Raw genomic sequence first — 56,541 nt, 5'->3', positions numbered from 1 at the left:
GAGTCGATTCCCGCCGGCGACTTCAACTACTTCGATCCGGGTGCCCTGGACCGGGGCCAGCCGGGGATGTTCGCGCCGGGTTGGTCCTCGTGGAGCACCACGTTCCCCGCGGTGGCCGACAACGCTGCGCATGAGATGGCGTGGGTCCTCACCGGGGACGCAGACATCCTGGACACGCGCGCCAGCGTCCAGCCCTTCGCCCGCCCCTGCGCCGACCACGGTCCCGCGATCACCTCGGTGTCGCCGACCGGCCTGGTCCTCGGCGGCGGGGCGCAGGCCCTGACGATCTGGGGCCGCGGGATGGCCGGCGCGACGGTGCTGATCAGCGGCGCCGGCGTCCACGTCGCGACGCCGACCGCCGCGGTCGATCAGCGGATCGACGTCCCGGTGACCGTGGACGCTGACGCGCCGAAGACGCCGCGCGACCTCCTGGTCAAGACGCCGGACGACCTCGAGGTCGGCTGCCGCGCGTGCCTGCAGATCACCGACGCGCCGGGCGTGGCGGCGACGGGCGCCCAGGGTCCCAAGGGCGACAACGGCGACAAGGGCGACGCCGGCGCGCAGGGCCCCAGGGGCGAGGCGGGGCCACAAGGACCCGCAGGGACGCCCGGCGTGAGCGGCGCGACGCCGTCGGTCATCCGCGTCAAGAGCGGGTCGACCGCGTTCGGCCGCGACCGGTCCGCCACGGCGACGGCGCGGTGCCCAGCCGGCACGAGCGTCATCTCGGGCGGACACGACGTCGATCCCTCCTCGAGCGGAGAGGCCCTGTCGGTGGTGACCGACGAGGCGAGCGGGGACCGGTCATGGACCGTGACCGTCCGCGCCGTCCCCGCGCGGAGCACGCGGCGCCTGACCGTCTCGGCCACCTGCCTGGGCACGAGACCGTAGGCGACCGAGAGCGTCCCGGCTTCAGCTCGCCCGCAACGCCTCGGTCGGTGCGAGCCGGGCGGCGCGGATGGCCGGGTAGACGCCGGCGATCGCTCCGACGGCCAGCGCGACGCCGACCCCGCCCGCGAGCGCGGTGAGCGGGACGACCAGCGGGTGGCCGCTGGTGACCGCGTACACGGCCGTCGCCAGCGCCCCGAGGGCGATCCCGCCGACGCCGCCGAGGCCGCACAGCACCAGCGACTCGACGACGAACTGCGTGGCGACCTGGTGGCGGCGGGCGCCCAGCGCGCGGCGCAGGCCGATCTCGGTCCGCCGCTCGAGCACGGAGATCACCATGATGTTGGCGACGCCCATCGCGCCGACGATGACGGCGACCGCGCCGAGGGCGAGGAACAGACCGGTGAGCGCCGTGCGTGCGGTGGCGCGCGCGGCGAGCAGCGCCGATGGCCGGCTGACCTGGACGGCCTCGGGCTGTGACGGGTTGGCGGTGAACGGCAGCACGGTGGTGACGGCGCGGACCTGGTCGGGCAGCGCCCGCACGTAGATCGAGGTCGGGTGGCCGCCGAGGCCGAGCATGCGGCCGGCGACCGGGAAGCCGACGATCGCCGCCTGGTCGATCTCCGGCGTGAGCGGGACCGGCCGCAGGATCCCGACGACCGTGAAGTACGTCCCGCCGAGGAAGACCTGCGTGACCGGCGTGACGCGGTCGATCCCGAGCGTCGCCGCCGCCGCCGCGCCCAGGACGGTCGCCGGGTAGCGGGCCGTCGCAGCGTTCAGGAACGCTCCGTGGGCGACGCGCGCGCCGAGCGTGCGCGGGAGGTCGAGCTGCGCGGCGAGGACCGAGACGCCGCCGGTGTCGACCGCCGGGATCGCCGCCGTGCGCCGCACCGTCGCGCCCGCGACGTAGCCGACGGCGGTGAAGCCCTGGACCGGCGGGATCCTCGCGATCATGCCGGGCGCCGTGGTCGGCAGGGCCGCCGGAGTGCCCGACAGGCCCTGGCCCGCGCCGACCGTGATCAGGTTGCCCTGGGCCCCGAGCTGGGCCAGCAGCGCCGCGCGCGAGGAGGCCGAGACGCCGAGGACGGCCACCGCCGCGCCGATCCCGACGGCGATCCCGAGCGCCGACAGGGCCGTCCGCCACGGCCGCGCGAGCAGCGCCGCGCCACCGGTGCGCAGGACGTCGCCGGGGCGCATCCGCACCCGCGACGCGCTCACGACCGTCCACCCGCGTCGGCGATCACGCGACCGTCGCGCATCTCGACCCGCCGGTCCAGCGCCCGCGCCACGGCGGCGTCGTGCGTGACGACGACGACCGTCGTCCCGTCGCCGGCGAGCTCCCCGAGCAGCGCGAGGATCTCCGCGCCGGTGCGCGAGTCGAGGTTCCCCGTCGGCTCGTCGGCGAGGACGACGGCGGGCCGCCCGACGACGGCGCGCGCGATCGCCACGCGCTGGCACTCGCCGCCCGACAGCTGCGCCGGCCGGTGGCGGAGGCGATGCCCGAGTCCGACGCGCTCCAGCGCGCCGACGGCCGCCGTGCGCCGCTCGGCGGGCGCGACCGCGCGATAGAGCAGTGCCTGCGCGACGTTCCCGACGGCGTCGAGATGGTCGAGCAGGAAGAACCGCTGGAAGACGAAGCCCAGCCGCCGCGCCCGCAGCGTCGACAGCGCGGCGTCGGAGAGGCCCGAGACGTCGTCGCCGCCCACCCGCAGCGTCCCGCCGGACGGGCGCTCGAGCGTGCCGAGCAGGTGCAGGAGCGTGGTCTTGCCCGAGCCCGACGGGCCGAGCACCGCGACGCGCTCGCCGGCGTCGACGTGGAGGTCGACCGGGTGCAGCGCACAGACCGCCGGCGTGCCCGGATAGGTCTTGTGGACGCCGGCGAGATCCAGGAGCGGGCCGCTCACGACGCCGGGACCTCGACGCGCGTCCCGGGCGCCAGGCCCGCACCGTCGACCTGCACGCGCGTGTCGGCGAAGAGCCCGGTGCGGACTGGCACGAGCCGGCGGCCGCGCGCGTCGACGACCTCGACGGCGTACCCGCCGCCCGCGAGCGCGACCAGTGCGCTGACGGGCACGGCGAGGACGTGGCGCGCGCGTGCGCTGGTGATGTCGATGGTCACGGGCGCGGCGTCGACGCTGCGCCCTGCGCGGGCGTCGCGCAGCCGCACGAGCAGGGTCACCGTGGCCGGGGTCGCGCCGGGCGCACCTTGCCCGCCGCCGCCCCCTCCGGCGTCGCCGCTCTGGCCTGGCGTCGCCACGCGCCCCACCGACGTGATCACGCCGCGCGCGGTGGTCGTGCCGTCGGGCAGCGTGACGGTCACCGGGTCGCCGCGGTGCACGAGGTACCCGAGGGTGACGGGAAGCGGCGCGCGCACCTGGCGCACCGTGGTCGTGGCGGTGAGGATCGGTTGCCCGGGCTGGGGCGCGGTGCCGAGGCGGGCGGCGACGTGCCCGACGCGCACCGGTCCTGGGGCGTAGGCGATGTCGCCGGGTGCGACCGCGCCGGTCGCGGTCACGCCGGCCGCGGTCTGCCAGCGCCGGACTGCGGCGGCCGTCTGCCACGTGAAGTGCCGGTCGATCGTCACGACCGACCGGTCCGCGTAGCCGAGCCGGACGAGGTTGGCCTCCAGCTGCGCGATGTCGCGCCCCGGCACCACCCCGAGCGCGAGCGTGCGCCAGGCCGGGCGGCGGCCGAAGAAGAGCGGGACGGCGCGGCCATCGACCTCGTAGAGCCGCCGCCCGCGCCGGATCACCGTATGCGGCGACGGCAGCCAGGTGAACGCCGATCCGGTCCCGGCGCCGACGACCGTCACCGCGCCGGCGAAGCCGAGCGCGCCGGTCACCTGCGTCGTGGTCGCGAGGTCGGTCCGCACGACGGCGGCCGTGACGACGTGCGCGGTCGAGGCCGGCGGCGTCCCGTCGCGCGTGGCACGGGCGACCGCCACGATCCCGGCCGCCACGAGCGCGGCGGCGGCCGCCACGCCGAGGCCGATCGTCAGGACGCGTCGCCGCGTGCGCGCGGCAGGCGCCACCTTTGCCTCCTCCAGCTGCCCGCTCATTCGTGGCCGCCGAGGCTGGCCAGCGACGAGGCCTTCATCTCGGCGTCGATCGCCTGGAGGCAGGCCTGCCGGAACTCCTGGAAGCCCGGTGAGGACTTCCCATCCGGGAGCTCGTCGGGAGAGTTGCCGAAGCCGTGTCCCGGCGTATAGGGCGATCGCGCGGTGGGGTCCTTCTTCCTCGGGAGGCCGTGGGCGCGCGCGCACTGCGCCGTCTTGACGCCGGCCCGGACGAGCTCCGGCGGTGCGGGCGGCTGGCGCTGGGGGTCGAGCCGCGCGGCGGTCAGCGCGCGCTTGCAGGCACGTTGGACGGCCTGGCGCACCGGGTCGGGCGCGTCCTGGAAGGACCGCTCGTCGGTGAACACGTCGCCGGCGGGCGTGATGACGGGGTCCTGATAGGCCGGGATGCCGTGGCTGCGGATGCACTTCACGGCGGCCTGCACCGCCGCGCGCGACCCTCCGTGGTTCGAGCGGGACGCGGCCGCCGCGGACCCGCCGGGCACCGTCGGGACCGACGGGGAGGACGGCGACGAGCCGCAGCCGGCGGCGCCGAAGGCGGCCGCGGCCGCAGAGACGAGGAGCGTGGCGGTCACGGCGCGGCGGCCGGCGACCCGGAGCGAGCTGATCATTGTGCCGTTCTATGGCGCGGGCCATGACGGGAGCCCAACAGGCATGGCACATCGGAGGGCCGTCGAACGGCGCTGCGCCAGGGTCCACACCGCGCCCGGCGGCCCCCGCACCGGTCGCCACCACGCAGCGTGTTATCCCGCTGTCACCTGCGACCCGGGAACATGGCGCGATGCGCGTTCTCGTCGTCGAAGACCAGCGGGCGCTCGCCGACCGCATCGGTGAAGGGCTGCGCGACCAGGGCATGGCGGTCGACGTCGCCTACGACGGCGCCGACGCGCTGCGGGCCACGGCGCTCACGCGCTACGACGTCGTCGTCCTCGACCGCGATCTCCCCCGCGTGCACGGCGACGCGGTCTGCGCGAGCATCGTCGGCGGCCCTACCACCGCGCGCATCCTGATGCTGACCGCGGCCAACACGGTCGACGCCCGCGTCGACGGCCTCGAGCTCGGGGCCGACGACTACCTCGGCAAGCCGTTCGCGTTCGACGAGCTCGTCGCCCGCGTCCGCGCGCTCGCCCGGCGGACGCCCTCGACGCCGCCGATCGTCACCCACGGCGATCTCGTCGTCGATCGCGCACGCAGGCGGGTCGGGCGCGCCGGGCGCCCGATCACGCTGACCCGCAAGGAGTTCGGTGTCCTGGAGGCGCTGCTCGACACCGACGGCGCCGTGGTCAGCGCCGAGGAGCTGCTCGAGCGCGTCTGGGACGCGAACGCCGACCCGTTCAGCAACACGGTGTCGGTGACGATCGGCCGGCTGCGACGCAAGCTCGGCGAGCCGCAACTGATCGAGACCGTCGTCGGCAGCGGGTACCGGCTGTGAGCCTCGCGCGCCTGCTCGCGGCCACGCGGGCGATGCTCGGCCGGCGAACCGTCCGGCTGCGGCTCACCCTGCTCTACACGGTGCTGTTCGTCTCGGCGGGCGCGGCGCTGCTCGGCGTGACGTACGTGCTGGTGGCGCAGTCGCTGCCCAGCGACGGGAAGGTCGCCGTGGGCGTCGACCCGAAGCTGACCGACATCTGCCGGGTCTCCGACGCCCCGGCGTTCGACCCCAACCTGCAGGCCAAGTGCAAGGCCCTGGTCGCCGCGGGCATCCAGGCGGGCGCGGCCACGCAACGCGACGACACGCTGCGCAACCTGTTGATCTACTCGCTGCTGGCGCTTGCGGCGATGACGTTCGTCGCCGCCGGGCTTGGTTGGGTGGTCGCCGGCCGCGTGTTACGCCCGCTCCACGCGATCACCGCCGCGGCACAGCGGGCGTCACAGGACACCCTCGGCGAGCGCATCGCGCTCACGGGTCCCGACGACGAGCTCAAGCAGCTGGCCGACACGTTCGACGCGATGCTCGCGCGCCTGGACGGCGCGTTCGATGCGCAGCGGCGCTTCGTGGCCAACGCGTCGCACGAGCTGCGCACGCCGCTCACGCTCATGCGCGCGGCGATCGACGTCACGCTGGCCAAGCCCGACCGCATGCCCGAGCAGCTCGAAGCGATGGCCGTCGAGGTCCGCGGCGCGGTGGACCGATCTGAGGCGCTGATCGACGGTCTGCTGACGTTGGCCCGCAGCGACCGCGGCGCGGCCGCGCGCGAGCCGCTCGACCTCGCGGCGATCGTCGAGGACGCGCTCGATGTGGCGGCCGCTCACCGGGACGAGGACGTGCACGTCACCGTCGACGCGGCGCTGGCCGACGCGCCCACGGTCGGCGACCGCGTCCTGCTCGAGCGCCTGGCCGCCAACCTCATCGACAACGCAATCGCCTACAACATTCCAGGCGGCTGGGTTCGCGTCGCCACGGGAACCACCGAGTCCACGACCTTCCTGGAGGTCAGCAACAGCGGAGCGCCGATCGCCCCGGAGGACCTCCCGGCGCTGTTCGAGCCGTTCCGGCGCCATGACGGACGCGCCGGCGCGCCGGCGGGCGTCGGGCTCGGGCTGTCGATCGTCCACGCGGTCGCGACGGCTCACGGCGCCCGCCTCGACGCCCGGGCGCGGCCGGAGGGCGGGCTTGAGATGGCGCTCGTGCTGGCGCGCAGCGTAGGAGCGCCGTCGCCCGCCGACCATCAGCTGACGACCTCGATCGGCACCGCGTCGTAGTTGACGTAGGGCTGGGACTTGTTGAGGTGGTCGCGCATTGCGCGCGTCACGACGTCGACGTCGCCGGACTCGATGAGCTTGGCGATGCGACGGTGCGCGCGGACGACCTGCCGCTGGCTGGCCGCGTCGGGATAGTCGCCGTCATCGACCGCCTTCTCGGCCCACAGGCGCTCCTGTGACGCCCACACGCTCTCGAGGGCGCCGGCCAGCAGCGTGATCGTGGTGTTGCCGCACAGCTCGACGATCGCGGCGTGGAACGCGAGTGCGCCGCTCGTGAAGTCGGTCGCTGCGCCGAGCTGCGCCTCGTTCTCGTCGATGAGCTCGGTCAGGCGCGCGACGACCTTCTTGCGCGCCCGGTCCGGCAGCGCCGCCGCCAGGGCCGCGCAGGCCGGCTCGAGGACGGAGCGCGCGGCGGCAAGGTCGTCCAGCGTCGTGGCGTGCGACTGGAGCGTGAGGCCAAGGTGATACGCGGCGCTGTGCGCGGTGGGGCGCATCACGACCGCACCGCCGACCTTGCCGCGGCGGATCCGGATCAGGCCCTCGGTCTCGAGGATGCGGATCGCCTCGCGCAGGCTCGGCCGGCTGACGCCGAACTCCGAGATCATCTGCGCTTCGCGGGGAAGCGAAGCGCCGTCGTCGAGCTCGCCCGTGATGATGCGGCGGCGCAGGCGGTCGGCCACCAGCTCGGCCATCCGTGGCACATGGGGAGGGGGAGTCTTGACATTCGAATCATTGGTATCCATGGGCCAATACAAAGTATCGAACCCCCAGGACCGCGCCGGCCCTTCGGTCCGTGCGCTCCGCGACGATCGGCGTGGCTCAGGCGAGCACGTCGCGCAGGCGCCCCTGGACGGTGGCGGCCGCCTCGCCGACGATGCGCTGCACGAGCTCGGCCACCGTCGGCACGTCGTGGATCAGCCCTTGCGACGCGCCCGCCCACCAGATCCCGCGGTCGGTGTCGCCCGTCGCGTAGACCTCGCGGCCACGGGCGCCGGACACCAGATGGCGCACGTCGTCGAACGTCCCGCCCGTGCGCTCGATCTCGAGGACCCGTTGGCTGATCGCGTTGCGAGCGACGCGCGCCGTGTTGCGAAACGGACGGAAGATCACGTCGGAGTCGCGCTCGTCGTGGGCGACCATCCGCTGCTTGACGTCGTGATGGATCGGCGACTCGGCGGTGCACATGAAGCGGGTCCCCATGTTGACCCCGTCGGCGCCGAGGGCGAGGGCGGCGACCAGCCCGCGGCCGTCGGCGATCCCGCCCGACGCGATCATCGGGATGGTGATCCGGTCCGCTGCGGCGGGGATCAGGACGAGGCCCGGAACGTCGTCCTCGCCGGGGTGGCCGGCGCACTCGAAGCCGTCGATGGAGATCGCGTCCACGCCGATCCGCTGGCCCTTGACCGCGTGGCGCACCGATGTGCACTTGTGCACCACCTTGACGCCGTGCTCGCGGAAGTGGACGAGGTGCTCCTGCGGGTTGAAGCCGGCGGTCTCGACGACGGTGATCCCTTCGTCGACGATCGCCTGGCGGTAGCGCTCGTACGGAGGCGGGTCGATCGACGGCAGGATCGTGAGGTTCACGCCGAAGGGCCGGTCGGTCAGCGTGCGCGTGCGCTCGATCTCGCGGCGCAGGTCGTCGGGCGTCGGCTGGGTGAGCGCCGAGAGGAACGCCAGGCAGCCGGCGTTGGCGGCCGCGGCGACGAGCTCGGCCCGCCCGACCGCCTGCATCCCGCCGAGGACGATCGGGTGCTCCACGCCGAAGGCACGGGTGAACGGAGTGTCGAACATCAGCTGCCGGCCAGGTGCCGGGCGATCACCCATCTCGGCACGTCACCAGAGCCCGGGATCGTCCCGCCGCCGGAGGCCGCCATCCGAAGCCGTCGATCCGGCCCAGCACGACGTAGCCGCGCCCGTCGAGGCGCAGCAGCGACGAGTAGTCGGGAACCTCGCTGTGGTCGAGCAGACGCGCGGCGACGACCCCGAGCGCGAGCACCGGGCGCACCGCGTCTACCTCGGCCTAGGTCCCCAGCACTTCGATCGGTACCCCGTCGTAGTTGACGTACGGCTGGGACTTGGCGAGATGCGCGCGCATCGTCCTGGTGGCGCCATCGACGTCGCCGGCCTCGACGAGCTTGGTGACGCGGCGGTGCGCGCGGATGACCTCGCGCTGCTGCGCGGCGTCGGGGTAGGCGCCGTCGCCGGCGGCCTTCGCGGCCCAGAGACGCTCCTGGGAGCTCCAGACGCTCTCGAGCGTACCGACGAGCAGCGTGATCGTCTTGTTGCCGCAGTGCTCGATGATCCCCGCGTGGAACGCGAGCGCGCCCGTGGTGAACTCGTAGTCGGAGCCCAGTTGCTTCTCGTTCGCGTCGATCAGCTCGTTCAGGCGGGCGACGACCTTCTTGCGCAGGCGGTCGGGGAGCCCGGCGGCCAGCCCGGCGCAGGCCGGCTCGAGGACTGCCCGCCCGACCGCCACGTCGTCCAGGGTGGTCGCACGCGACTGGAGCGTGAGGCCGAAGTGGTAGGCGGCGCTGTGGGCCGTCGGGCGCATCACCACCGCTCCGCCGATCTTGCCGCGGCGGATGCGGATCAGGCCCTCGGTCTCCAGGATCCGGATGGCCTCGCGCAGGCTCGGCCGGCTGACCCCGAACTCCGCGATCAGCTGCGCCTCGCGGGGCAGCTCGTCGCCGTCGTCCAGATCCCCGCTGATGATGCGGCGCCGCAGCCGGTCGGCCACCAGCTCGGCCATTCGCGGTACTCGCGGCGGCGCCGCCTTGGCATGGGAGGTATTCGGAGCCATGGAAAGACCGAACGTACCGCACTCCCTATGTGAGTGCGCAACCGTTGTTCGAGCTTGACACCAGAGGTGGCAATTCTATAAAACCTATACATCTATAGAACGACAACGAGGGGCGCCGTCTGCGGCCCCGGCCGTACGACGCAGGAGTGCCCATGTCTTATGAGTTGAACCGCCGGCTCGCGGAGCGGCGTGATCCGCTGCCCACGACCCAGACCGAGGTCGATCCCGTGACGGCAGGCATCATCCGTGGAGCGCTGGAGACGACGTGCTTCGAGGTCTGCACGCACGTCTCGCGCACGGCCACGTCGTCGATGATCAACCAGTCCAACGAGCGCAACGCGGCGATCATCGACGCACACGGGCGGATCGCGGGCCTGTCGATCGGGATCCCGCAGCTCATGGTCGTCTCGGCGCTGCCCGTGCGCTACGTCCTCGACCTCCAGGAGCGCGACGACTGGGGCCCCGGGGACGTGTTCATCGCCAACGACCCGTACCACGGCGGCGGCCACCTGCCCGACTACGACGCGCTCGCACCGGTCTTCGACGAGAACGGCCAGCTCGTGTTCGTCCAGGCCATCCAGGTGCACCATGGGGACACGGGCGGCAAGGATCCCGGGGGCTTCTCGCCCGACGCCATCGACGTCAACGCCGAGGGCCTGATCATCCCGGTCGTCAAGCTCGTCGAGCGCGGCAAGCCCCGTGAGGACGTGCTGGAGCTGCTGTTCGCCAACAACCGGCTGCCGTCGTTCTCCGGCGACATCTGGGCGCAGATCGGGGCGGCGCAGCTCGGGGTCCGCCGGCTCGAGGAGCTGCTCGCCCGATACGGGGCCGACACGGTCCGGGCCGCGGTCAACTGGAACATCGACCACACGGAGAAGCGCGTGCGCGAGGTCGTCGCCGGGTGGCCCGACGGCGAGTACACCGGTGAGGTCTACATCGACCACGATCCTGCAGGCAACCAGGACCTGGTCGTGCGCTGCACGGCCACGGTCGCCGGGGACTCGCTCAAGCTCGACTACACCGGAAGCGACTCCCGGCCCGAGCTGACGCTGTGGAACACGTTCTCCAACTCGCGCGGCTACGGCCTGGCGCAGCTCGCGGCGATGATCGATCCGACGATCCCGAAGAACGAGGGTCTCTTCAACGCGGTCGACGAGATGATCATCCCGGAGGGCTCGATCCTCAACCCGCCCGAGGGCAAGCCGGTGGTGCTCGGCGCGTTCCACCCCGCGGTCGAGATCGGCGAGGCGCTCTGCGTGGCGCTGGCGGGCGTCGTGCCCGAGCGCGCCGGGCCGCAGGTCTACAAGATCGGGATGCCCAACGTCCTCTACGGCTTCGACGCGGCCGGGCAGATGTGGCTCGACCACGGCGTCGACACGCGCTCCTCGGACTGCAACGGCGTGCAGGGCCTCGACGGCTGGGGCGCCAACTCGGCGTCGCTGGGCAACCTGATCCTGCAGACCGCCGAGGAGCTCGAGACGCGGTTCCCGGTGCGGATGGTCAGCCGGGAGCTGACGATCGACTCCGCCGGCGCCGGCAAGTGGCGCGGGAACCCCGGCAGCCTGAACGTCAAGCAGTCGCTCGCCGACGCGTTCGGCAGCGCGTTCATGGTGGCCAAGCGCCATCCGCTGCGCGGCATGGCCGGCGGCGCCGACGCGTCGCCCTACGGCAACCGCTTCCTGGTCGGTACGCCCGACGAGTTCGAGGTCGATCTGGCGGTGTCCAACATGCCGCTGCCCGACGGCGCGATCACCGCCTACCAGTTCGGCGGCGGCGGGGGGTTCGGCGACCCGTTCACGCGCGACGCGCAAGCGGTCCTCGAGGACGCGCTCGACGAGATCGTGAGCATCGAGGGCGCCGCGCGGGACTACGGCGTCGTGCTGACCGGCAGCGTCGAGGACCTCAGCCTCGCCATCGACGAGCAGGCGACCGCCGAGCTGCGGCGGCGCGCCGACGCACACCCGGACGCCGAGACCCGGCCCGCCGCCGGCGCGCGGGCCTGAACGGAGATCGACATGACGTACTCCATCGGCATCGACATCGGCGGCACCTTCACCGACTTCGTGATCCTCGACGACCACGGGATCGGGCTCGACAAGGTCCTCAGCACGCCGGCCGATCCATCGCAGGCGGTGATGGCCGGCCTGGGGCAGCTGGCCGAGGCCCGGGGGCTGGAGCTGCACGAGCTGCTCCCCCAGGTCGACCGCGTCGTGCACGGCACGACGATCGCCGACAACGCCCTGATCCAGACCAAGGGCGTCAAGACCGGGCTGCTGACCACCGACGGGTTCCGCGACGAGTTGGTCCTGCGCCGTGGCTTCAAGGAGGACATCTGGGACCCGCAGTACCCGCCGCCGCCGGACATCGTCCCGCGTCGCCGGCGCCTGGGCGTGATCGAGCGCCTGGCCGCAGACGGCGAGGTGGTCACGCCGCTCGACGAGGACTCTGCGCGCGCGGCCATCCGGCGCCTGAGGCTGCAGGAGGTCGAGTCGGTGGCCATCGTCACCCTGTTCTCCTACGTCAACGCGGCGCACGAGCAGCGGCTGGCCGAGCTGGTCGCCGAGGAGATGCCGGGCGTCGACGTCTCCCTGTCGCACGAGATCATGCCCAAGGCGCCGGAGTTCGAGCGCGTGAGCACTACGGTCGTCAACGCCTACGTCGGGCCACTGGTCACGCGCTACCTCGACCGCATCGTCGAGCAGCTCGGTGACCGGGTCGCCCTGCTGGTGATGCAGTCGACCGGCGGCGTGATGACCCGTCCCTACATACGTCGCCGTCCGATCCAGGTGCTCGCCTCCGGGCCCGCGGGCGGCGTCATCGGCTGCGCCGCGGTGGGTCGTGCGAAGCAGCAGGAGGACCTGCTCTGCGTCGACATGGGCGGCACGAGCTACGACGTGAGCCTCGTGAAGGGCGGCGAGGCTCCGGGCGAGCCGGGCTGGAACTGGCACCACCGGTTCCTCTGCGGCCTGCCGATGATCAGCGTCACGACGCTCGGAGCAGGCGGAGGCTCGATCGCGCACGTCGAGTCGGGGGCGCTCGAGGTCGGACCGCAGAGCGCGGGCGCCGAGCCCGGCCCCATCTGCTACGGCAACGGCGGCACGCAGCCCACGGTGACCGACGCCAACCTCGTGCTCGGCCTGCTGTCGGCCGACGCCGCGTTCGCGGGCGGGAGCATGTCCCTGTCGATGGCCGGGGTCCGCGAGGCGTTCGCCGAGCAGGTCGCCGCGCCGATGGGCCACGACTCGGTCGAGCGCGCGGCCTCCGACGTCCGCCGGGTCGTCAACGCCAACATGTCGCAGGCCATCCGCCGCCTGACGGCCGAGCGCGGGGTGGACCCGACGACGCTGACCATGGTCGCCTACGGCGGCAACGGGCCCGTCCACGCATGCGTGCAGGCCGAGGACCTCGGCATCCGCCGCGTCATCGTCTCGCGCCACTCGGCGGCGTTCTCCGCGCTGGGCCTGCTGACGGCGGACCCGACGATCGACGAGGAGCGCTCCTACCTCACGCCCTCGCCGGACGTCGCCCGGGTCCGCGACCTGTGGAGCGGGCTCATCGATGGGGCACGCGCCTACTTCGTCGAGGGCGGTTTCGGCGATGGAAGGCTCCGCTACGACTTCCAGCTCAACTTCCGCTACCCGGGGCAGAACTGGAGCCTGGCCGTCCCGGTCGCCCAGCGCGAAGGCAGCGCAGACGTGAGCTGGTTCGACGAGGCCGCCCTCGCCGAGGCCGTCGCCGGGTTCCATCGCATCCACGAGGAGGAGCACACGTATGCGCGGCACGGCGAGACGCCGGAGCTGACCAGCGTGCGGGCGATCGTCTCGACCCCCGTCCGGCACCCCGATCTGGGCGGCGCCGGCACGCCGGGCACCGACACCACCATGTCGGGCCGGACGCGCCGCGCCGACCTCGGCGCCGGCTTCTGCGAGGTGGCCGTGCACGACGGCAGCACGCTGACCCCCGGCGCAAGCGTCGCCGGCCCGGCCATCGTCGAGGAGCAGTTCACGACGATCGTCGTCAACGACGGCTGGACCGCCACCGTCGATGCGGTCGGCGACTACGTGCTCGCGCGCTGAATCAGATCATCGAGGAGAGCCCATGCCCAACGTCATCCATCACACCGCCGTCTGCGTCACCGACATGGACACCAGCCTGACCTTCTACCGCGACGGGCTCGGGATGGAGGTCACCGTCCAAGGCGCCTTCGACGGGCCCTGGAGGGAGTTGTTCGCAGGCCCCGAGGACCGGCTCAGCATGGTCATGCTCGGCGACCCGGGCAACCCGGCCGCAGGCACGATCGAGCTCGTCTCGTTCGAGGGCGACATCGAGCCGGCGACGGCGCCGGTCGTGCGCGAAGGGTTCTTCCTCGTGTCGCTGTACTGCGACGTCGACCAGACGCTCGAGCGCCTCGCCGCGCTCGGCCACTCCGACCACGAGCGCATCGAGCTCGAGACCCCGCACGGCACGCTGGTCATGGGGTCCGTCCGCGATCCGGACGGCATCCTCATCGAGCTCATCGACGCGAGCGTCGGCGCTCAGGTCACCGGCTGATGCGCGCCCTGGTCACCGGCGGGTCGTCGGGCATCGGCGCGTCGATCTGCGCCCGCATCGTCGCCGACGGCGGCACCGCCATCAGCCTCGACGTCAACCCGCCGGCGGCCGGTGCCGGCGCCGGGTTCGTCGCCTGTGACGTGACCCAGGAAGCGATGGTCGTCGCCGCCGTCGCCGAGGCCACCGAGCGGCTCGGGGGCCTGGACCGGGCGTTCCTCAACGCCGGCATCGGCGGCGTCGGGGCGATCATGGACCTGACCGCGGAGGCGTGGGACACCATGCACGCCGTCGACCTGCGCGGAGTCTTCCTCAGCCTGCGGGAGTCGGCCCGGGCCATGCTCGCCGGCGACGGCGGCTCGATCGTCGTGACCAGCTCCATCTCGGGCAGCCTCGCCGACCGCCGGATGAGCCACTACAACAGCGCGAAGGCCGGGGCCAACCACTTCGCGCGGATCGCGGCGGCCGAGCTCGGCCCGCGGGGCATCCGCGTCAACGTCATCGCGCCCGGGACGACGCAGACGCCGATGGCGGCCACCACCGACGAGACGCTGCCCGGCTACCGCGCGGCCGTGACCGCGCGGACCCCGCTCGGCGGGTTCGGCGATCCCGATCTCGTGGCGGAGGCGGCCGTCGGGCTGTCCAACATGCGCTGGGTGACCGGCCAGATCCTGGCGGCCGACGGTGGCGTCTCGCTCTCCAGCCCGATCGACGTCGAGGACTTCCTGCCGGCCGAGGCCAAGCCCTGGATGGCGGTAGCCGGCGACGTCGAGCGGTGACGGACCGATCCGGAACGCTCAGTTGAGGTAGGCCGCGTGGACGATCGCGGCCAGCCCCGGATCGTCGCCCGTCGTCGTGTGGACGATGCGGCCGTGCTGGAGGACATGCAGCTCGTCGGCCGCCGCCTGGGCGACCTCCAGCCGCTGCTCGACGAGCAGCACGCCGATGCCCTGCGCGCACACCTCGCGGACGATGTGGATCACGCGGTCGACGAGGATCGGGGCCAGGCCGTTGGTCGGCTCGTCGAGCATCAGGACCTCCGGGTCGCCCGCGAGCGCACGGCCGATCGCCACCATCTGCTGCTGGCCACCGCTCAGCGTCCCGGCGGGGCGCTTGAGGACGTCGTGCAGCTCGGGCAGGACCTCCAGCGCCTTGGCGACCGCCGCGGCGCGGCGCGGGCGGGCGGCCGCCAGCGCGCCGACGTGGAGGTTCTGGGCCACCGAGAGGTCCGAGAAGACGTGGCGGCCTTCGAGCACGTGGCCGAGACGCAGCCGGGCCCGCTGCGGCGCGGTGACGCGCTGCAGCGAGCGGTCGCCGAGGGCGATGACCGAGCCTCGCCCGCAGGGGATGAGGCCGCCGATGGCGTGCAGCGTCGAGCTCTTGCCCGCGCCGTTGGCGCCGACCAGGCCGACGCAGCGCCCGGGCTCGACCGAGAGCGAGACGCCCGCCACGGCGTGCACCGCGCCGTAGTTGACGTGCAGATCCCGGACCCGGAGCCCGGACGTGGTGGTGGCCGGCATGGTCACTGTTGGATCCCCAGGTAGGCGACGCGGACCGCTTCGGCCTGGTCGAGGTCTTCGGGCGGTCCCTCCCAGAGGAGGGTCCCGAGGTGCAGGACGACGACGCGGTCCACGAGCCGTCGAATGAGATCGAGGTGGTGCTCGACGATCACGACGGCGGTGCCCTGCTGCGCCAGCGCCTTGGCGGCGCGCTCCAGGGCCTCCATCTCGCCCGCCGAGAGCCCGGCGGCCGGCTCGTCGAGGAGCAGCACCCGTGGCACGTGCAGGACCGACATGGCGACCTCCAGGAAGCGGAGCTGCCCCTGGGCCAGCGTGCCGACCGGGCGCTCGAGCGTCGCGGGCTGGTCGATGTCCAGGCCGCCCATGCGCAGCAGCGCGGCGGCCGTGTCGACCGCCTCCTGCCGTCGCTCGTCGCTGCTCTGTGCCACCTCGCTGCTGGCGATCGCCAGGTGCTCGCCGATGCTGAGCGTCGGGAAGGTCTTCGGCGTCTGGAACGTGCGGGCCAGCCCCTGGCCGGCGATCCGGTGCGGCGCCGTGCGCGTGATGTCGTGGCCGCCCAGGCGCACGCTGCCCCCGCTTGCGGGGTACATGCCCGAGGCCACGTTGAGCAGCGTCGTCTTCCCCGAGCCGTTGGGGCCCACGAGCCCGACGACCTCGCCGGGGCGGATCTGGAAGTCCACGCCTTCCAGCGCCTTGACCTCGCCGAAGCTGCGGCTGACGCCCTTCAGCACGAGCACCGGGTCGGCGCCCGCCGTCGGCCCCCCGCCGGCATCCAGGTCGGGCAGCGCGCTGTTGGGCCGGGGCGTCCCGAGCTCGCCGAAGGGGCGCGGGCGCGACGGGCGGCCGCCGCCCATGATGCCGCGCGGCAGCACGAGCATCATCAGCACGAGCAGTCCGCCGTAGACGAACGTGTTGACGTGGGGCAGCGACGCCAGCCAGCTGGGCACCAGCGTCAGGACGAGCGCGCCGACCACGGGCCCCAGCCGGGAGCCGGCCCCGCCGAAGACGACCATCACGAGAAACAGGATCGACAGCGCGGGGGAGACCGACGCGGGCGTGATGACGAAGGACAGGTAGCCGAACAGCGCGCCGGCCAGCGCGCCGATCGCCGAGCCGATCGCGAAGGTCTCCATGCGCACGCGGTAGGTCGAGATGCCCGAGGCCGCGGCGCCGATGGTCTCGTCGCGGGAGGCGATGGCCGCCAGGCCGCGCGCGGACGACCGGTACCACCAGTGCAGGAGGTAGGTGGCCCAGCCGACGGCGAAGATGACGATGGCCAGCGCGCTCGCCGAAGCGACGCCGTCGCCCCACGAGAAGCGCATGACGATGTTGACGATCCCGCTGGTGCCGCCGGTCAGCTTGTCGAACTGCAGGATCATGTCGCCGACCACGAGGACGGCGCCGAGGGACACCATCGCCAGCGCGATGGCGCCGAGCCGGCCGGCCGGCGCCCCCATGAGCAGGCCGGCGGCGAAGCCCACGGCGAGGGCGACCGGCAGCGTGGCCCAGACCGGCCATCCGTGGTGGGAGGCCAGGATGGCGGTCGAGTAGACACCGAGCGCGTAGGACGCGCCGTGACCGAGCGAGAGCGCGCCGCCCAGCCCGCCCGGGATGTTGAGGCCGAGCGCGGCGATCGCGTAGATGCAGGCGAGCTGGGCCAGATACAGGTTGTAGGAGTTCGACGACGCGGTGAGCGTCCACAGGACGAGCACGACCAGCACGAGGCTCGCGTGGATCAGGGGGTTGCCGGCGGCCCGGGTCAGCCAGTCCGGGAGGCGGTCCACCTGCGCACGGCCCGCGGCCCGTGCCTGCCCGAGCCGGTGGCCGATCTCCCGAGCGGCAGCGGCTCCCGGGAGCCGGTGGTCGTGACCGTCGAGGGCGATCGGGCCGCGGGCGACGTCCACGAGCTCGGGTCCGTCCTGGGGCCTGGTGGGGTCACTGCTCGTGGGCACGTCAGACCGCCCGCAGGGCCGGACGGCCGAGCAGTCCGTGTGGCCGGAGCAGGTACAGGACGAGCAGGCCCCCGAACAGCGTCATGTTCACGAACAGCGAGCCGATGTAGACCCCGGCGGCCTGGCTGCCGATCCCGATGACCATGCCGCCCAGCAGCGCCCCCGGGACGCTGCCCAGGCCCCCGAGACTCGCCGCGACGAAGCCGTAGAAGAGGTAGCTGAGTCCGAGGTCGGAGGACACGAGCTGGCTCGGAGCCACGAGCAGGCCGGTGATCATCGCCACCACGGCGGCCGCGCCGGCGGCGATCTGGGACATGCGGTCGCTGCGGATCCCGATCGCCGTGGCGCCTAGGAGGTCCTGGGAGACGGCGGCGAGCCGGAGGCCGAGGTCCGTGCGCGATTGCAGGAGGCCGAGGAGGGCGGCCACGACCAGCGCCGCGGAGATGAGCGCGACGTCGGCCGGCGTGGTCGTCAGGCCGAGGACGTGGATCGGGCGCGCGCTGAGGCCGTAGGCGAAGGAGCGGCTCTCGCCGTGGAACGGGATCGCGAGCAGCTCGGCGAGGATGACCGAGCACCCGAGCGTCGAGACGATCCACGGCAGCGCGGAGCCGGCCTTCAGGAACGGGCGGATGGCGATGCGCTCCTGCACCAGGGCGAGCGTCAGGGTGGCCACGACCGCCAGCACGTAGGCCAGGACGACGGGCAGCCCCCACTTCTCGTGGAACACCAGGACCCCGATGGGGGCCACCATGACGAGGTTGCCGTGCGCGAAGTTCAGCACGCCGGTGACCCGGAACAGCAGGGCGAAGCCGATGGCGATGAGCGCGTAGAGCGCTCCGCTGGACAGCCCGGGAACGATGACGTCTTCCAGGAACCGATGCACTGCGTTCTCCTCGTCTGCCGCCGACCCGGGTCCAACGATCTATAACTTCTAAAGGATTGGGAACGCCCGGTCAAGTCCGGGTGAATGTGCGGCGCGTCGCCGACATTCGCGACGAAGGTTGCATTTCAATGCTCTGAAGGATTAGCATCATATGCATACCGGACCGGTGACCGGTCTGCCCGTTTCGACGCGTTCCCAGGAGGCGCACCATGACCCGCATCGCCCCGGTCCCTGAGGCGGAGCTCAGCGACTACTTCCGCGACCTCGTCGCCAGGGACGAGGCCGAGGGCCGCGACTCGGCGCTCAACGGCGTGATGGCGCATCACGCCGCGTTCTTCGAGCAGTACTTCTCCTTCTTCTACCCCGCACACGAGCAGGGCGTCCTCGACACGCGGATCAAGGAGATCGCGCGCCTGGAGGTCGCCCGGCTCAACAACTGCACCACCTGCCTCATGGCGCGCTACGCGTCGGCGACCCGTGACGGGCTCGACGAGGACCGCATCGCGCAGTTGGATCTGCCGGAGGCCGAGCGCGACCTCGACGACCGTGAGCGGCTCGCCGTCGAGTTCGCCGACCGGATGGCCTATGACCATCAGCGCATCGACCAGGGGTTCATCGATCAGCTCGCGGAGGTCTTCAGCCCTGCGGAGATCCTCGAGCTGGGGATGATGATCGGCCAGTACCTCGGGTTCGGGCGGCTCCTGGTGGCGCTCGACATCCACGAGTACTCGCCCGTGACCTTCGTTCCCGGCCTCGGCTGATCGCGCGCGCCATAATATTTACATGATTTAGCGGATGACGTTAGTGTGTCGCGATCGGGCGCATCGGGTGCCCGTGAATGGAGGAGAGGGTCGTATGGGAGTCAGAGGAGCATGGTTTGCCGGCTGTGCCGCGCCGCTCGCGGTCGGGCTGGCGTTCACGCTTGCGGCCTGCGGCGGGAGCGATTCGTCGAGCGCGGACGCGGGCAGCGCGACGTCGAGCGGCTCGAGCAAGCAGGTCGTGAAGATCGCCGGCATCGTGCCGCTCAGCGGTCCGTACGCCGCGGCGGGCACCGGTGCGATCAACGGCATGAAGGCGGCCGTGGAGTACCTCAACGCCGGTGGCACCACCAGCGGCTCCAGCTACAAGCTGGACACGCTGGACGACCAGAGCGACCCGACCAAGGCGGCGCTCGCGACCCGCAAGCTCCTCGGCAGCGGAACGGTGATGGCCATCCCCGTGGGCACGCCCGGATCCGGAGCCGCGACCCAGCCCATCCTCAACCAGGCCAAGATCCTCTTCGGCGGCCCGAACTCGATCGAGCTCAACCCGGCCGACATGAAGCCCGGCGGCGCCGACCCCCTGTCCTTCCAAAGCGGTCCGAGCCTCGGGCAGTTCGCCGAGGCGCAGATCCGCTACGCGGCGGAGACGCTCAAGCTCAAGAAGGTCGGTCAGCTGTATGAGGCCGACGCCGTCGGCAAGGTGTTCGTGGCCAGCGCCCAGGCGGCCGCCAAGAAGTACGGCGTCCAGCTCGTGACCAAGTCGTTCCAGCCCACGCAGACCGACGTGACCGCGCAGCTGCGCTCGCTGCAGGGATCAGGAGTCCAGGCGCTCGCGCTGTGGGCCTATGGCACGCCACAGGTCTCCGCCGTGCAGAGCCTCGGCAAGATGACCTGGCGGCCGGACGTCCTCTCGACGCTCGGCGGCGCGTCGCCGTCGGTGGTCGCGCTCGTCCGTCGCCAGGCGCCGGACCTCCTGGGCAAGATCGTGCTTGGCCCCATCGCCACGACCTACGTGGCTCCCAAGGGCCAGGCGCCGGAGAACACATTGGCCAAGGCCTACGGGACGGCGCTGCAGAAGGTGACCGGCAAGGCGATGACCGGCGACGACCTGGTGGGCATCTACACGTTCGACGCCATCGTGTCGCTCGATCGCGCCATCGAGCGGGCCAAGACGCTCGACACCGCGAAGCTGGCGACCGCGATGTCGGCCGCGCCGCCGATCGACAGCTCCTCGGGCCCGGTCGCCTGGGGCCAGGACCGCTCGGCGGGCACGCCCGATGCCGGCATCGGCATCTTCCGCATGGACTCCGACCTGAGCCACGGCTCGGTGCAGGCGCCCTAGTCATGGATCTCGGCCTGTTCATGATGCCGGCGCACCCGCCTGAGCGTTCGCTCGGAGAGGCGCACGCCGTCGACCTGCAGACGCTGGCCCACGCCGACCGGATGGGCATCCGGGAGGCGTGGATCGGCGAGCACTTCACCCAGCCGTGGGAGCCGATCTGCGCCCCGGACCTCATGATCGCCCAGGCGCTCATGCAGACCGAGCAGATCGTCCTCGCGCCGGGGGCGCACATCCTCCCGTACCACCACCCGGCCGAGCTGGCCCATCGCGTCGCCTATCTGGATCACATCGCCGGTGGCCGTCTCATGCTCGGCGTCGGCAGCGGCGGGACGCCCACCGACTGGACGCTGTTCGGCATCGACGGCCCCGGCGGTCAGGGCCGGCGCATGATGTGGGAGTCGCTGGAGATCATGGAGCGGCTGTGGACGGAGTCCGAGCCCTTCACGATCGAGGGCGAGTTCTGGACGGTCAACCAGCCCGAGGCGATCCTCGACGGCGGCATGCGGCCACACATCCGCTGCTTCCAGGATCCGTATCCGCAGATCGGCATCGCCGGCCTGAGCCCGGCCTCGCCGACGCTGCACCAGGCCGGGCGCCGGGGGCTCATCCCGCTCAGCCTCGGCCTGAGCTCCCGCTACCTCGCGGGGCACTGGGCCACGATCCAGGAGGGAGCCGAGGCCGTCGGCCGCCACGCCGACCCGGCACGCTGGCGGGTCGGTCGCGAGGTCCTGGTCGCCGAGACCGACGCCGAGGCCCGGCGGCTGGCGCTGGACGGCATGATGGGCCGCATGGCGCGGGAGTTCCTGATCCCGTCCTACCAGGCCTTCGGCTTCCTCGAGTTCGCCAAGGCCGACCCCGAGCACGCCGACGCCGACGTCACGCCCGAGTACCTGCTCGACCACGGCTGGCTCGTCGGGTCGCCCGACACCGTGGCCGCCAAGATCACGGAGCTCGTCGAGCAGATCGGGCCGTTCGGGGTCCTGCTCGCCAACAGCTATGACTACGGTGACGACCAGGACGCATGGGACCGGTCGCTGACGCTGCTGGCCGAAGAGGTCCTCCCGCAGGTGAGCGGCCTGTCGCCGTCCCCCGACCGGGGGCTCAGCGCAAGGGCCGCATGATCCGCGGGCTGATCGCCACCGGGGCGACGGACGGCGGACCGCTCGTCGCCGTCGCCGAGCTCCCCGAGCCCACCGCGGCCGCCGACGAGGCCGTCGTCGCCGTCGAGGCGAGCTCCGTCAACCACGGCGAGGTCGAGTGGCTGACGCAGGCCGCGCCCGGCTGGCGGCCCGGCTGGGACGTCGCCGGGCGCGTCCTGCGCGCGGCGCAGGACGGGTCGGGCCCGCCGGCCGGGACACGCGTCGCCGGCTTCCTGCCGCAAGCCGCATGGGCCGAGCGGACGCTCGTGCCGGGGCTGCGCCTGGGGGCGCTCCCCGAGGAGCTGCCGGCGGCCACCGCGGCCGCGATCCCGGTCGCCGGGCTCACCGCGCTGCGTGCGCTGCGGGAGGCCGGCGCGCTACGCGCCGGCTCCCGCGTCCTGGTCACCGGCGCCGCGGGCGCCATCGGCCGCATCGCCGTGCAGCTCGCGGCCCGGGCGGGTGCCGAGGTCACGGCGCTCGTGCGGGCGGGCGGCCACGCCGAGGCGCTGACGGCGCTCGGCGCGGCCGCCGTCGTCGAGGGCACCGGCGCGCTCGACGGGAGCTTCGACGCGATCCTCGACGGCGTGGCCGGTCCGGTGCTCGGCGCGTGCCTGCCGGCCGTCGCGCCCGGCGGCAGCGTCGTGCTGTACGGCGACGCGTCGCACGAGCCGACGACGTTCGCCTCGGGCGAGCTGTTCCTCACCGCGCCGGGAGCGCGCATCTGCGCGCTGCGCATGGATGCCAGCCCGCCGCAGGACGGGTTCGCGGCGGACCTGTCCGAGCTCGCGGCCCTCGTCCGCGACGGCGTCCTCGACGTCGAGGCGGCCGATCCCGTCGACTGGCGGGAGGCCGGCGACGCGATCGCGGCCTCACGCTCCCGCCGCCCCGCCCGCAAGCCCGTCCTCGTCTGGAGCTGAAGACCACCATGTTCAATGACAACAACATCATCGTCGACGCGGTCGGCCACGCCTATGACTTCACGCCGGGCAACCGGGTCGAGTCGTGTCCGCTCGCGGTCTACGACGGCGTCGCCGCCTACACCCATGCCGAGGTGCACGCGGTAGCCGAGTCGCTGAAGCCCGGCTACCAGCTCAGCTACGCCGAGTACGTCGCGCCCTGGCCCGCCGACGAGGTGGCCGACGTGTTCTTCGCCGAGAGCGACGTCGACGCGTTTGCCTATCACGGCGTCCGCCTCCCGCCCGTGAGCCGGAACGGCATCTCCCCGTTCGACCTCGGAGTCGAGCTCAAGCGCGCCCATCCCGACCGGGTCTTCCTCTACGCACCGGTGGACGCGCTGGGCGGCGCCGGCGAGCTCGAGGAGATGGAGCGCATGGCCTCCGAGGCCAAGATCGACGGGTTCAAGTTCTATCCCTCCAACGGCCTGGTGGACCCGAACCTGCATCAGGCGGTCACGATCTCCTTCTCCGACCTCGACTCGGTCGGGCCCTATCTCGAGAAGGCGCGCGAGCTCGGCGTGCGGCACATCGCCGTCCACAAGGCGATCCCCATCGGCCCCGGGCCGCTGGCGCCCAACCGCCCCGACGACATCGGGGTCGCCGCGACCGCGTTCCCGGACCTCACCTTCGAGGTCGTGCACAGCGGCTGGGCGTTCCTGGAGGACTGCGCGCTGCAGATGGTCACCCACCCCAACATCTACGCCAACCTCGAGTGCGTGGCGAACTTCCTCGTGCGCCGTCCCACCCGCTTCGCGCACGTCCTGGGCACGCTGCGCCACTACGCCGGCGACGACCGGCTGCTGTTCGGCACCGGCGCGATGGCCTGCCATCCGGCGCCGGTGGTCGCCGCGCTGGCGGCCTTCGAGATGCCGCAGGAGCTGGTCGACGGTGAGGGCTACCGACCGGTGGACGACGACGTCAAGGCGAAGATCCTCGGCGGCAACTACCTGCGGCTGCACGGCATCGACCCGGCCGCCATGGCGCAGCGCCTGAAGGACGATCCCGTGGTGCGCCGTGACCTCGACGCCGACGGACTCCCGCTCACGCCGTGGCGGCTGCACCGCGAGCGCTCCGCGGTCCTGGCCGCGTGAGCGCCGTGGCCGAGGTCGCCGACACGGTGCGCGCGGCGGTGCTCGAGCAGGCAGACGCGATCGCCGACCCCTGCAGCGTCGCCTCGGGCCTCGACCTCGGCCTGGCCGAGATGGGGCTGATCCGCGACGTCCAGGTCACCGCCGGCGACCGTGGGATCGAGGTCGGCATCACGCTGCGCCTCACCGCGCCGGGGTGCTTCTACTACCTGTACTTCGAGCGCGAGCTGTGCAACCGGATCGGCGCGCTGCCCGGGATCGCGGGTGTGACCGTTGTGCGCGACGCGAGCTATGACTGGTCCGAGGACGACATCGCCCCGCCGGCCAGGACCCGATTGCGCGAGCGCCGCCGCCGGCGGCGCGACGAGCTGACCCGGATCGCGGAGGCATCATGAGGCACGAGGTCGACGAGTACCTGGTCGCGCTCGGGCAGGCCGCCGCCTCCCAGCCGGCCGGCGCGACGCTGCCGCAGCTGCGGGAGTGGTACCGGGGCGTGGTCGCGGCGTCGGCCACCTACGTCGAGATCGCGCCGCTGGTCCGGAGCGAGTGGGTCAGCCTCGCGCTCGACGGCCGCAGCCTGCGCGGGCTGCTGCAGGTGCCGACGGTGGCCGAGCGCCATCCCGTCGTCGTCTACTTCCACGGCGGCGGCTACGCGCTGGCCGACCCCGAGGCGACCGAGGCCACGACCGCGGCGCTGGCCGCACGCAGTGGATGCGCCGTGCTCAGCGTCGACTACCGCCTTGCGCCCGAGCATCCGTATCCGGCCGCCCACCACGACGCGCGCGACGCGCTGGGCTGGATCGGCGAGCACGGTGCTGACCTCGGCCTCGACGTTGGCGCGCTGGCGGTCGCCGGAGATTCCTCGGGCGCCGCGCTGGCGCTGCACGCCGCCGTCGGCGCCGCGCGCGAGGAGCTGCCCTCGCCGAAGGCGCTCGCGCTGTTCTACGGCTGGTACGACGCCACCCTGAGCGGCGCCTCGATGGCCGAGCTGGGCCCGGCGGATCCCGTGCTCCCCAGGCCCCTGATGGAGGCGTTCCGGGCGGCCTACTTCGGTGACGCGCCGGACGCCGTTGCGGGGCGCCTCGGGATGGACGGGGGGCTGCCGGTGCTCGGCGACACTTGTCTGATCGTGGGCGGAGCCGATCCGCTGCGCTCGGACTCCGAGACGCTGGCCAGGACGTTGCGCGCCATGGGCAACGGCGTGGAGTATCACTACTTCGACAACATGCCCCACGGCTTCTCGACCATCCCGTCGTTCACCGACGGCCGCCGCTCGGTGGAGCTCGCGGCGAGCTTCATCGCGTCGCGGCTGCTGCCCGTCGCTCCATGACGTCGCTGGACCTCGACGCGCGCGACCTGCGCGACTCGGTGCGCGCCGTCCTGGCGCGCGAGTCGACGCTCGACGCCGTGCGCGCGGCGACCGAGGAGCCCGAGCGCTGGCGGGAAGCGTGGGCGATGGCCGTCGAGCTGGGATGGCCGGCGGTCGCGGTGCCCGCGGAGCAGGGCGGGCTCGGGCTCGGGGTGCACGCGCAGGCCGCGATCCTCGAAGAGGCCGGCTACGCGCTGTTCGGCGCGCCGCTCGTGAGCACGACGATCGCCGCGACCGCGCTGAGCACCGCCCCGCCGAGCGCTGCGCGTGACGGAGCCCTGGGCGCGATCGCCGCCGGCGCCGCCGCCACGCTCGCCCTGGGCGACCCGGGCCTGCAGGTGCGGGCAGGATCGCTGGACGGCAGCGTTCCGCACGTCCCGGACGCCGGCCGGGCCGCTATCGCCGTCGTGCTGTGCGGCACCGCGAGCGGGCCGGCGCTGTGCGTGGTCGACGCCACGTCGGTGGTGAGCAGCGCCGGCCCGGGGCCTGACCCCAACCGGCCGGTCGGCACGCTGGACTTCGCCGCGACGCCCGCCGAGAGACTGCCCGGCGGGCGGCCTGAGCGGGCCGAGCAGGCCGCGCGCGTGCTGCACGCCGCCGAGCTCGTGGGCGTCGCGGCGCGCGCGCTCGACATCGCCGTCGAGCACGCGGGCCGGCGCCGGCAGTTCGGACGGGTGATCGGGGAGTTCCAGGCGGTCAAGCACCGGCTCGCCGACGATTACGTCGGCCTGGAGCGCGCCCGCAGCCTGACCGCCGCCGCCGCCACGGAGCTCGACGTCAACGCCTCCGGCGAAGGATTCGAGGCGCTGTCGCGCATGGCCAAGGCGGCCGCGAGCGAGGCGGCGATGACCGGCGTGCGCGACGCGATCCAGGTCCTGGGCGCGATGGGCATCACCTCCGAGTGCGAGCTGCCGTGGCTGCTGCGTCGTGCCCGTGTGGGATCGCAGCTGCTGGGCGACGCGCGGCATCACTACGCGTGGCTGGGCTCCCGACCGCCAGAGGAGGCACGATGACCGTCCAGGGTGCGGCGCAGGAGTACCGGGAGTGGCTGGCCGGGCTCCTGCCCGCCGACTACGCCGAGCGCCAGGCCGACTACCGCACCGACCACGCGCTGCGAGCGGCCCACCAGCGGGCCGCCTTCGAGGAGGGCTGGCTCATCCCGAGCTGGCCGCGCGGGCTCGGCGGCCGTGGACTCGACCCCTTCGAGACGATCGCCGTCAAGCTCGAGGGGGCGCGGAGCCAGGCGCCCCGGCTGCCGAGCATCCAGAGCGTCGGCGTGATCGCGCCCGCGATCCGCCAGTTCGGGACCGAGGCGCAGATCGACCAGCTGCTCGTGCCCACGCTCCGCGGCGACCTGACCTGGGCGCTGGGCATGTCCGAGCCCGACGCCGGCTCCGATCTCGCCGCGCTGAGCACGCGCGCCACCTCCGTCGACGGCGGCTTCCACATCACCGGCCAGAAGATCTGGACGACCCAGGCCCACACCAGCGACTGGGCGATGCTGTACTGCCGCACCGACCGCGACGCGCCGCGCCACAAGGGCATCTCGTGCCTGCTGCTGGACCTGTCCGGCGCCGGCGGGGTCACCGCGCGCGAGATCGAGACCGGGTGGCCGGGGACCGACGAGTTCTGCGAGATGTTCTTCGACGAGACCTTCGTCGGCGACGAATGGCTCCTCGGCGATCTCGACGGCGGCTGGAAGGTCGCGATGTCGGCGCTCAACCACGAGCGCGACATGATCTGGATCAACGCCTACGTCGACGTCGAGCGGGTGCTGCGCTCGACGCGGCGCTACGCCTCCGGCGCGCTGGCCGACCACGTCGCGGTCGAGCTCGGCCGCCTGGCCACCGACGCCGCCGCGCTGCACCACACCGGCATGCGCGCGCTCGCCAGCGAGGTCGCCGGCCGCCCGCACCCGGAGTTCAGCATCCTCAAGCTGCTCGGCACCGAGGCGGTGCAGCGGGCCTGCGACCTCGCGCTGTCGGTGGCGGGCGCCGAGGGCCTCGCCGATGACGAGCTGCTGCTCGAGGACTTCGATGCGCTCGGAGCGACGATCTCCGGCGGCACCTCGGAGATCCAGCGCAACATCATCGGCGAGCGCGTGCTGGGGCTCCCGCGCGGCTGAGCCCGGCGCGCGCCCCTCGCCGCGCTCAGCCGCCGCTTAGCGCGGCGACGATCAGATGCTTCTGGACCTTGCCGGAGGCCGTGCGCGGCAGCGCCGCGACGATCTCGTAGCGCTCCGGCAGCTTCTGCGTGGCGATCCGCTGGGCCCGCAGGAAGGCCGTGAGCGCCTCGGTGTCGACCCGAAGATCGGCCTCGGCGACGATGACGGCGCACGCCAGCTCGCCGAGCCGCTCGTCGGGAAGCGCGACCACCGCCACCTCGCCGACGCTGGGATGGGCGATCAGCAGGTCTTCGACCTCCCGCGCGCTGAACTTCTCGCCACCGCGGTTGATGATGTCCTTCAGCCGCCCGGTGATCCGCACCCAGCGCTCGTCGTCGATGATGCCGAGGTCGCCGGTGTAGAACCAGCCGGCCTCGTCGACCGCCTCCGCGGTGCGTTCGGCGTCGACGTAGCCGAGCATCTGCTCCGGCCCCCGGACCCGCAGCTCGCCCTCCTCGCCCGCCGGGAGCGGACGACGGTCGGCGTCGACGGCCTCGATCTGCACGCCCGCGGCCGCGCGACCGTCGTAGCGGGCCCGGCGCGCGAGCGGGTCGCGCTCACTGGCGAGCGTGGTCGTCGGCAGCTCGGTCATCCCCCAGCAGCGGTACGCCGCGATTCCCAGCGCGTCGGCCTCCTCGACCAGCGCCGGCGGCACGGCCGCGCCGCCACAGCAGTACTGGCGCAGCGCCGGTCGCGTGACGCCGCGTGCGCGGAAGGCCTGGAGGATGCCGCTGAGGAACGGCGTGGCGCCGGCCATGTAGGTCGCGCGCTCACGCTCGATCAGCTCGACGCACGAGTCGGGATCCCAGCGGTCCATGAGCACCGAGCGGGCTCCGACCATGCAGGGCACCAAGAGCCCCTGCAGCATGCCCGTGATGTGCGTCAGCGGCGACGCCATGAGCATCGTGTCGCGGAACGTCAGCCCCCAGGCGTGCTGCATCGAGGCGACCTCCTGCACGAGCGCGCGTGAGCAGTGCATGACGCCCTTGGGCTTGGCCGTGGTCCCCGACGTGTACAGCACGAGGCACACGTCCTCGGGGCCCCCGGGCCGGACGTCGCCGGGGAGCGGCGCGCGCGGCGCCAGGGCCCGGGGCGCCCAACCGTCGACCTCGCCATGGGTACACACGCGCGCGCGAGGAAGGACGCCGGCCGCGGCGCAGGCCTCGTCCAGCTCGGCGCACAGGTCGCGACCGCGGACGTCACCCGAGGCGATCAGCGCGGCCGGTCGCAGCTCGCCGACGATGAATTCGAGCTCGTGGTGGCGGTAGATCGTCACGACCGGTGCGCTGACCGCGCCGATGCGCCAGATTGCCGCGGCGGTCGCGACGGCGTCGATGCCGTTGGGCAGCGTCCAGGTCACGACGTCGCCGGCTCCGACGCCTGCACCCACGAGCTGCTCGGCGATCGCGTCGGCGCGGGCCCGCAGCTCGCCAAACGTCACGCGCTCGCTGGCCAGGACCACCGCCTCGCCGTCGGGGCGGGCCTCCGCGGCCTGGTCCAGCGCCCATCCGACGTGCTGCTCGCGACGCAGGCCGGCGGCGCTCCACCGCGCCAGGAGCTCCGGCGGAGCGGGGTGTGCCGTCGGCTTCAGCATGTCGCAATCATAGAGAGGTTGAGCTTCTAGGCATGCAGGCTAAACCTATATAGTATTTGGATCATGGACTTCGACCAGGGCGAGAGGGTGATGCGTCTGCGGGAGCGCCTCCGACTGCTGATCGATCAGCACGTGCCTGGCTGGTACCGCGGACCGTTCAAGGACGACGCGTCCGTGCGGGCCACCGAACGCTTCTGCCGGGTCCTGGCCGACGAGCGCCTGCTGACGATCGACTGGCCGGCGGAGTGGGGCGGCGAGGACGCGGGAGTCTGGGAGCAGACGGCCGTCCGCGAGGAGATGTGGGCCCACGACGAGCCCCGCGGCGCCCAGTACATGGGGCTGAGCTGGGTCGGGCCGGCCATCATGCGCCACGGCACCGCGGAGCAGAAGGCCATGCACCTGCCGCTGATCGGCCGCGGCGACGTGACCTGGTGCCAGGGGTTCAGCGAGCCGGAGGCCGGCAGCGATCTCGCGTCCCTCAAGCTCGCCGCGACGCCCCAGGACGACGGAGGCTGGCGGCTGTACGGGCAGAAGATCTGGACCTCTTACGCCTCGCTGGCCCAGTGGTGCTTCCTGGCGGCGCGTACCGACACGGGGCAGCGGCGCCAGAAGGGCCTGACGGTGTTCCTCGTCCCGCTCGACCGCCGGGGCGTCGAGGTCCGGCCGATCGCCGCGATGATGGGGACCCATCACCTCAACGAGATCTTCTTCGACGGCGTCCAGGTGGGCCCCGAGGACGTGCTCGGCGAGGTCGACGCCGGGTGGGACGTGATCCGCACCGTGCTGTCGTTCGAGCGCATCGGCATCCCACGCTACGCACGCAGCGACCGGCTGCTCGCACAGCTCTGGCCCGCCGTCGCGTCCGAGCCGCCCTCCGCGCCGCTGCGGCTGGCCCACGCGCGGACCTCGGTGCATTGCCGCGTGGCGCGACTGCTGGCGTACCGCGTGCTGGCGATCGGCGAGCAGGCGGGGGAGCTGCCGGCGCACGAGCCGGCGCTCCAGCGCATCGCCTCGACCCTCCTCGACCAGGAGGTCGCCGAACTCGCCATGGAGGTCGCCGGCGCCGACGGGCTCGACGACGCGCCCGGCGCGCTGCTCGACGGCCGCGCCGAGGACCACTGGCGGTACGCGCGGGCGTCGACGGTCGCCGCCGGCACGACCGAGATCCAGCGCCTGATCATCGCGCGCGAGCTGGCCCGGGAGCCCCGGTGAACCGCACGCTTCCGCCCGAGGCGATCGCGTTCGCCCAGGCCACCCGCTCGGCGATGTCGCGCCTCGGAGGCGTCGAGATGGCGCGCCGTGCCGAGCAGGCGCTGGAGCTGCGCCGTCTGGAGGTCGAGCCGGTCCTGCGCGAGCTCGGCCTGCTCGACCTGGCCCCGTTGACCGACGAGGTCGAGGCGATCGCCGCGGCGATGGCGATCCGCGAGGCCGGCGCCGTCGTCTGCCCGTGGCCGCTGGTGGCCGTGGTGGGCTGCGATGTCCCCGGCGCCGACGCGCTCTACGTCTCGGCGGGCGCGCCCGCGCGCCTCGAGCATCTGGATCTCGCCGGCGATGCCGTGGCGGTGACGGCGCACGGCGCAGTCCTGTCGGTGACCGCCGACGGCCCGATCGCGCCCACGCCGCTGGACCCGTTCGGGTCGCGCTGCCTCGCCGTGCCTCGCGAGGAGACAGGGGTCGCCGACGGGCACCTGGCGTTGCTGCTCGGAGCCCAATGGATCTTCGGCGCACTGAGCACGGTGACGACCCTGTCGATCGCCTACAGCCGCGAGCGGCGGCAGTTCGGCCGGCCCATCGGCGACTTCGGGGCGGTGCGCTGGCGCCTGGCCGACATGGCCGTGGCGCGCGCCGGCCTCGAGGAGCTCGCGACGTTCACCCTCTGGCGCTACGTCAGCGGCCTCATGACGGCGGCCGACGTGCTTGCCCTGCGGGTCTACGCGCTCGAGGCGGCCGAGGCGATCCTCACCCACGGCCACCAGGTCTTCGCCGCGATCGGGCTCTGCGACGAGCACGACATGTCGATCATCGACCGCCATCTCCAGCCGGTGCTGCGCCGCCCCGCCGGGCTCGCGGCCGCCGAGCAGGCGCTGGCCGCGGCGCTGGCCTCCGACGGCTTCGACGCGCTGTTCCCGCTCGAGCCGCTGCCGCGGGCGGTGGCGGTCGAGTAATCCTGTATATGTATGGGGAGCGACGCGTACATGTTGGGTGAACAGCGGCCGGAGGAGGGTGGCGGGATGGCGGAGCGCAGCGAGGAGCAGCCGGTGCCGGACGCCCTGGGCAGCGGCGCCGCGCCGGTCGCGGTGATCGCCGGGGCGACCGGCGGGATCGGCGAGGCGTGCGCCCGGGCGCTGGCCGCTCGCGGCTTCGCGCTCGTGCTCAACGCTCGCCGCGAGCAGCCGCTGCGCGAGCTCGCCGACGAGCTGGGGGCCGAGGCCGTTCCCGGCGACTGCGGCGACGAGCGCGTGGCCGCCGATTGCGCGCGCCGCGCTGGGGCGATCGACGTGCTGGTGCACGCCGCGGGCGTCCTCCGCGGGAGCCGGGTGCGCGAGCAGAGCGTCGAGGTCTTCGACGAGGTCCAGCGCGCGAACCTGCGGTCGGCCTACGTGATGGTCCACGGCTGCCTGCCCCGGATCAGCGTCGGCGGCCGGATCGTCCTCGTGTCGTCGCTGTCGGCGACCAGCCCCATGCGCGGGCTGACCGCCTACTCGGCGGCCAAGGCCGGGATGAACGCGTTCGCGCTGGCGCTCGCCGCCGAGCTCGAGCCGGAGGGCATCAACGTCAGCCTCGCGTCACCGGGAGCGATCGACACGCCGATGATGGACAACTCGGTCAACGAGTTCAGCGCTTTGCCGGCGTCCGACGTCGGCGACGTCGTCGCGTGGCTGGCGCAGCTTCCGCCGCGCATGGTCATCCACGACGTCGTGTTCCGCGCGCCGTTCCGGGGTCCGTTCGTCGCGATGGCGGGGGGCAAGGGCACCGAGGGCCTGGACCTCGCCTCTCTCCGTGCCACCAAGAACCCCTGAGGAGCCGACCGTGTCGCAGGAGCAGAACCTCCCCGTGGGCATCGCCGCGACCGATCCAGGCGTCGGCCGGAGCACCATGCCGGGCATCCTCGCCGAGGCGGTCTCCCGCTACGGGCCGGCGCCGTGGCTGACCTACGGCGGTGAGACGCAGAGCTTCGCCGATCTCGGCCAGTGGACCGACGCCATCGCGGCCGCCCTGCTCGCCGCGGGCGTCGATCACGACGACGGCGTCGCGCTCTTCATGGGCAACCGCTTCGAGTGGATGCAGGTCCAGCTCGGGATCGCGCTGAGCGGGGCGTGGATGGTCCCGCTCAACACGTGGCTGCGGACCACCGAGCTGACGCACGTCCTCGGCTCCTCCGGCTGTCGCGTGTTGATCTGGGACAGCGCCGTGCTCGGCCAGGACATGCGCCCGCTCCTGCAGGCGCTCGTGCCGGAGCTCGATGATGCCGGGCCCGGCGCCTGGCGCAGCGGCGCGTTTCCGCGGCTCGAGATCGTGGTCGGCGTCGGCGACGGTCCCTGGCCGCGCGGCGTCACCCCGTGGGACGACTTCCTGCAGCGCGCCGACGAGATCGACGCCAGCGCCGTCGGCGCGCGCGCCGGCGAGGTCGGCCCGGAGAGCACCGGGCTGGTCATCTACACCTCGGGCACGACGGGCGTGCCCAAGGGCGCCATGCTGACGCATACCGGGATCGTCGACCACATGCGGGAGTGGACGCGGCACATGCGGCTCGGGCCACACGACCGCTCGATCATGGCCTCGCCGCTGTTCTGGGTCTTCGGCTGCACGATGAACACGATGGTCCCCTTGCTCGCAGGGTCCATGACGGTCCTGGAAGAGCGCTTCGCGGCCGCACGGTTCCTCGCCGACCTCGAGGAGCACGGCTGCACGCACCTCCAGGGCGTGCCCGAGCAGTACGAGCTCGCCCTCAACCACGCCGACGCCGCCCGGCGCGACCTCTCGACGCTCCGCGTCGTGCAGATCGGAGGATCCAAGACGGTCGCCGACCTCGCGCTGCGCATCCGCGACCGCGCGCCCGACGCGCGGATGCTCGCGGCCTACGGGCTCACCGAGGCGGTCGGCGTCAACACCTGGACGGAGTTCGACGACCCCTTCGAGCTGCTCGGAACCTCGATCGGGCACGCATCGCCCGACAACGAGGTGATGCTGCGCGACCCGGTGACCCTCGAGGAGGTCGCGGTCGGGGAGCTCGGCGAGATCTGCATCCGCGGCCACCACGTGTCCCGGGGCTACATCGACAACCCGGAGGCCACGGCGGAGACGTTCGTCGACGGCTGGCTGCGGACGGGCGATCTCGCCCGGGCCGACGACGACGGCTACTTCACCATCGCCGGGCGGCGGTCGCACACCTACAAGCGCGGCGGGATGAACGTCTACCCCGCGGAGACCGAGGTGCTCCTCGGGACCCATCCGGACGTCGAGCGCGCGGCGGTCGTGGGCGTTCCCGACGCACGCCTCGGGGAGGTCGGCGCGGCGTTCGTCGTCCTGGCCGAAGGGACGTCGGTGACCGCCGGCGAGCTGCTGGAGTGGGCCGACGGCAAGCTCGCGCGCTACAAGCTGCCGGCGCACATCAGGGTGGTGGAGTCCCTCCCGGTGACGGCGAGCGGCAAGGTCCGCAAGTTCGAGCTTCAGCAGCGATGGAGCGAGGAGTCGGCGGAGGCCCCGCCCGGCTAGTGCTCGTCGGGGTCGACGTCCGGGCGCGACAGGCCGCGCGGGTCGACGCCGGCCTCGATCAGGCAGCGGGTGAGGGCCGTGTGGAACTCCTGGCCCAGGCTGGTGCCGCGCGCGGCGAGTGTGGCGTCGAGGCGGGCGCGGTCCTCCTCGGGGAGGCTGAAGGCGAGGTAGACGTTCGTCCACGTCCGGCGTGCCGGAGCGTCGCCGTTCGGCTCCTGGTCAGCGGCCATTGGTCGCCGCCGCGTGGTTCGCGGGCGCCTGACGGGGTGGCCGGGCGGGACGGCTGCGGGGCATGCCCAGCCGATGCTGGGCGATCTGCTCGCGCAGGATCTCGCTGGTCCCGCCGTAGATGGTCGTGACCTGCGCATGGCGATAGGCGTGCTCGATCTCGCCGCCGGCCGCAGCGGCCGCATCGCCCGTCTGGCGCAGACCGTCGGCGCCGGCGGCGTCCAGCAGCGCGCCGGCGCCGCGGAGCAGCGACTCGGTCGCGTACAGCTTGGCCATGGAGCCCTCGATGCCTCCGGCGCTGGCCGTCGCGCGCAGCCAGGTCGCGCGCGAGCCGAGCAGACGCGCCACCTCGTAGTCGGTCGCCACCTCGCCGAGGCGGCGCAGCAGCCGCGGATCCGACTCGCGGCCACTCGCCCGCGCCCAGCCCGCGGCGTGCTCGACGAGGCGCCGCACCTGCGGGGCGAACTCGCCGCCACGCTCGAAGGCGAGGGCGAGCATCATGATGGCCCAGCCGCCGTCGACCTCGCCGATGCGCGCCTCGTCGCCGACCAGGATGTCGGTGTAGAAGGTCATGTTGGTGCGCTCGCCGCCCAGGGTGCGCATCGGGGCCACCGAGAACCCGGGGTCGTCGGTGGGGACGAGGAAGGTGGTCAGGCCCTTGTGCCGGGAGACCTCCGGGTTGGTCCGGGCGAGCATGAAGACGTAGCCGGCCTCATGGGCGAGCGTCGTGAACGCCTTCTGGCCGTTGATGCGCCAGCCCTCGCCCTCGCGCACGGCGGTGGTCGAGACCGCCGCGAGGTCGGAGCCGACGTCTGGCTCGGAGTAGCCGAAGGCCGTGGTCAGCTCGCCGCGGCGGATCGGCTCGAGGATCCGCTCCCGCTGCTCGGGCGTCCCCACCCGGCGCACGATCTCGGCGACGACCATGCTCATCGAGAACCCGTCGGTGGGCGCGCCGGCGCCCTGCAGCTCGTCGTAGAGCACCTCCATCTCGTAGGGGTCGCGGCCCTGGCCGCCCTCGTCGACCGGCCACGCCGCGCCGATCCAGCCCTTGTCCGCCAGCGCCGCGTGGAAGCCCCAGTCGTGCGCCGAGCCGGTGCGCGCGTACCGCTCGCGAACCTCGTCGGTCAGGTGCTCGTCCAGGAACGCGCGCACCTCGGCGCGCAGCGCCTCGGTCCTCTCGTCGATCGCGAAGTCCACGGTGCTAGGCCTCCTGTGCGACGGCGGTCGCGCCGATCGCTTCCCACGCCAGCTCGGGATCGCCGTCGGCGAGCGAGAGCGCCTTCGCACGGCGCAGGTAGTACTGGATGTCGTATTCGAGGGTGTAGCCGTAGCCGCCGTGCACGTGCAGGCTCGTGGCGGCGGCTCGCTCGGCGGTGCGCGCGGCGTGGGCGTAGGCCATCGGGGCCAGGCGGGCGCAGTCCTCCAGCCGGCGATCGCGGCACCATGCGGCTTCGCGGGCGAGGAGCTCGCCGCCCTCAACCGCGGTCTGGATGTCGGCCAGGGGCTGCTGCAGGGCTTGGAAGGCGGCGATCGGGACGCCGAACTGCACGCGCTCCAGCGCGTAGCACACGCCGATGGCGACCGCCTCGGCGGCGAGCCCGTTCAGCAGTGCCGCCGTGCCGATCCGCCAATCGTCGCGCGCCCGTGCCCAGTGCTCACGGGCCTCGTCGCCCTCGGCGAGCACGGTGCGCGTGACGCCGTCGCCCGCAAGGTCGCGGTCGGCGACCGCCATCATCCCGAGGTCGGCGATCCACTCCCCGGCCGGCCCCTCGACGGCGACGAGCTGGTCGCCGTGGAGGGCGACGACGGCGTCCGCGACGGCTCCGCCGGGCAGGACGGTCGCCACGCCGTCGACCGCGGGTCGCGGCGCGAAGACGGCCAGGCGCCGGCCGGCGAGGGCGTCGTCGAGGAGCAACGGCGCCCCGCCCGTTGCGGCGAGCAGCCGAGCGCCCACGGCGGCTTCGACGAGCGGGACGCACGCGATGCGGCGGCCGGCCTGCTCGGCGACGAGCACGAGCTCCAGGAGGCCCGCGCCCGCGCCGCCGGCTTCGTCGGGCACGGCGATCCCAACCGCGCCGAGCTCGGCGACGAGCGTCCACAGCGTGGTGTCGAACCCCGTCTCGACCGCGGCGCTGCCGTGCGTGGTCTTCGCCTCGCGCGTGAAGACATCGGTGAACGCCTCCTGGATCGCGCGCTGATCGGCGGTGAGCGCGAGGTCCACCGCTCAGGCTCCGTCCATGCTGCGCTTCGTCTGGGCGGAGTCGAACCCGCGGTTCGGGGTTCCCATCTCGACGAGGTTCTGGACGTGCGCGAGCTGGTGCAGCCCGAACACCGAGTCGATCCCGGTCCGGTGGCCCATGGCGTCCTGCGCCTGGTTGACCGCCATCTTGGTCAGCGCCAGCGCGAGGCGGGCACGCTTGGCGATCTTCTCGGCGAGCTCGAACGTGCGCTCCTCGAGCTCCGCGTCGGGATAGACGTGGTTGAGCATGCCCATCTCGTAGGCCTCCGCCGCGGTGATCCTCTCGCCGAGGAAGAGGAACTCCTTGGCGCGGCGCGGACCCATCTCCCACGGATGGCAGAAGAACTCGACCCCGGGGGCGCCCATCGCGATGACCGGGTCGGCGAACTTCGCCGACTCGCCGGCCACGATCAGGTCACAGGCCCAGGCCAGCATGAGCCCGGCGGCGATGCAGGCACCGTGGACCTGCGCAATCGTGGGCTTGGGCAGCTCGCGCCACCGCCGGCAGAAGCCGAGATAGACCTCCTGCTCGCGCGCGAGGTAGTTGTCGGCCCCAACCTTGCCGACGTGGTTCCACCACATCCCCTGGCGGGGATAGTCGCGCTCGTAGTCGGCGAGGCCTCCCGGGCTGATGTCGTGACCGGCGGAGAAATGCCGGCCCGCACCACGCAGGATCGCAACGGCCGCGCTGTCGTCCTGCGCGAAGCGGTGAAACGCGTCGTCGAGGGCGTAGAGCAGCTCGGAGTCCTGGGCGTTGGCCTGATCGGGGCGGTTGAGGGTGATGAGCACGACCGCGTCGCGCTGCTCGTAGAGGACGGGGGTCGTGGTCACGGTGGGCTCCTAGGCGGCGACGGGCGCCGGCTCCTCGTAGAACTGTCCGGCCCAGCGACGGTAGTCGACGATCGGGCCCTCGCCCATCGCGAGCATCGGGCGGGCGCGGTACAGCTTGTGTTCCCAGATCGGGATGTCCTGGGTGATCTGGCGGGAGAACTCCTTCATGAAGGCCTGGCCGTACCGGCTGGCCTCGCCGGTCGCCGCATCCTTCGGGATGAAGAACGTGTAGAACGCGCTGAGGGCCCCCTCGTCGACGGGGGTGACGCTGAAGATGGTGCGCGCCTCGCCCAGCCCCCGCTGGCGCACGAAGTCGAGGCCCAGGCCCCAGAGCTCGGACTCGACGGCGCCGTCGACGTCGCCGCGCGGCGTCTTCATCGTGATGCTCGCGATCGCCCGGAACATCGGTCCCTCCTCGACGAGCTCGACGGCGCCGAAGCCGGAGACGCCGTGGACGAACTGGAAGTGCGCGATGTCGACGGTGTTCTCGAAGATCTCCTGCACATGGCTGCCGATCTCCCAGCGCTCCGACTCGAACCGCAGCCAGTCGGGGTCCGCCGCCTGGGGCAGGGCCGGAGGCTCCCAGTCCGGCTGCGCGCCGGACGCCGAGTACCAGAGCAGCACCTGCCCGTTCTGCTCGCGGACGGGGCGGCAGCCGATCCGCGCCCCGCGCTGCGGCTTGTCGCGGTAGGGGATCCGCTCGTTGCGGCCCTCGCCGTTCCACCGCCAGTGGTGGAAGGGACACACGACGTTGTCGCCCTCGACGAAGCCGCCGTGGCCGATGTGCGCGCCGAGGTGGGCGCAGTAGGCGTCGAGCACGTTGATCGTTCCGCTCTCGCCGCGCCAGCAGATGAAGTCCTGCCCGAAGTAGTGCAGCGTGACCAGTTCACCGGGTGCGACGTCGTGCGAGCTCGCGACGTAGTACCAGCTGTCGGGAAACGGCGGGAGGTCGATGCGACGGGTCATGCGGTCTCCTCGTGGGTTGGCGACGTCAGGCCGAACAGGCGCTCGGCATTGCCGCGGAGGTAGTCGTCGAGCACGCCGGGGCGCAGGTCGAGCGCCTCGGCCTCGGCGCGGCAGCGGGCGAAGTCCAGGACGGGGAACCCGGTGGCGAACATCAGCCGCTTGCGCCCGCGCGTGTTGAGGTAGTGGATCAGCTGCGCCGGGAGGTACCTCGGCGCGCAGTCCGACGTCATCATGTGGAGGTTCGGAAAGCGGATCATCAGGCGGATCGCCTCGTCCCACCAGGGGTCGGCGCCGTGGGCCATGATGAGCGTCAGCTCGGGGAAGTAGCGGCAGACGTCGTCGAGGTGCAGTGGCCGCTGGACCTCGGCGGGCATGGGCGGGCCCGGCATCCCGCAGGTGACCGACGCGGGAAGCCCCAGGTCGACGCACGCGGCGAACAGCGGGTAGTAGGCCGCGTGGTTGGGGGCGATGCCGAACATGAACGGGACGATGCGCACGAGCGCGAGGCCGCAGTCGTCGTGCAGGCGGCGGATCTCCCGGACGGCCTTCATGCCCTGCCGCGGGTCGAACTCGGCCGAGAGCAGAAAGCGGTCGGGGTGGGCGGCGACCCAGTCGGCGAGCTCGTCGGCGCGGCCGGGCACCGCGTTGAGGACCGCGGTGCTGATGCCGGCGGCGTCCATCTCCGCAAGGACCTCGGCGGCGGTCCGCGACGCGAGGACCTCGTCGGCGTCCCGGTGGAAGAGGTCGCTCATGAGCGCGCGCATGAACTCGGGGACCTGATCGGCGGGCCACAGCAGCGGCGTCACGAACGTGTCGACCGCCGGCGTCGGGGCCATCAGACGTAGGGCTCGAAGGCGGCCTTGCGCGCCCCGCAGACGGGGCAGACCCAGCTGTCAGGGATGTCCTCGAAGCGGGTCCCGGGGGGAAGCCCACCGTCGGGGTCTCCTTCCGCCGGGTCATAGATCATCCCGCACTCCACGCAGATCCAGAGCTCGCCCGACGCGGTCGGGACCGGCGAAGGATTGTTCGCGTCCATAGATGTAGATGATACATAGCTTGAGCCGCGCGTTCGATCGGCCTCGGGCTACTGCCCGCCGTTGTCGGGCGGGGTCCAGCGGGGTGGACGCCGCTGCTGGAAGGCCGCAGGTCCCTCGGCGGCGTCCGGGTGCGACCAGTGAGCGCGGATGGCGTCCCAGCCCTCCTGCAGCGAGGCGTCGACGAGCCGCCGCTCGAAGGTGCGCAGGAGCCGGCGGGAGATGGTCAGGGCGGCCGGCGACCCGCTGCAGACGGTGGCCGCGAGCTCGTCGGCGCGGGCCTGCAACGCGTCGTCGGCGACGACCTCCGAGACCAGGCCGGCCGCCAGGGCGGCGTCGGCGTCAAGCCGCTCCGAGGTACCGAGGAGCACGAGCCGGCGCAGGATGTCGGGCCGCATGCGCAGCGCGAGGGTGGCCGGCTCGAGCGCGCTGACCTGGCCGACGGTCACGTGGGGATCGCAGAACGAGGCGGCTGCACCCGCGACCACGATGTCGGCATCGGCGACGAAATGCAGCCCGCCGCCCGCGCAGATCCCGTTGACCGCGACGATCACCGGCACCTCCAGCCGGTCACCGGGGAGGAACGACAGCTCGTCGTGCACGTCCTCCGGCGCCGCCGAGCGGTCCGAGGACAGGAGCGCCGCGTCGGCCCCCGAGCAGAAGCCGCGCCCCGCGCCCGTCACGATCACGCACCGGAGCGCTGCGTCGGCGGCGAGGACGGCCCACGTCCGGCGCAGGTCCTCCATGAGCGAATCCGAGAGCGCGTTGAGGCGCTCGGGACGGTTGAGGGTGACCCGGGCGACCGGGCCATGGCGCTCGACGACGACCTCCATAGCTCTAGACGATACAGAGGGAAGGGCGGGCTCCGCCCAGGCCGCGGAGGGACCGGATGCCCTTGCACTTTTAATGATATCTATGATAGAGACGCACGTCATGGACGAGACGAACACCCGTGACGGGCTCGCACGTCGCCATGACGCGCTGATCGTCGGGGCCGGCTTCGCGGGGCTGTACGCGCTGCATCGTCTACGCGCCCTCGGGCTGTCGGGACGCGTGATCGAGGCCGCGCCCGAGATCGGAGGGACGTGGTACTGGAACTCCTATCCCGGCGCGCGATGCGACGTCGACAGCATCCACTACTCGTATCTCTTCTCGCCGGAGCTCGACCAGGAGTGGGCATGGAGCGAGCGGTACGCCGGCCAGCCGGAGATCCTCAGCTACCTCAACCACGTCGCCGACCGGTTCGGGCTGCGCGACGGCATCGAGCTCGACGCCCGGGTGGTGGCCGCCCGCTTCGACGAGGAGACCGGCCGCTGGCTGGTCGACACCGACCGGGCCGGGCGGTTCGACGCTCAGTTCGTCGTGATGGCGACGGGCGGGTTGTCGGAGCCGATCGATCCACCGTTCCCCGGCCTCGAGCAGTTCGCGGGCGACTGGTACCAGACCAGCCGCTATCCCGACACGCCGGTCGACTTCACGGGCAAGCGCGTCGGGTTCGTGGGCACGGGCTCGAGCGGCATCCAGGCGATCCCTGAGATCGCCGCGCAGGCCGCCACCCTGACGGTCTTCCAGCGCAGCCCGAACTTCGCCGTCCCCGGGCGCAACGGCCCGCTGCCCAGCGACGACCTCGACCGGGCCAGGGCCACCTACCCCGAACGCCGGCGCGAGCAGCGCACGTCGCCGTTCGGCTTCAGCGACGAGATCCGTCTCGGCGAGACCTCGGCGCTCGCGCTGCCCTACGAGGAGGTGCGCGCGGAGCTCGAGCGCCGCTGGGAGATCGGCGGGGCGGCCCTGTTCATGCAGGCCTACAGCGATGTGATCCTGGACGAGCGCGCCAACGCGCTCATCGCCGACTTCGTGCGCGACAAGATCCGGGAGGCGGTGGACGACCCGGCCACCGCCGAGCTGCTGTGCCCCACCGACCATCCCCTCGCGACGCGGCGCCTCTGCGTCGAGAACGGCTACTACGAGACCTACAACCGCGACAACGTCGAGCTCGTGGACGTCCGTGGCGCGCCGATCACCTCGATCACGCGGGGCGGGCTGCAGACGACCGAGCGCGAACATGCCTTCGACACGCTCGTGTTCGCGCTCGGCTACGACGCGGGAACCGGACCGCTGCTCGCGGTCGACATCCGTGGGCGCGGCGACCGCCGCCTCGCCGAGTGCTGGGACGACGGCGCCTCGACCTACCTCGGGCTGATGACGCCCGGCTTCCCGAACCTCTTCATCGTGACCGGGCCCGGCAGCCCGTCGTTGATGGTGATCCTCCCGGTGGGCATCGAGCAGCACGTCGACTGGATCGCGGAGTGCATAGAGCGGATGCGAGCAGAGGGGATCGACACGGTCGAGCCGACGCCTGACGCGACCGACGCCTGGACGCAGCACGTGGCCGACGTCGGAGACATGACGTTGTTCCCGCGCGCCGACTCCTATTACATGGGCGCCAACGTCCCGGGCAAGCCGCGACGGCTGTGCATCTATCTGGGCGGGTTCGGCGCGTATCGGCAGCGCTGCGACGAGGTCGCCGCGGCCGGGTATGAGGGCTTCGAGCTGCGATCGGCAGCGTCGTGAGGCGTCCCGACGCCGGCGATGCGTCGCCCGACTTCGACGTCATCGTCGTCGGCGCGGGATTCGCCGGGCTCTACATGCTGCATCGCATCCGCGAGCTTGGCCTGAGCGTGCGCGTGCTCGAGGCGGGCGACGGCGTCGGCGGCACGTGGTACTGGAACCGCTACCCCGGTGCGCGCTGCGACATCGAGTCCTTCGACTACTCCTATTCCTTCTCGCCCGAGCTCGAGCAGGAATGGGCGTGGACCGAGCGCTATCCGTCCCAGCCGGAGATCCTCCGGTACATCAACCACGTCGCGGATCGCTTCGACCTGCGCCGCGACATCCAGCTCGAGACGCGGGTCACGCGCATCGCGTTCGACGAGGACAACACCCGTTGGAGGATCCGCACCGACCGCGAGACGGAGCTCTCGGCGACCTTCTGCATCACGGCGATGGGGTGTCTCTCGGCGCCCAAGGACCCAGACATCCCCGGGCTCGACACCTTCGCCGGCGTATGCCACCGCACGAGCGACTGGCCGAAGGACGGCGTCGACCTCGGCGGCAAGCGGGTGGGAGTGATCGGCACCGGGTCGACGGGCGTCCAGCTGATCCCGACGATCGCGCCGCAGGCCGGCCACCTCACGGTGTTCCAGCGGACCCCGAACTTCAGCCTCCCGGCCCGCAACGCGCCGCTCGCGCCGGAGGTCGCCGACGAGGTCAAGGCCAACTACGCCGAGCGGCGTCGCCAGACCCTGGAGTCCGATCTGGGGCTCCCCGTGACGATCGGCGGCGAGTCCGCGCTGGCCGTGAGCGAGGAGGAGCGCCGGCAGGAGTACGACCGGCGGTGGCAGGTCGGAGGCGGTGCGTTCCTGCTCGCGTTCAACGACCTGCTCGTCGACAAGGCCGCGAACGACACGGCGGCCGACTACTTCCGCGCGCGGCTCCGCGAGGTGGTCGCCGATCCGGAGGTCGCCGAGATCCTGACGCCGACGACGTACCCGGTCGGCACCAAGCGGCTGTGCCTCGACACCGGCTACTACGAGACGTTCAACCGCGACGACGTCTCGCTCGTCGATCTCCGGCGGACCCCGATCGAGGGGGCGACGCCGAGCGGGCTGCGCACGGCCGCGGGCCAGCACGACCTCGACGTCCTCATCCTCGCCATCGGGTTCGACGCGGTGACCGGCGCGTTCCTGGACGCCGACATCCGGGGCGTCGGCGGCGTGCGGCTGGCCGACCGGTGGGCCGACGGGCCCCGTGCCTACCTGGGCGTCGCGATCGCCGGGTTCCCCAACCTGTTCACGATCACCGGCCCCGGGAGCCCGTCGATCGTGACCAACGTGGTGGTCTCCATCGAGCAGCACGTCGACTGGATCGCCACCTGCATCGCGTACATGCAGGAGCACGACATCGAGCGCATCGAGCCCCGGCGCAGCGCCGAGGACGCCTGGGTCGACCACGTGCGCGAGGTGGCCGACTCGACCCTCTTCCCGCTGGCGGACTCGTGGTACGTGGGCGCCAACGTCCCCGGCAAGCCACGCGTCTTCCTGCCCTACCTGGGCGGCGTCGCGACCTTTCGCAGGCTCTGCGACGACGTCGCGCGACAGGGCTACGAAGGGTTCGCGGTGCGCAAGCGGTCGCATCGGGAGCGCGCGGCGCTGATGTCCGGCGAAGGCCAACAAGGGAGCACGATGGGAAACCGGGAGCAGGACCTGCGTGATCGGGCGGAGATCGAAGACCTCCTTCACCACTACTGCTGGCTCGTCGACACGCGAGAGCCCGATCGGCTCCTCGACGAGTTCTACAGCGCCGACGCCGTCGACGACCACGGCGCCGTCAAGCTGTCGGGTCGCGACGAGATCGGTCACTTCATGCGCACGCTGATGGAGTGGTCGGAGGGCCACGCGCACGTCCTCAGCAACGTGGTCGTCGAGCTCGACGGCGACGAGGCCACGGCGCGCAGCTACGTCACCGCATGGCACTGGTTCGCGACCACCGCCGACCAGGGCGACCATCGCCCGGCCGACTACACGTGCGTCGGCCAGTACCACGACCGTCTCCGGCGCGAGCCGCAGGGCTGGCGCGTGATCGACCGGCGCTTCGCCACCACGGCGCCGGGATACGTGGCGCTCGGAGCCTTCCCGGCGGTCGACTTCACGTAGGCCGCCCGTGGTACCTCGTCGCCCTCCTCACGTCACGGGCTGCGCGAGCCAGTAGTCGATGCGCTTGGCCATGCGACCCGAATCACGTAGGTCGCGCACCCAGGCGTTGACGCAGCCGCGCCATGCCTCGTCGCCCTTCGGAAGCCCGAACGCGACGTCGAACGGGTCGAGCACGTCCTCGGAGGACGCCCGCTGCCCCGTGACGCGCCCGTTGCGCCCGATCGCGGCGAGCGGCGGCCGGCGGAACTTCTCGCGGATGACCTTCATCGCGGCGGCCTGGGACATCGTCGCGTCGGCTCGGTCGTCCGCGAGGACGTCGTGGAGAAGGAGCCGGTTGCCGAGTGGGGTATCGCTGATCTTCGCCTTGGGGACGTACTTCTTCGCCAGGTCGAGCTGCGCGGTTCCGGTTCCGTACACGAAGCGGACGGCGGGGTTGTTCAGATCGTCGATCGTCTGGTACGGCGAGTCCTCGAGAACGTAGAAGAGCTGGCCCGACTGGTAGTAGGGCACCGAGAAGTCGATCAGCTTCTTGCGCTCGTCGGTGACGAACAGCTCGGCGCCGACGATGTCGGCCTGACCGGTGACCAGCGCTTGCGGCAACACGTCGTAGGAGTACTCGGCGATGTCGAAGTCGACACCGAGGATGTTCGCCAGCTCGGCGGCGTTCTGCGCCTCGACGCCGGCCCACACGCCGCGCTCGAGCTCGAACCCGAACGGCGGCGAAACCCCGATCGCCCAGAACAGAACCCCCTCACGCTTGATCCGGTCGATGGTCGCAGACCGTACGTCGCAGGCCTTCCTGACCCCCGCGTCCACGTTGGTCTGGATCCTGGGCGGGTGGAACGTGCCGGTGGCCGCGTTCCCTGAGGCTGCCCTGGCCCCTCCGCCGTCGCCGCCACAGGCCGCAGGCATGGCCGTCAGGATCGCGACCGCGCTCAGCACGACGGCGAGGCGCGCTGCGCTCCGACCTCGTCCCTGGCGCCGGGCCTCCGAGGAGGTCATCATCACCTCAGTATCCCGTCATGCTCGGCAGAGAGCACGTGAAATGAGACGCGGGCTGACTGGCCGGATGGTCGTCGCGAGCGGTCTCCTCGCGATCATCGTGGGCGGGGCGTTCGCGGCTGTCCTCGTCACGATCACGCAGCTGCGCGGGACGACCGACCTGAGGCGCCAGACCCGCGAGGCGCTCGTAGCGGCCGACACGCTCGAGAAGCACATCATCGACCTCGAGACAGGACTGCGCGGCTTCGTCATCACCCGCGACGAGAGCTTCCTCCAGCCGTCCAACGATGCGCGCGCAGCCTTGCCGGACAGCGCAAGAGCGCTCGAACGCCTTGCCGCTGACGAGCCCGTCCAGCGCGCCCGCGTCCGGCGAATCGTCCGGGCCATGGATGCATATGACCGGCAATACGCGCTGCCGCTGGTGCGCGCCGTGCGACGAGACGACCCCTCCGTGCGCAGCGTCGAGCGCACCCTCACGGGCAAGCAGCGCGTCGACGCCCTGCGGCAGGGCCTCAACAGCTTCCGCACCGCGGAGCGCGCCCGGCTCGAACGGCGGGACGCCGACGTCGACGAGGCCGCGCGCCGCGCTACGGCCGCAGCCGCCGTCGGTGTCGCAGGGTCGGTCGTCCTCATCATCGTCTTCTCGGGCTACCTGACGCGCGTCATCGTCCGGCCGCTGCGCCGCGCGGCGGTGATGGCCAACCGGCTCGCGGGTGGGGACCTGAGCGCACGCATGCGCGAGACCGACGTCGCCGAGATCGGAGCGCTCGAGCGCTCCTTCAACGTCATGGCCGGCTCGCTCGAGACGAGCCGCGACAAGCTGGCGTCGCTCCTCGCCGAGCAGGCCGCCCTACGGCGAGTGGCAACGCTCGTCGCGCGCGGCGCCGCGTCGGCGGAGGTGTTTGCCGTGACAGCCACGGAGGTCTGCCGGCTGCTGGGAACGACCAGCACGGCGCTCTGCCGCTACGAGCCCGACGCGACGGGCACCGTGGTCGCCCTGGCCACCGATGTCGAACTCGGCGTAGGCGTCGGAGCGCGCCTCACGCTGGAAGGCGAGAACGCCATGGGAACCGTGTTCCGCACAGGGCGGGCGGCCCGCGTGGACAGCTTCGAACGCCCCACCGGCACGCTCGCAGACCTTGCCCGCAAAGGGGGCATATGTACGTCGGTCGGCGCGCCGATCGTGGTCGAAGGGCGCCTGTGGGGCGTCGTGGTCTTGTCTTCGCGCGGCCGCACGCTCCCGGCCGACACCGAGCAGCGCCTGGCCGACTTCACCGAGCTCGTGGCCACGGCGATCGCCAACGCCGACGGCCGCGCCCAGCTGGTCGCCTCGCGTGCCCGCGTGCTCACGGCCGGCGACGACGCGCGCCGCCGCGTCGTGCGCGATCTGCACGACGGGGCACAGCAGCGCCTCGTGCACACGATCGTCACGCTCAAGCTCGCGCAGGGCGCCGCGCAGGGCGCCGCGCAGGACGCCACGCAGGACGATGGCGAGTCGGCGGATGCGCTCGTGGCCGAGGCGCTCGAGCAGGCTGAGCAGGCCAACGCCGAGCTGCGCGAGCTGGCCCACGGCATCCTGCCCGCGGTTCTGGCTCGCGGCGGACTCCGGGCCGGCCTCGACGCGCTGGTGTCGCGCGTGCGCGTGCCGGTCGACGTGGACGTGGACGGGGCCGTGGCCGGCGACCGGCTTCCGGCCGAGATCGAGGCCAGCGCCTACTTCGTCGTCGCCGAGGCGCTCACCAACGTGGTCAAGCACTCCCGCGCGCGAAGCGCGGAGGTCAAGGCGTGGGTCGAAGACCGGGCGCTGCACCTCGACGTGCGCGACGACGGAGTCGGCGGGGCCCGCCCCGACGGAACCGGCCTGCTCGGGCTCAACGACCGCGTCGCCGCGCTCGGAGGCCGGTTGCGCGTCGAGAGCCCGCCGGGCCGAGGCACCCGGATCGCCGCCACGCTGCCGCTGTGAGCCCTGGTGCTCGGACATCTGTGCTACGGTTCACCATGTGGTTAACGATCCGTTCAAGGCGCTGTCGCACCCGATCCGCCGCGGCATCGTCGAGCGCCTCGCCGAAGGTCCGGCGACGGTCGGCGAGGCCACCGGCGGCTTCGGGGTGTCGAAGCCTGCGATCTCCAAGCACTTGAAGGTGCTGGAGGAGACCGGCGTGGTGAAGCGCGTGGTCGAGGGCCGGACGCATCGGCTCTCGCTCGAGCCGGAGGTGCTCAGCGTGGCCGCCGACTGGATGGATCGCCAGCGCGCCCTGTGGGGGCGCCTGTTCGATGTCGTCGACGAGTACCTGAAGGAGGAAGGATCGCCATGAACATGCCGCCGATCGTGTCCGCGCAGGAGTGGGATGCCGCCCGCGAGGAACTGCTGGTCAAGGAGAAGGAGCTCACCCGCGCCCGCGACGGGCTGGCCGCCGAGCGCCGCCGGATGCCGAGGATGGCCGTGGAGAAGGACTATGCCTTCGACGGCCCGGCGGGCGCGGCGAGCCTGCTCGACCTGTTCGACGGGCGCCGTCAGCTGATCGTCTACCGCTTCTTCTTCGAGCCCGGCGTGGCCGGCTGGCCGGAGAGCGGCTGCCGCGGGTGCTCGAAGATGGCCGACCAGGTCGACCACCTCGCGCATCTGAACGCCCGCGACACCACGTTCGCGAACGTCTCGCGCGCGCCGCAGGCCGACATCGAGCGCTGGAAGGCGCGGATGGGGTGGGAGATCCCCTGGTACACGATCACCGACGACTTCGACGCGGACTTCGGCGTGGACGAGTGGCACGGCACCAACGCGTTCTTCCGCGACGACGACGACCGGATCTTCCGCACCTACTTCATCAACCAGCGTGGCGACGAGGCGCTGGGCAGCGTCTGGAGCTATCTCGACATGACCGCGCTCGGGCGTCAGGAGGAGTGGGAGGACTCGCCCGAGGGCTACCCGCAGACGCCGCCCTACGGGTGGTGGAACCTCCACGACGAGTACGACGAGGCCACCGTCTTCGAGGCGGCGCTCTCAGAGTCCAGCGCCTCGCAGCGCGGCTCGAGGAGCCCGCGCTCGTGATCGCCCACGTGGGAGGCGTGCCGGTGGAGGAGCTCGTGCCGGCGCTGGCCGGCACGGGCACCGGCTTGCTGGTCGCGCGAGCCTGGGTCATGCTGCGCCTGCGACGCCGACGGGACCACGGGACGTGACCGACACCAAGACGCTGCACATCGAGCGCACCTTCCAGGCGCCCGCCGAGCGGGTCTTCGACGCGTGGACCAGCGAGGAGGTGATCCGGCGCTGGTGGCAGGCCGAGCACGGCTGGGAGACGACCGAGGCCGAAGTGGACCTGCGCGTCGGCGGCGTCGTGCGCGTCGTCATGCACGACCCGGCCAACGACGTCGACCACGGCGGCGGCGGCAGGTACACCGAGATCGACCCGCCGACCCGCCTGGCGTTCACCTGGCTCTGGGACGGCGACACACGGCGAACGCTGATCGAGATCGACTTCGAGGAGACCGACGGAGCCACCACCGTCCGGTTCACCCACAGCGGCCTGTGGGACGAGGAGGCCGTCCGCTCGCACGAGGGCGGGTGGGGCAGGGTCCTCGACAACCTCGGACGGACCTTGGAGGCGGATCGCCGGGCGGGATAGGTGGAGATCGCCGAGCGCCTCACCCGTGGGCCGAGCCAGGCGATCCGGCCGGCGGCTCTTCCTATGATTCCGCGCCGCGAGATCTAGGAGTCCGTGGCAGCGGTTGGAGGCTTTGCACGCTGAGCGGTCGCGAAGCGGTGCAGATCGTGAGGCCCGCCCCCGAGCGCTGCGGGCGCTCCTGTACGGTCGGCCGTAGACCCGTCGCGCCGTCATCCGGCCTCTGGCATGCCGCGCGAGGCGGCCACCGACTGCCTGTCGTCCCTTGGCCGCCGTGCGCGGCCCCTGCCTCTCACGGAGGAGGTCGCCGACGTGACCACCGAGCTGACGAAGTTCACCGACGCCTACGCGACGATGACCGTCGCGGCGTACGAGCCGCTGATCCTGCGCTGGGTGTCGCTGTTGGGCATCCGGTTCGTGTCGAGCTCTGTGGTGTCCCGGCTGCCGAAGGCGCAGGCGGTCGGCTTCGACGGGCGGCGGCCCGCGGCGCTGGCGCTCGGTCACACGGTGCGGACGCCGGTGCCGCGCGAGCTCGACTTCGTCGCCGACGACGACCAGCTCGCGGTGCCGATCAGCATCGACGGCAAGGCGGTGGATCCGAGCACGGTGCAGCGTCTCGACGTCCCGGGCTTCCCCAACGCGGTCGCGGTCGGCAAGGACGTCTACCTGCACGGGTTCTCCGAGACCGACCCGAACCTGCTGTTCTCGCACGAGGAGCTTGGAGCCGACCCGCGGGTGCTGCGGGAGCTCGGAGCGCGCTCGCGCTCCTTCGTCCAGGGCCTCACCGCGATCCCGCTGACCGTCGACGGCCGGCTGGGTCGCCAGCAGTCCGGCCTCGACTTCGCGCGCACCCGCGATGGCCTCGAGAAGAACCTGGTCAAGGCCGCGAAGTCGTGGGTGGCCAACCAGGACGGGCCCGGGCTCGACGAGCGGATGCGCGACGCCCTGCGGTTCGACGGCACCCTCGTGCCCCACCTGTGGCCGATGGGCATCAGCGTCCAGGAGGCGCTGTCGCCGATCGGCATCGCCCACTACTACCGGCAGTTGTACTTCAACAAGGAAGAGGGCGTCGGCCCGATCGAGGAGGCGTTCACGATCGCGCCGCTCGAGACGCTCGAGGTGATCTACCAGACCGTGCGCAAGCAGACCCACGAGGAGGTCCTCGAACAGGGGCTGGAGGTCGTCAGCGAGTCCGCGGTCGAGGAGAAGAACCTCGACGAGGTGTCCGACAAGGTGTCGTCGATGGTGCAGCAGGACGTCTCGGCGTCCATGTCCGCCAACGCGTCAGGCGGCATCGGCGTCTGGCAGGTCGGCGCGTCGGCGTCGGCCAGCTTCGGCGTCAGCTCGCAGCGCGGCCGCGAGTACTCCACGCGTCGCCTGAAGGAGGTCACCAAGCGGGCGTCGGAGCGGATCACCAAGAGCTTCAGCATCAAGACCACCGACACGCTTGAGGTCACCGAGACGAGCACGACGCGCCGGGTGATCAGGAACGACAGCGCTGCGCCGGTGAGCTACGGGCTCCGGCGCGTGCTCCGGCGCGTGAACGTCAAGGTCCAGGAGCTGGGTCCCAAGCTCGTGTGGCAGGTCTACCTGCGCGGCCCGGGTGAGGGCCTGGCGCGGAGCAGGTTCGTGCACTTCCGGGAAGCCGGCCCGATCACCGTGCCGGACGTCCCTCCGGGCGTCCCGCCGCGGCCCTCCGGCGGCACCGAGACCGAGTCCACCTCGACATCCATCATGTGGGACGGTGCCAAGAAGGTGTACTACGTGACGATCGTGGTCAAGCCCGGCACGGACCGCGTCGTCACGGGCGTCCGCATCGACTCGATCACCGACCTCGAGGGCGGCGGCAAGGACGACGAGGCCCCGGCACCCCACAACGAGTTCGACCTCGGCTCGACCTGGAGCCCGGGAACGCAGACCTACACCGCCAAGATCGGAATCCTCCCGGGCGACAGCCTCACGGTCCAGGTCTCTTACTCCTACACGTGGGTCCCGTCCCCCGGTGTGATGGCCGATTGGGAGGCCAAGCGGCAGGCGGCGGTCACCGCGGCGAACGAGGAGGCCCTGACCCGCCAGTTCGAGCAGAACAAGGCGCTCATCACGGAGAAGAGCAAGATCAAGGCCCGTCCCGCCAACGACCTCCGCATGGAGGAGCGGTACGAGGTCATGAACCGGATGGTCAGCTACCTCTTCGGTCGCGGCGATGACCCGAGCGAGCCCACGCCCTTGGAGATCGAGTACTTCCACCGCTACTTCGACATCGAAGGCATCTTCACGTACACCCACCCCTCGTGGTGGAAGCCGCGGTACGCGTCGAGGACGGTCGGGATCGGGCGAGAGGCCTACGAGATCACCGCCGACAGCGAGCCGGCGCCCCTGGGCTCGTCCTTGGGGTGGATGATCCAGCTCGACGGCGACCGGCGACGCAACGAGTTCATCAACAGCCCGTGGGCGCGTGTCTGCCTGCCGATGCGCCCGGGCCGCGAGCGCGAGGCCGTGGGGTGGCTCGCGAAGCACCTCGAGGGCGAGGTCGGGTACGACGCGGGCAGCGGCGTGCTCGCGGATCTGCTCGCCGAGATCGCGGGGTACCGGGAGCGGGAGCAGAAGCTCGGCCTCGACGGCGCGGACTGGGTGACGGTCAGCGCCACGCCAGGGGCTCCCGCCGACCCGGCCAAGCCCGAAGGCGTCTATCCCGTCGTCGACGAGTTCGACGTCACCATGCCGACGGACGGCTTCGTCTACGACGAGCTCAACGTCGTGATCCCGTAGTCCGTGGGCCGTTCTTTCCGATGGCGCAGGTGATCGTGATCGCGCAGGGGATCGAGATCCGGTCGGTCGGCCAGGGCACGATCCTGCAGGCCTTCCTGACGGCGAACTGCGACCGCAAAGGCGCGGCGCCCGCCGCCGGGGCGAACAACACGTGGCGCTTCCCGAAGGGCTCGGCCGCCAAGGCGACGCACGAGATCCGCGTGGTCTACGGGATGGCGGACCTGGCGGCGGCGCTCGACCTCGCCGACGCCCTCGTGGTCTACGAAGGGCACTCGCGGTACGGCCAGGGGCCTGCGTTCGGCCCCGAGGGCAGAGACCACGTCCTGGACAAGAAGAAGTTCCCGGTGAACCTCTGGGGCGTGCATTTCCGCATGGGCTATGACGCGACCGATACCGAGTGCGTCGGCGACCTGCTCGAGCACTCCGTCATGCCTGTGGAGCACGACCTGACGGTGGCGAACCCGAAGGCGTTCCTCCCGTCGGCCCTCGTGACCGCGACCACGAACGTGCGGAAGCAGGACAGCCGGATCCGGGCGAAGAAGGTCAAAGCGAAAGACGTGTGCGGGCTGACCGGGGCCTGGCGGCCGCTGGACGTCTGCCAGCCCGCGCGGTCGGGCACCAAGACGGCCCGCGGCGAGCTGCCGCTCAAGGGGCGTCACTACTACGTGCACAAGGACCACGCAAAGCCCGAGGAGTTCCTGACCGCGGTCAAGGTCGGCTCGGCGGACATCGACAAGGCCAAGCTGGCGTGCCGGGTGCTGTTCATGGCCTCGTGCTCGAGCAAGGTGCACTTCCACGCCGCCCTGATCCGGCGACGGACCGCCGCCAAGTCCGCCTGCCGGTTCCTGCTCACCGGCCAGGTCTGCCAGACGTCGCACGCGACGACGTTCCTCAAGCAGGTCCTGATCAAGAAGCTCGACCCGACCGCCAAGCGCGACATGAACAAGATCGTCAAGGCGCTCAACGGCGAGCTCATGTCGGGCAACGTCGGGGTCTACTGAGTCACGATGGCCGTCGATCCCCAGCTCCTCGCGCAGGCGCTCCGCACGCCGGAATCCCAGGACGTCACCGAAACGCCGATCGCGCGGGCGGTGATCCTGACCGAACCGGCGAACGTCGTCGACCTGGTGCCGGCGCTGGAGCGCGGCGACACGCTCGAGTCCCGCAACGCGCGTCGGATCCTGTGCCAGTTCGGCCCCGATGCCGTGCCCCATCTCCTGGGCGCGCTGGCCGCCACCGCGAGCGCGGACGCGCGCGCCGAGGGCGTGGCGGTGCTGTGGGCGCTGCTCAGCGTCGAGGAGCCGCACGTCGTCCGCGCGCAGCTCCGCGACGCGTGGCCCGCGGTCGGCGCCCTGCTGCGCGACCCGAGTCGGTTGCCCGACACGGTCCCGGAGTACGTCGAGCGCGACTTCACCGGCCGGGTCTGCGACCTCGCCTACGTCGTCGTCGAGGAGCTGCTCGACCATCGGTTCGACCAGACGTCGTTCCGCGTGCTCGACGACGGGGGCCGAGACCGGGCGATCCGCGAGCTGCTGTCCGGAGGCCTCGGCAGCCCACCTGTGGCGTGACCGGTGCGGCACCACCGCGGTCTTACCGGTTGGTTCACGCGTCGCCGGCCTACGATCAGGCAGGTGAGTCGCGAGCCCACATCGCAGTCGACCCGCGCGCTCTCGGGCGTACCCCGCGATCCCACGTCCAGGCGGTGGGTCGCGCAGCTGCACGCCCGCCATCCGCGCCATGACCAGGCGGTCGCCAAGCTCCACGACATGCTCCGGCGGGCGGCGTTGCACGAGCTGCACCGCCGCCGCGGCCAGCTCCCGGGCCTCGCGGGCCCCGAGTTAGAGGACGTCGCCGAGCAGTGCGCCAACGACGCCGTCATCAACATCATCAAGAAGGTCGACGACTTCCGCGGGCTCAGCCGGTTCACGACCTGGGCCTACAAGTTCGCGATCTTCGAGGTCTCGGCCAAGGTCGCACGCCACAGCTGGCGGCACCAGCCGCCCGGCACCGAAGCGCTGACGCTCGAGCGCCTTCCCGACGCGCTGGCGGCGCGCCCCGGCGACCAGGTCGAGCGGCGCGAGCAGCTCGAGACGCTGACGCGAGCCGTCGCGGACGATCTCACGCCACGCCAGCGCGAGGTGTTCGTGGCGGTCGCGCTCAACGACGTGCCGATCGACGTGCTCGCGCTCGAGTTGCAGTCCAACCGCAACGCGATCTACAAGAACCTCTTCGACGCGCGGCGCCGCCTCCGCGCGAGCCTGGCCGCCGCCGGCTACCCGATCGCAGAACAGGAGGGGCGATGACCGATCTCCACGCCTTCGACGAGCTGCTACGCGCTCACGACGGCGACGCCGGCTGCGACGCCGGTGTGCCGATCATGGAGGAGTACGTCGAGATGGAGCTGCGCGGCCAGGATCCCAGCACGCGCTTTCCCGGAACCACCATCCACTTGCGCGTCTGTCCTGGTTGCCGCGCTGACCACGATGGTGTGCTGGAGGCCGCCCGGCGGTTCGGCGACGTCGCCCCCGAATAGCCGAGCCCGGTAAGACGAGGTCCCGGCCGCCCACTCATGCACCGACGGCGCTCGGCGATCGGCCGGCGCCCCGGTTCATCAGGAGGAGTGCCCGCCATGCCGACCACCGCCCACATGCTTCGACGCCTGCGGGCCGCCACCGAACGATGAGCGGCCGCCTCTTGTCAGTGAACGTCGGCCGCCCGCGCGAGGTGGAGTGGGAGGGCAAGACGGTGCGCACCGCGATCTGGAAGGAGCCGGTCGCCGGGCCCCGCATGGTCCGCACGATCAACATCGACGGCGACGACCAGGCCGACCGCCGGGCCCACGGCGGCGAGCACCGCGCGGTCTTCGTCTACCAGATCGAGTCCTACAAGTACTGGGAGCGCGAGCTCGGCCGCCACGACTTCACCCACGGCCAGTTCGGCGAGAACTTCACGGTCGACGGGCTCGCCGACGACGAGGTCTGCATCGGCGACCGCTACCGCATCGGCGGCGCGCTGTTCGAGGTCACCCAGCCGCGCGTCACGTGCTACCGCGTCGGCATCCGGATGGAGCTGGCCGGCATGCCGTCGCTGCTCGTCGCCCATCACCGGCCCGGCTTCTACCTCCGGGTGCTCGAGGAGGGCGAGGTCGAGGCGGGCGACGATGTCGTCAAGGTCGCCGACGGGCCTGAGCGGATCACGGTCGCCGACGTCGATGCGCTGCTCTACCTGCCCAACCGCTCGCGGGCGCTGCTGGAGCGCGCGCTGCACGTCCCCGCCCTGAGCGAGGGGTGGCAGGGCAGCTTCCGGCAGCTGCTGGCCGGCGAGGACGGAGCGGCCGCGGACGCGCCGGCCTGGACCGGCTTCCGGCCGATGCGCGTGAGCGCCATCGAGCGCGAGAGCGACACGATCACGTCGTTCCGCCTGGTCCCGACCGAGGGCGCCGCGACGCCGGTCGGCCGGGCGGGCCAGTACCTGACCGTGCGTGTGCGGCCCGACGCGGACGGGCCCGCGCTCGTGCGCAGCTACTCGCTGTCCTCCCTCCCCGGCGACGACGGCTTTCGCATCAGCGTCAAGCGCGAGGGCGCGGTCAGCCGCTTCCTACACGACCGCGCCGCGATCGGCGCCGTCCTCGATGTCGCCGCGCCGCGCGGCTCGTTCATCCTGCGCAGGGGCGAAGGCCCGATCGTCCTCCTGAGCGCCGGCGTCGGTGCGACGCCGGTCCTGGCGATGCTGCACGAGCTCGTCCGGGAACGCAGCCTGCGTCCGGTGTGGTGGATCCACGCGGCGCGCAACGCGCGCGAGCACGCCTTCGCGCGAGAGGCCCAGGAGCTGCTCGGCCGGTTGCCCGAAACCCATCGGCTCGTCGCCTACAGCCGCGCGACCGGGGTCGCGGACCAAGGCATGGCCTATGACATCGCCGGGAGGATCGACCCCGCCGCCGTCGACCGCGCGGACGTCCCCAAGGACGCCGACTACTACCTCTGCGGCCCGGAGGGGTTCATGCACGCGCTGTCGGCCGCACTCACCGCGCGCGGCGTCGCGCCCGAGCGCGTGGCGACCGAGGCGTTCGGCAGCGTCGCGGTCACACGCTCGGGGATCGTCGAGGCCGACACGCGGGCGCCGCATCCCCCCGGCGGCCGGGCGGGCGACGGCCCCGCCGTCACGTTCGGTCGCAGCGGCCTCTCGGTCGCCTGGGACGATCGCTTTCCGAGTCTCCTCGACCTGGCCGAGGCGTGCAGCGTGCCGGTCGGCTTCGGCTGCCGGACCGGGGTGTGTCACAACTGCGAGAGCGGGCTCGTCGCGGGCGCGGTCGAGTACACCACGCAGCCGCTGGAGCATCCGCCGCGCGGGCGAGTGCTGGTGTGCTGCAGCCGACCGGCGGAGGACGTGACCCTCGACCTATGAGGGCGTTCGGCGCTTGCTCCGCGTGACGTGCGGCGCTCTTTGATGCAGAATCCCGCCGATGCGTCGCCCTCACCGCTGGTTCCTCATCATGTCGGTCCTCGCGGCGCTGGCGCCCGCGACCACCGCCACCGCCGCGTCCTCGCCGGATCCGACCACCTGGCAGTCCGACGCCAAGGCGCCGGACCCCGGCCCGGCGCTGGCCTGCGCCGGCGGCGCCGGGACCGTGACGCCCGCGGTCGGCGCGGCGGAGACCGAGTACGGCGGCATCGGCAGCGCGTCCGACGACAAGGACATCTCCTACGTGCGGGTGGCGCTGGCCACCGCGGGGCCCGACGGCTGCGCGCCGGCCGGTGGAACCCACGCCCAGATCGAGGTCATCCCGTCGATCGACCTCTCCACCTCGCATCCTGCCATGTGCGCCGTCGGGACCGCCGACGCGCAGCCGTGCGCGGTGACGACGCGCCCGGGCGAGTTCGGCGGCGTGATCGTCGAGGACGACCGCACCGGCACGCCGGCGCCGTGGGCGGTCGGCGCGCCGGGCGCGGGTGGTGGGGATCGTGGGCCCGTTTTCATCGAGCTGCCCTACGACGAGGCCAACGGGACGTTCGGCCAGGAGCCCGAGCACCGCTGTGCCCCGGCGGGCCCGTGCTCACCGAAGGCCGCCGGCTACCGCGCGCAGTTCGCCGTCCGCTACCTGCCGGGCACGGGCGGCACGCCGTCGGCACCGATCCTGACGACCGTCGGGTTGCACGACGACCCGAGCATCGACGAGGACGGCGCGGGCACCGGGCCCGCCACCGACGACGGATCCTCCTGGCTCTACGCGCCGTTCCCGTCGCAGGTCTCGCGCCCGTCGCTGCGCCGCGGCTGGACCGTCCACGTCCGCGCCAAGAAGGGCCAGACCGGAAAGGTCGAGGTCACGGTCGGCCGGCACCTGATCGCCACCGGCTCGGCCAGGGCCACGCGGACGGGCAAGTTGTCCATCAAGGTCAAGCTGACGAAGAGCGGACCCAAGTACCTGGCCAAGCGCGACGCCTACCTGGTCGTCAAGCTCACCGGCCACGTGTCGCAGGCGGCGCCGATCGTGCTCTACGGGAGCTCCAAAGATGGCATGAGCCGGGCGGCGGTCCCGGCGTAGGGGGGACCTCCTCAGCTCAAGCGCGCATGATGCGCGCAGGTAGTTAACCGTGGAGCTTGAGGAGGCCCCGTAATGGCAATCGTAATGGGACTCGATCAGCAT

55 protein-coding genes (1 of these 55 only partly in view) are annotated in these 56,541 nt (G+C 72.3%); 34 read left to right on the top strand and 21 right to left on the bottom strand.

Features of this window, described 5'->3' with window-relative positions; genetic code table 11:
• Positions 1-888, top strand: partial view of a hypothetical protein gene (locus VK501_RS28430; protein WP_324343434.1) — the 3' portion only. Its footprint begins 195 nt before the window's first position; the window shows 888 of its 1,083 coding nt (coding positions 196-1,083); the start codon falls outside the window, past its left edge; the stop codon is at positions 886-888.
• Between the two features lie 21 nt (positions 889-909).
• On the opposite strand, the gene VK501_RS28425 is transcribed toward VK501_RS28430, so the two are convergent.
• From VK501_RS28425 to VK501_RS28410, 4 genes are read right to left on the bottom strand one after another with little or no spacing between them, the layout of a single operon-like run.
• A complete protein-coding gene (locus VK501_RS28425; protein ID WP_414641209.1) occupies positions 910-2,082 on the bottom strand; it encodes an ABC transporter permease in 1,173 nt (390 codons plus the stop codon).
• A 17-nt stretch (positions 2,083-2,099) separates the two neighbouring features.
• Entirely contained in the window at positions 2,100-2,789 is a 690-nt protein-coding gene (locus VK501_RS28420) for an ABC transporter ATP-binding protein (RefSeq protein ID WP_324343432.1), read from the bottom strand.
• Entirely contained in the window at positions 2,786-3,943 is a 1,158-nt protein-coding gene (locus tag VK501_RS28415) for a peptidoglycan-binding domain-containing protein (RefSeq protein ID WP_324343431.1), read from the bottom strand. The genes VK501_RS28420 and VK501_RS28415 overlap by 4 nt, the downstream gene beginning before the upstream one ends.
• The gene (locus VK501_RS28410; RefSeq protein ID WP_324343430.1) at positions 3,940-4,569 is read right to left on the bottom strand and encodes a hypothetical protein; all 630 of its coding nucleotides are present in this window, start codon (positions 4,567-4,569) and stop codon (positions 3,940-3,942) included. Before VK501_RS28410 ends, VK501_RS28415 begins: the two co-directional genes overlap by 4 nt.
• A 170-nt stretch (positions 4,570-4,739) precedes the next feature.
• On the opposite strand from VK501_RS28410, the gene VK501_RS28405 reads away from it, so the two are divergent.
• Together VK501_RS28405 and VK501_RS28400 are read left to right on the top strand one after the other, a co-directional pair.
• The gene (locus VK501_RS28405) at positions 4,740-5,390 is read left to right on the top strand and encodes a response regulator transcription factor (RefSeq protein ID WP_324343429.1); all 651 of its coding nucleotides are present in this window, start codon (positions 4,740-4,742) and stop codon (positions 5,388-5,390) included.
• Positions 5,387-6,661 (top strand): HAMP domain-containing sensor histidine kinase, encoded by a 1,275-nt coding sequence (locus VK501_RS28400; RefSeq protein ID WP_324343428.1) that lies wholly within the window; start codon positions 5,387-5,389, stop codon positions 6,659-6,661. The genes VK501_RS28405 and VK501_RS28400 overlap by 4 nt, the downstream gene beginning before the upstream one ends.
• Here the strand turns inward: VK501_RS28400 and VK501_RS28395 are convergent.
• The 4 genes from VK501_RS28395 to VK501_RS28380 all read right to left on the bottom strand — a co-directional run bounded on the left by VK501_RS28395 (position 6,628) and on the right by VK501_RS28380 (position 9,410).
• Complete coding sequence (locus VK501_RS28395; RefSeq protein ID WP_324343427.1) at positions 6,628-7,353, bottom strand: FadR/GntR family transcriptional regulator; 726 nt, start codon at positions 7,351-7,353, stop codon at positions 6,628-6,630. The two genes, VK501_RS28400 and VK501_RS28395, sit on opposite strands and share 34 nt — an antisense overlap.
• A 127-nt stretch (positions 7,354-7,480) precedes the next feature.
• Positions 7,481-8,452 (bottom strand): nitronate monooxygenase family protein, encoded by a 972-nt coding sequence (locus VK501_RS28390; RefSeq protein ID WP_324343426.1) that lies wholly within the window; start codon positions 8,450-8,452, stop codon positions 7,481-7,483.
• 25 nt (positions 8,453-8,477) lie between these two features.
• Positions 8,478-8,666 (bottom strand): hypothetical protein, encoded by a 189-nt coding sequence (locus tag VK501_RS28385; protein WP_324343425.1) that lies wholly within the window; start codon positions 8,664-8,666, stop codon positions 8,478-8,480.
• A gap of 15 nt (positions 8,667-8,681) precedes the next feature.
• Positions 8,682-9,410, bottom strand: coding sequence for a FadR/GntR family transcriptional regulator (locus VK501_RS28380; protein WP_324343424.1), 729 nt, complete (start codon positions 9,408-9,410; stop codon positions 8,682-8,684).
• 203 nt (positions 9,411-9,613) lie between these two features.
• Between VK501_RS28380 and VK501_RS28375 the strand changes: the two genes are divergently transcribed.
• From VK501_RS28375 to VK501_RS28360, 4 genes are read left to right on the top strand one after another with little or no spacing between them, the layout of a single operon-like run.
• Positions 9,614-11,464, top strand: coding sequence for a hydantoinase B/oxoprolinase family protein (locus VK501_RS28375; protein ID WP_324343423.1), 1,851 nt, complete (start codon positions 9,614-9,616; stop codon positions 11,462-11,464).
• Positions 11,465-11,476: 12 nt separating this feature from the next.
• Positions 11,477-13,537, top strand: a complete 2,061-nt coding sequence (locus VK501_RS28370) for a hydantoinase/oxoprolinase family protein (protein ID WP_324343422.1) — start codon at positions 11,477-11,479, stop codon at positions 13,535-13,537.
• Between the two features lie 22 nt (positions 13,538-13,559).
• Positions 13,560-14,012 carry a VOC family protein gene (locus VK501_RS28365; RefSeq protein ID WP_324343421.1) on the top strand — a complete coding sequence of 151 codons (453 nt, stop codon included), beginning with the start codon at positions 13,560-13,562 and terminating at the stop codon, positions 14,010-14,012.
• On the top strand, positions 14,012-14,788 hold the full coding sequence (locus VK501_RS28360; protein WP_324343420.1) for an SDR family NAD(P)-dependent oxidoreductase: 777 nt from the start codon (positions 14,012-14,014) through the stop codon (positions 14,786-14,788). The genes VK501_RS28365 and VK501_RS28360 overlap by 1 nt, the downstream gene beginning before the upstream one ends.
• Positions 14,789-14,806: 18 nt before the next feature.
• Here the strand turns inward: VK501_RS28360 and VK501_RS28355 are convergent, their stop codons facing one another.
• The 3 genes from VK501_RS28355 to VK501_RS28345 are packed head-to-tail and all read right to left on the bottom strand — an operon-like array spanning position 14,807 to position 18,364.
• The gene (locus tag VK501_RS28355; protein ID WP_324343419.1) at positions 14,807-15,529 is read right to left on the bottom strand and encodes an ABC transporter ATP-binding protein; all 723 of its coding nucleotides are present in this window, start codon (positions 15,527-15,529) and stop codon (positions 14,807-14,809) included.
• A 2-nt stretch (positions 15,530-15,531) separates the two neighbouring features.
• Entirely contained in the window at positions 15,532-17,481 is a 1,950-nt protein-coding gene (locus tag VK501_RS28350; protein ID WP_324343418.1) for an ABC transporter permease subunit, read from the bottom strand.
• A 1-nt stretch (position 17,482) separates the two neighbouring features.
• Positions 17,483-18,364, bottom strand: coding sequence for a branched-chain amino acid ABC transporter permease (locus VK501_RS28345; protein WP_324343417.1), 882 nt, complete (start codon positions 18,362-18,364; stop codon positions 17,483-17,485).
• Between the two features lie 209 nt (positions 18,365-18,573).
• Between VK501_RS28345 and VK501_RS28340 the strand changes: the two genes are divergently transcribed.
• The 9 genes from VK501_RS28340 (at position 18,574) to VK501_RS28300 (ending at position 27,144) form a co-directional block, all read left to right on the top strand.
• Positions 18,574-19,125, top strand: coding sequence for a carboxymuconolactone decarboxylase family protein (locus VK501_RS28340; RefSeq protein ID WP_324343416.1), 552 nt, complete (start codon positions 18,574-18,576; stop codon positions 19,123-19,125).
• A 94-nt stretch (positions 19,126-19,219) separates the two neighbouring features.
• Positions 19,220-20,467, top strand: coding sequence for an ABC transporter substrate-binding protein (locus VK501_RS28335; RefSeq protein WP_324343415.1), 1,248 nt, complete (start codon positions 19,220-19,222; stop codon positions 20,465-20,467).
• Positions 20,468-20,469: 2 nt separating this feature from the next.
• Complete coding sequence (locus VK501_RS28330) at positions 20,470-21,588, top strand: LLM class flavin-dependent oxidoreductase (RefSeq protein ID WP_324343414.1); 1,119 nt, start codon at positions 20,470-20,472, stop codon at positions 21,586-21,588.
• Positions 21,585-22,523 (top strand): zinc-binding dehydrogenase, encoded by a 939-nt coding sequence (locus tag VK501_RS28325; protein WP_324343413.1) that lies wholly within the window; start codon positions 21,585-21,587, stop codon positions 22,521-22,523. The genes VK501_RS28330 and VK501_RS28325 overlap by 4 nt, the downstream gene beginning before the upstream one ends.
• 8 nt (positions 22,524-22,531) lie before the next feature.
• On the top strand, positions 22,532-23,653 hold the full coding sequence (locus VK501_RS28320; RefSeq protein ID WP_324343412.1) for an amidohydrolase family protein: 1,122 nt from the start codon (positions 22,532-22,534) through the stop codon (positions 23,651-23,653).
• Complete coding sequence (locus VK501_RS28315; protein ID WP_324343411.1) at positions 23,650-24,045, top strand: hypothetical protein; 396 nt, start codon at positions 23,650-23,652, stop codon at positions 24,043-24,045. Before VK501_RS28320 ends, VK501_RS28315 begins: the two co-directional genes overlap by 4 nt.
• The gene (locus VK501_RS28310; RefSeq protein ID WP_324343410.1) at positions 24,042-24,980 is read left to right on the top strand and encodes an alpha/beta hydrolase; all 939 of its coding nucleotides are present in this window, start codon (positions 24,042-24,044) and stop codon (positions 24,978-24,980) included. The genes VK501_RS28315 and VK501_RS28310 overlap by 4 nt, the downstream gene beginning before the upstream one ends.
• Positions 24,977-26,032, top strand: coding sequence for an acyl-CoA dehydrogenase family protein (locus tag VK501_RS28305; RefSeq protein ID WP_324343409.1), 1,056 nt, complete (start codon positions 24,977-24,979; stop codon positions 26,030-26,032). Before VK501_RS28310 ends, VK501_RS28305 begins: the two co-directional genes overlap by 4 nt.
• The gene (locus VK501_RS28300) at positions 26,029-27,144 is read left to right on the top strand and encodes an acyl-CoA dehydrogenase family protein (RefSeq protein WP_324343408.1); all 1,116 of its coding nucleotides are present in this window, start codon (positions 26,029-26,031) and stop codon (positions 27,142-27,144) included. The genes VK501_RS28305 and VK501_RS28300 overlap by 4 nt, the downstream gene beginning before the upstream one ends.
• A 25-nt stretch (positions 27,145-27,169) precedes the next feature.
• Here the strand turns inward: VK501_RS28300 and VK501_RS28295 are convergent, their stop codons facing one another.
• The gene (locus VK501_RS28295; protein ID WP_324343407.1) at positions 27,170-28,777 is read right to left on the bottom strand and encodes an AMP-binding protein; all 1,608 of its coding nucleotides are present in this window, start codon (positions 28,775-28,777) and stop codon (positions 27,170-27,172) included.
• 63 nt (positions 28,778-28,840) lie between these two features.
• Between VK501_RS28295 and VK501_RS28290 the strand changes: the two genes are divergently transcribed.
• The 4 genes from VK501_RS28290 (at position 28,841) to VK501_RS28275 (ending at position 33,493) form a co-directional block, all read left to right on the top strand.
• On the top strand, positions 28,841-29,989 hold the full coding sequence (locus VK501_RS28290; protein ID WP_324343406.1) for an acyl-CoA dehydrogenase family protein: 1,149 nt from the start codon (positions 28,841-28,843) through the stop codon (positions 29,987-29,989).
• Positions 29,986-30,942: an acyl-CoA dehydrogenase family protein gene (locus VK501_RS28285; RefSeq protein ID WP_324343405.1), complete on the top strand. Its 957-nt coding sequence runs from the start codon at positions 29,986-29,988 to the stop codon at positions 30,940-30,942. The genes VK501_RS28290 and VK501_RS28285 overlap by 4 nt, the downstream gene beginning before the upstream one ends.
• A 66-nt stretch (positions 30,943-31,008) precedes the next feature.
• Entirely contained in the window at positions 31,009-31,797 is a 789-nt protein-coding gene (locus VK501_RS28280; protein ID WP_324343404.1) for an SDR family oxidoreductase, read from the top strand.
• A 10-nt stretch (positions 31,798-31,807) separates the two neighbouring features.
• Positions 31,808-33,493 carry a class I adenylate-forming enzyme family protein gene (locus VK501_RS28275; RefSeq protein ID WP_324343403.1) on the top strand — a complete coding sequence of 562 codons (1,686 nt, stop codon included), beginning with the start codon at positions 31,808-31,810 and terminating at the stop codon, positions 33,491-33,493.
• Here VK501_RS28275 and VK501_RS28270 read toward each other — a convergent pair.
• From VK501_RS28270 to VK501_RS28235, 8 genes are read right to left on the bottom strand one after another with little or no spacing between them, the layout of a single operon-like run.
• Positions 33,490-33,723: a hypothetical protein gene (locus VK501_RS28270; RefSeq protein WP_324343402.1), complete on the bottom strand. Its 234-nt coding sequence runs from the start codon at positions 33,721-33,723 to the stop codon at positions 33,490-33,492. The two genes, VK501_RS28275 and VK501_RS28270, sit on opposite strands and share 4 nt — an antisense overlap.
• On the bottom strand, positions 33,713-34,918 hold the full coding sequence (locus VK501_RS28265) for an acyl-CoA dehydrogenase family protein (RefSeq protein ID WP_324343401.1): 1,206 nt from the start codon (positions 34,916-34,918) through the stop codon (positions 33,713-33,715). Before VK501_RS28265 ends, VK501_RS28270 begins: the two co-directional genes overlap by 11 nt.
• Before the next feature lie 4 nt (positions 34,919-34,922).
• Positions 34,923-35,942 carry an acyl-CoA dehydrogenase family protein gene (locus tag VK501_RS28260; protein ID WP_324343400.1) on the bottom strand — a complete coding sequence of 340 codons (1,020 nt, stop codon included), beginning with the start codon at positions 35,940-35,942 and terminating at the stop codon, positions 34,923-34,925.
• Between the two features lie 3 nt (positions 35,943-35,945).
• Positions 35,946-36,791, bottom strand: coding sequence for an enoyl-CoA hydratase (locus VK501_RS28255; RefSeq protein WP_324343399.1), 846 nt, complete (start codon positions 36,789-36,791; stop codon positions 35,946-35,948).
• Between the two features lie 9 nt (positions 36,792-36,800).
• Positions 36,801-37,757 carry a Rieske 2Fe-2S domain-containing protein gene (locus tag VK501_RS28250; protein ID WP_324343398.1) on the bottom strand — a complete coding sequence of 319 codons (957 nt, stop codon included), beginning with the start codon at positions 37,755-37,757 and terminating at the stop codon, positions 36,801-36,803.
• The gene (locus VK501_RS28245) at positions 37,754-38,593 is read right to left on the bottom strand and encodes an amidohydrolase family protein (RefSeq protein ID WP_324343397.1); all 840 of its coding nucleotides are present in this window, start codon (positions 38,591-38,593) and stop codon (positions 37,754-37,756) included. The genes VK501_RS28250 and VK501_RS28245 overlap by 4 nt, the downstream gene beginning before the upstream one ends.
• Positions 38,593-38,793, bottom strand: a complete 201-nt coding sequence (locus VK501_RS28240; protein ID WP_324343396.1) for a rubredoxin — start codon at positions 38,791-38,793, stop codon at positions 38,593-38,595. The genes VK501_RS28245 and VK501_RS28240 overlap by 1 nt, the downstream gene beginning before the upstream one ends.
• Before the next feature lie 48 nt (positions 38,794-38,841).
• Positions 38,842-39,624: an enoyl-CoA hydratase/isomerase family protein gene (locus tag VK501_RS28235; RefSeq protein ID WP_324343395.1), complete on the bottom strand. Its 783-nt coding sequence runs from the start codon at positions 39,622-39,624 to the stop codon at positions 38,842-38,844.
• 100 nt (positions 39,625-39,724) lie between these two features.
• Between VK501_RS28235 and VK501_RS28230 the strand changes: the two genes are divergently transcribed.
• Together VK501_RS28230 and VK501_RS28225 are read left to right on the top strand one after the other, a co-directional pair.
• Positions 39,725-41,365, top strand: coding sequence for an NAD(P)/FAD-dependent oxidoreductase (locus VK501_RS28230; RefSeq protein ID WP_324343394.1), 1,641 nt, complete (start codon positions 39,725-39,727; stop codon positions 41,363-41,365).
• Positions 41,362-43,506, top strand: a complete 2,145-nt coding sequence (locus tag VK501_RS28225) for a nuclear transport factor 2 family protein (RefSeq protein ID WP_324343393.1) — start codon at positions 41,362-41,364, stop codon at positions 43,504-43,506. Before VK501_RS28230 ends, VK501_RS28225 begins: the two co-directional genes overlap by 4 nt.
• A gap of 27 nt (positions 43,507-43,533) precedes the next feature.
• Here the strand turns inward: VK501_RS28225 and VK501_RS28220 are convergent, their stop codons facing one another.
• Positions 43,534-44,508 carry an ABC transporter substrate-binding protein gene (locus tag VK501_RS28220; protein WP_324343392.1) on the bottom strand — a complete coding sequence of 325 codons (975 nt, stop codon included), beginning with the start codon at positions 44,506-44,508 and terminating at the stop codon, positions 43,534-43,536.
• Positions 44,509-44,575: 67 nt separating this feature from the next.
• Between VK501_RS28220 and VK501_RS28215 the strand changes: the two genes are divergently transcribed.
• From VK501_RS28215 to VK501_RS28160, 12 genes are all read left to right on the top strand, one after another.
• Positions 44,576-46,471, top strand: coding sequence for a CHASE3 domain-containing protein (locus VK501_RS28215; RefSeq protein WP_324343391.1), 1,896 nt, complete (start codon positions 44,576-44,578; stop codon positions 46,469-46,471).
• A gap of 37 nt (positions 46,472-46,508) precedes the next feature.
• A complete protein-coding gene (locus tag VK501_RS28210) occupies positions 46,509-46,823 on the top strand; it encodes a metalloregulator ArsR/SmtB family transcription factor (RefSeq protein ID WP_324343390.1) in 315 nt (104 codons plus the stop codon).
• Entirely contained in the window at positions 46,820-47,557 is a 738-nt protein-coding gene (locus VK501_RS28205) for a DUF899 domain-containing protein (protein ID WP_324343389.1), read from the top strand. Before VK501_RS28210 ends, VK501_RS28205 begins: the two co-directional genes overlap by 4 nt.
• Positions 47,554-47,685, top strand: a complete 132-nt coding sequence (locus VK501_RS28200) for a hypothetical protein (RefSeq protein WP_324343388.1) — start codon at positions 47,554-47,556, stop codon at positions 47,683-47,685. Before VK501_RS28205 ends, VK501_RS28200 begins: the two co-directional genes overlap by 4 nt.
• Positions 47,682-48,131, top strand: coding sequence for an SRPBCC domain-containing protein (locus VK501_RS28195; RefSeq protein WP_324343387.1), 450 nt, complete (start codon positions 47,682-47,684; stop codon positions 48,129-48,131). Before VK501_RS28200 ends, VK501_RS28195 begins: the two co-directional genes overlap by 4 nt.
• Positions 48,132-48,440: 309 nt before the next feature.
• A complete protein-coding gene (locus tag VK501_RS28190) occupies positions 48,441-50,897 on the top strand; it encodes a hypothetical protein (RefSeq protein ID WP_324343386.1) in 2,457 nt (818 codons plus the stop codon).
• Positions 50,898-50,917: 20 nt separating this feature from the next.
• Entirely contained in the window at positions 50,918-51,898 is a 981-nt protein-coding gene (locus VK501_RS28185) for a hypothetical protein (protein WP_324343385.1), read from the top strand.
• A gap of 6 nt (positions 51,899-51,904) precedes the next feature.
• Complete coding sequence (locus VK501_RS28180; RefSeq protein ID WP_324343384.1) at positions 51,905-52,465, top strand: hypothetical protein; 561 nt, start codon at positions 51,905-51,907, stop codon at positions 52,463-52,465.
• Positions 52,466-52,528: 63 nt separating this feature from the next.
• Positions 52,529-53,200 carry a sigma-70 family RNA polymerase sigma factor gene (locus VK501_RS28175; protein ID WP_324343383.1) on the top strand — a complete coding sequence of 224 codons (672 nt, stop codon included), beginning with the start codon at positions 52,529-52,531 and terminating at the stop codon, positions 53,198-53,200.
• Entirely contained in the window at positions 53,197-53,430 is a 234-nt protein-coding gene (locus tag VK501_RS28170) for a hypothetical protein (RefSeq protein WP_324343382.1), read from the top strand. Before VK501_RS28175 ends, VK501_RS28170 begins: the two co-directional genes overlap by 4 nt.
• A gap of 167 nt (positions 53,431-53,597) precedes the next feature.
• Complete coding sequence (locus tag VK501_RS28165) at positions 53,598-55,301, top strand: MOSC and FAD-binding oxidoreductase domain-containing protein (RefSeq protein WP_324343451.1); 1,704 nt, start codon at positions 53,598-53,600, stop codon at positions 55,299-55,301.
• 58 nt (positions 55,302-55,359) lie between these two features.
• Positions 55,360-56,439 carry a hypothetical protein gene (locus VK501_RS28160; RefSeq protein WP_324343381.1) on the top strand — a complete coding sequence of 360 codons (1,080 nt, stop codon included), beginning with the start codon at positions 55,360-55,362 and terminating at the stop codon, positions 56,437-56,439.
• Positions 56,440-56,541: the final 102 nt, after the last annotated feature.

The sequence above is a fragment of the Baekduia sp. genome, assembly GCF_035318805.1.
Taxonomy (GTDB): domain Bacteria; phylum Actinomycetota; class Thermoleophilia; order Solirubrobacterales; family Solirubrobacteraceae; genus Baekduia.
Note: the sequence above shows the minus strand (reverse complement) of the source record. Positions and strands in the feature narration are given on the sequence as shown.

Coding starts and splice junctions, on each gene's coding strand:
- VK501_RS28185 (WP_324343385.1), top strand. CDS start 50,918: ATGGCGCAGGTGATCGTGATCGCGCAGGGGATCGAGATCCGGTCGGTC.
- VK501_RS28290 (WP_324343406.1), top strand. CDS start 28,841: ATGGACTTCGACCAGGGCGAGAGGGTGATGCGTCTGCGGGAGCGCCTC.
- VK501_RS28220 (WP_324343392.1), bottom strand. CDS start 44,508: ATGACCTCCTCGGAGGCCCGGCGCCAGGGACGAGGTCGGAGCGCAGCG.
- VK501_RS28375 (WP_324343423.1), top strand. CDS start 9,614: ATGTCTTATGAGTTGAACCGCCGGCTCGCGGAGCGGCGTGATCCGCTG.
- VK501_RS28405 (WP_324343429.1), top strand. CDS start 4,740: ATGCGCGTTCTCGTCGTCGAAGACCAGCGGGCGCTCGCCGACCGCATC.
- VK501_RS28390 (WP_324343426.1), bottom strand. CDS start 8,452: ATGTTCGACACTCCGTTCACCCGTGCCTTCGGCGTGGAGCACCCGATC.
- VK501_RS28295 (WP_324343407.1), bottom strand. CDS start 28,777: ATGCTGAAGCCGACGGCACACCCCGCTCCGCCGGAGCTCCTGGCGCGG.
- VK501_RS28395 (WP_324343427.1), bottom strand. CDS start 7,353: ATGGCCGAGCTGGTGGCCGACCGCCTGCGCCGCCGCATCATCACGGGC.
- VK501_RS28320 (WP_324343412.1), top strand. CDS start 22,532: ATGTTCAATGACAACAACATCATCGTCGACGCGGTCGGCCACGCCTAT.
- VK501_RS28370 (WP_324343422.1), top strand. CDS start 11,477: ATGACGTACTCCATCGGCATCGACATCGGCGGCACCTTCACCGACTTC.
- VK501_RS28325 (WP_324343413.1), top strand. CDS start 21,585: ATGATCCGCGGGCTGATCGCCACCGGGGCGACGGACGGCGGACCGCTC.
- VK501_RS28235 (WP_324343395.1), bottom strand. CDS start 39,624: ATGGAGGTCGTCGTCGAGCGCCATGGCCCGGTCGCCCGGGTCACCCTC.
- VK501_RS28215 (WP_324343391.1), top strand. CDS start 44,576: ATGGTCGTCGCGAGCGGTCTCCTCGCGATCATCGTGGGCGGGGCGTTC.
- VK501_RS28425 (WP_414641209.1), bottom strand. CDS start 2,082: ATGCGCCCCGGCGACGTCCTGCGCACCGGTGGCGCGGCGCTGCTCGCG.
- VK501_RS28340 (WP_324343416.1), top strand. CDS start 18,574: ATGACCCGCATCGCCCCGGTCCCTGAGGCGGAGCTCAGCGACTACTTC.
- VK501_RS28270 (WP_324343402.1), bottom strand. CDS start 33,723: ATGGCCGCTGACCAGGAGCCGAACGGCGACGCTCCGGCACGCCGGACG.
- VK501_RS28170 (WP_324343382.1), top strand. CDS start 53,197: ATGACCGATCTCCACGCCTTCGACGAGCTGCTACGCGCTCACGACGGC.
- VK501_RS28180 (WP_324343384.1), top strand. CDS start 51,905: ATGGCCGTCGATCCCCAGCTCCTCGCGCAGGCGCTCCGCACGCCGGAA.
- VK501_RS28310 (WP_324343410.1), top strand. CDS start 24,042: ATGAGGCACGAGGTCGACGAGTACCTGGTCGCGCTCGGGCAGGCCGCC.
- VK501_RS28245 (WP_324343397.1), bottom strand. CDS start 38,593: ATGGCCCCGACGCCGGCGGTCGACACGTTCGTGACGCCGCTGCTGTGG.
- VK501_RS28240 (WP_324343396.1), bottom strand. CDS start 38,793: ATGGACGCGAACAATCCTTCGCCGGTCCCGACCGCGTCGGGCGAGCTC.
- VK501_RS28330 (WP_324343414.1), top strand. CDS start 20,470: ATGGATCTCGGCCTGTTCATGATGCCGGCGCACCCGCCTGAGCGTTCG.
- VK501_RS28230 (WP_324343394.1), top strand. CDS start 39,725: ATGGACGAGACGAACACCCGTGACGGGCTCGCACGTCGCCATGACGCG.
- VK501_RS28410 (WP_324343430.1), bottom strand. CDS start 4,569: ATGATCAGCTCGCTCCGGGTCGCCGGCCGCCGCGCCGTGACCGCCACG.
- VK501_RS28415 (WP_324343431.1), bottom strand. CDS start 3,943: ATGAGCGGGCAGCTGGAGGAGGCAAAGGTGGCGCCTGCCGCGCGCACG.
- VK501_RS28355 (WP_324343419.1), bottom strand. CDS start 15,529: ATGCCGGCCACCACCACGTCCGGGCTCCGGGTCCGGGATCTGCACGTC.
- VK501_RS28250 (WP_324343398.1), bottom strand. CDS start 37,757: ATGACCCGTCGCATCGACCTCCCGCCGTTTCCCGACAGCTGGTACTAC.
- VK501_RS28280 (WP_324343404.1), top strand. CDS start 31,009: ATGGCGGAGCGCAGCGAGGAGCAGCCGGTGCCGGACGCCCTGGGCAGC.
- VK501_RS28360 (WP_324343420.1), top strand. CDS start 14,012: ATGCGCGCCCTGGTCACCGGCGGGTCGTCGGGCATCGGCGCGTCGATC.
- VK501_RS28300 (WP_324343408.1), top strand. CDS start 26,029: ATGACCGTCCAGGGTGCGGCGCAGGAGTACCGGGAGTGGCTGGCCGGG.
- VK501_RS28380 (WP_324343424.1), bottom strand. CDS start 9,410: ATGGCCGAGCTGGTGGCCGACCGGCTGCGGCGCCGCATCATCAGCGGG.
- VK501_RS28205 (WP_324343389.1), top strand. CDS start 46,820: ATGAACATGCCGCCGATCGTGTCCGCGCAGGAGTGGGATGCCGCCCGC.
- VK501_RS28160 (WP_324343381.1), top strand. CDS start 55,360: ATGCGTCGCCCTCACCGCTGGTTCCTCATCATGTCGGTCCTCGCGGCG.
- VK501_RS28365 (WP_324343421.1), top strand. CDS start 13,560: ATGCCCAACGTCATCCATCACACCGCCGTCTGCGTCACCGACATGGAC.
- VK501_RS28335 (WP_324343415.1), top strand. CDS start 19,220: ATGGGAGTCAGAGGAGCATGGTTTGCCGGCTGTGCCGCGCCGCTCGCG.
- VK501_RS28305 (WP_324343409.1), top strand. CDS start 24,977: ATGACGTCGCTGGACCTCGACGCGCGCGACCTGCGCGACTCGGTGCGC.